At 37.2% G+C, this 57,671-nt stretch carries 53 protein-coding genes (1 of these 53 only partly in view); 28 read left to right on the plus strand and 25 right to left on the minus strand.

Annotation, left to right across the window (positions count from 1 at the left end):
• The 8 genes from ABD692_RS16295 to ABD692_RS16330 all read right to left on the minus strand — a co-directional run.
• Nucleotides 1–637, minus strand: the 5' portion of a protein-coding gene (locus tag ABD692_RS16295; protein WP_344768650.1) for a DUF2252 family protein. 581 nt of this gene lie to the left of the window's left edge; 637 of the gene's 1,218 nt are visible here — the first part of the coding sequence; the start codon lies at nucleotides 635–637; its stop codon lies off the left edge, out of view.
• 34 nt (nucleotides 638–671) lie between these two features.
• On the minus strand, nucleotides 672–1,121 hold the full coding sequence (locus ABD692_RS16300) for a low affinity iron permease family protein (protein ID WP_316757789.1): 450 nt from the start codon (nucleotides 1,119–1,121) through the stop codon (nucleotides 672–674).
• Nucleotides 1,122–1,164: 43 nt separating this feature from the next.
• The gene (locus tag ABD692_RS16305; protein WP_344768654.1) at nucleotides 1,165–2,649 is read right to left on the minus strand and encodes an alpha-amylase; all 1,485 of its coding nucleotides are present in this window, start codon (nucleotides 2,647–2,649) and stop codon (nucleotides 1,165–1,167) included.
• 280 nt (nucleotides 2,650–2,929) lie between these two features.
• On the minus strand, nucleotides 2,930–4,045 hold the full coding sequence (locus tag ABD692_RS16310; RefSeq protein ID WP_344768656.1) for an acyltransferase family protein: 1,116 nt from the start codon (nucleotides 4,043–4,045) through the stop codon (nucleotides 2,930–2,932).
• A gap of 323 nt (nucleotides 4,046–4,368) precedes the next feature.
• Complete coding sequence (locus tag ABD692_RS16315) at nucleotides 4,369–4,785, minus strand: SRPBCC domain-containing protein (RefSeq protein ID WP_344768658.1); 417 nt, start codon at nucleotides 4,783–4,785, stop codon at nucleotides 4,369–4,371.
• A gap of 344 nt (nucleotides 4,786–5,129) precedes the next feature.
• Nucleotides 5,130–7,367 carry a xanthine dehydrogenase family protein molybdopterin-binding subunit gene (locus tag ABD692_RS16320; RefSeq protein WP_344768660.1) on the minus strand — a complete coding sequence of 746 codons (2,238 nt, stop codon included), beginning with the start codon at nucleotides 7,365–7,367 and terminating at the stop codon, nucleotides 5,130–5,132.
• A 23-nt stretch (nucleotides 7,368–7,390) separates the two neighbouring features.
• The gene (locus ABD692_RS16325; RefSeq protein WP_344768661.1) at nucleotides 7,391–8,410 is read right to left on the minus strand and encodes an FAD binding domain-containing protein; all 1,020 of its coding nucleotides are present in this window, start codon (nucleotides 8,408–8,410) and stop codon (nucleotides 7,391–7,393) included.
• Nucleotides 8,403–8,918, minus strand: coding sequence for a (2Fe-2S)-binding protein (locus tag ABD692_RS16330; protein WP_344768663.1), 516 nt, complete (start codon nucleotides 8,916–8,918; stop codon nucleotides 8,403–8,405). Before ABD692_RS16330 ends, ABD692_RS16325 begins: the two co-directional genes overlap by 8 nt.
• Nucleotides 8,919–9,355: 437 nt before the next feature.
• On the opposite strand from ABD692_RS16330, the gene ABD692_RS16335 reads away from it, so the two are divergent.
• From ABD692_RS16335 to ABD692_RS16350, 4 genes are all read left to right on the plus strand, one after another.
• Complete coding sequence (locus ABD692_RS16335) at nucleotides 9,356–10,153, plus strand: SDR family oxidoreductase (RefSeq protein ID WP_344768665.1); 798 nt, start codon at nucleotides 9,356–9,358, stop codon at nucleotides 10,151–10,153.
• Nucleotides 10,154–10,387: 234 nt separating this feature from the next.
• A complete protein-coding gene (locus tag ABD692_RS16340) occupies nucleotides 10,388–10,942 on the plus strand; it encodes a YciE/YciF ferroxidase family protein (RefSeq protein ID WP_316757807.1) in 555 nt (184 codons plus the stop codon).
• A gap of 13 nt (nucleotides 10,943–10,955) precedes the next feature.
• Nucleotides 10,956–13,148 carry a catalase gene (locus ABD692_RS16345; RefSeq protein ID WP_344768668.1) on the plus strand — a complete coding sequence of 731 codons (2,193 nt, stop codon included), beginning with the start codon at nucleotides 10,956–10,958 and terminating at the stop codon, nucleotides 13,146–13,148.
• 59 nt (nucleotides 13,149–13,207) lie between these two features.
• Nucleotides 13,208–13,816, plus strand: coding sequence for a hypothetical protein (locus ABD692_RS16350; protein ID WP_344768670.1), 609 nt, complete (start codon nucleotides 13,208–13,210; stop codon nucleotides 13,814–13,816).
• Here ABD692_RS16350 and ABD692_RS16355 read toward each other — a convergent pair.
• Nucleotides 13,813–14,298, minus strand: a complete 486-nt coding sequence (locus tag ABD692_RS16355) for an ankyrin repeat domain-containing protein (protein WP_344768672.1) — start codon at nucleotides 14,296–14,298, stop codon at nucleotides 13,813–13,815. The two genes, ABD692_RS16350 and ABD692_RS16355, sit on opposite strands and share 4 nt — an antisense overlap.
• Before the next feature lie 120 nt (nucleotides 14,299–14,418).
• Nucleotides 14,419–14,706, minus strand: a complete 288-nt coding sequence (locus ABD692_RS16360) for a hypothetical protein (protein ID WP_344768674.1) — start codon at nucleotides 14,704–14,706, stop codon at nucleotides 14,419–14,421.
• 238 nt (nucleotides 14,707–14,944) lie between these two features.
• Here ABD692_RS16360 and ABD692_RS16365 point away from each other — a divergent pair, with 238 nt between their 5' ends.
• Together ABD692_RS16365 and ABD692_RS16370 are read left to right on the plus strand one after the other, a co-directional pair.
• Nucleotides 14,945–15,529, plus strand: coding sequence for a hypothetical protein (locus tag ABD692_RS16365; protein WP_344768676.1), 585 nt, complete (start codon nucleotides 14,945–14,947; stop codon nucleotides 15,527–15,529).
• Between the two features lie 321 nt (nucleotides 15,530–15,850).
• On the plus strand, nucleotides 15,851–18,220 hold the full coding sequence (locus tag ABD692_RS16370) for a PAS domain-containing sensor histidine kinase (protein WP_344768677.1): 2,370 nt from the start codon (nucleotides 15,851–15,853) through the stop codon (nucleotides 18,218–18,220).
• 143 nt (nucleotides 18,221–18,363) lie between these two features.
• Here ABD692_RS16370 and ABD692_RS16375 read toward each other — a convergent pair whose 3' ends face one another.
• Nucleotides 18,364–18,852: a DUF4385 domain-containing protein gene (locus ABD692_RS16375; protein WP_344768679.1), complete on the minus strand. Its 489-nt coding sequence runs from the start codon at nucleotides 18,850–18,852 to the stop codon at nucleotides 18,364–18,366.
• Nucleotides 18,853–18,949: 97 nt separating this feature from the next.
• Here ABD692_RS16375 and ABD692_RS16380 point away from each other — a divergent pair, with 97 nt between their 5' ends.
• Complete coding sequence (locus ABD692_RS16380) at nucleotides 18,950–19,408, plus strand: PA2169 family four-helix-bundle protein (RefSeq protein ID WP_316757821.1); 459 nt, start codon at nucleotides 18,950–18,952, stop codon at nucleotides 19,406–19,408.
• 273 nt (nucleotides 19,409–19,681) lie between these two features.
• Nucleotides 19,682–20,704, plus strand: coding sequence for an LLM class flavin-dependent oxidoreductase (locus tag ABD692_RS16385; RefSeq protein WP_344768683.1), 1,023 nt, complete (start codon nucleotides 19,682–19,684; stop codon nucleotides 20,702–20,704).
• 200 nt (nucleotides 20,705–20,904) lie between these two features.
• Here ABD692_RS16385 and ABD692_RS16390 read toward each other — a convergent pair whose 3' ends face one another.
• Nucleotides 20,905–21,459, minus strand: a complete 555-nt coding sequence (locus ABD692_RS16390) for a hypothetical protein (RefSeq protein ID WP_344768685.1) — start codon at nucleotides 21,457–21,459, stop codon at nucleotides 20,905–20,907.
• Between the two features lie 311 nt (nucleotides 21,460–21,770).
• Here ABD692_RS16390 and ABD692_RS16395 point away from each other — a divergent pair, with 311 nt between their 5' ends.
• The 3 genes from ABD692_RS16395 to ABD692_RS16405 all read left to right on the plus strand — a co-directional run bounded on the left by ABD692_RS16395 (nucleotide 21,771) and on the right by ABD692_RS16405 (nucleotide 23,024).
• Complete coding sequence (locus ABD692_RS16395; protein WP_344768687.1) at nucleotides 21,771–22,184, plus strand: SDR family NAD(P)-dependent oxidoreductase; 414 nt, start codon at nucleotides 21,771–21,773, stop codon at nucleotides 22,182–22,184.
• Nucleotides 22,157–22,537, plus strand: coding sequence for an SDR family oxidoreductase (locus tag ABD692_RS16400; protein WP_344768689.1), 381 nt, complete (start codon nucleotides 22,157–22,159; stop codon nucleotides 22,535–22,537). Before ABD692_RS16395 ends, ABD692_RS16400 begins: the two co-directional genes overlap by 28 nt.
• 97 nt (nucleotides 22,538–22,634) lie before the next feature.
• A complete protein-coding gene (locus tag ABD692_RS16405) occupies nucleotides 22,635–23,024 on the plus strand; it encodes a LytR/AlgR family response regulator transcription factor (RefSeq protein ID WP_316757830.1) in 390 nt (129 codons plus the stop codon).
• Between the two features lie 36 nt (nucleotides 23,025–23,060).
• On the opposite strand, the gene ABD692_RS16410 is transcribed toward ABD692_RS16405, so the two are convergent.
• From ABD692_RS16410 to ABD692_RS16430, 5 genes are all read right to left on the minus strand, one after another.
• Complete coding sequence (locus ABD692_RS16410) at nucleotides 23,061–24,368, minus strand: HlyD family secretion protein (protein WP_344768691.1); 1,308 nt, start codon at nucleotides 24,366–24,368, stop codon at nucleotides 23,061–23,063.
• On the minus strand, nucleotides 24,358–26,550 hold the full coding sequence (locus ABD692_RS16415) for a peptidase domain-containing ABC transporter (RefSeq protein ID WP_344768692.1): 2,193 nt from the start codon (nucleotides 26,548–26,550) through the stop codon (nucleotides 24,358–24,360). The genes ABD692_RS16410 and ABD692_RS16415 overlap by 11 nt, the downstream gene beginning before the upstream one ends.
• Nucleotide 26,551: 1 nt before the next feature.
• Entirely contained in the window at nucleotides 26,552–27,640 is a 1,089-nt protein-coding gene (locus tag ABD692_RS16420; RefSeq protein WP_344768694.1) for a hypothetical protein, read from the minus strand.
• A 159-nt stretch (nucleotides 27,641–27,799) separates the two neighbouring features.
• Complete coding sequence (gene gwsG, locus ABD692_RS16425; RefSeq protein WP_344768696.1) at nucleotides 27,800–28,732, minus strand: grasp-with-spasm system ATP-grasp peptide maturase; 933 nt, start codon at nucleotides 28,730–28,732, stop codon at nucleotides 27,800–27,802.
• Between the two features lie 329 nt (nucleotides 28,733–29,061).
• Entirely contained in the window at nucleotides 29,062–29,265 is a 204-nt protein-coding gene (locus ABD692_RS16430; RefSeq protein ID WP_316757845.1) for a hypothetical protein, read from the minus strand.
• 353 nt (nucleotides 29,266–29,618) lie between these two features.
• Between ABD692_RS16430 and ABD692_RS16435 the strand changes: the two genes are divergently transcribed.
• The 15 genes from ABD692_RS16435 (at nucleotide 29,619) to ABD692_RS16505 (ending at nucleotide 45,205) form a co-directional block, all read left to right on the plus strand.
• Nucleotides 29,619–31,541, plus strand: a complete 1,923-nt coding sequence (locus ABD692_RS16435) for a histidine kinase (RefSeq protein ID WP_344768698.1) — start codon at nucleotides 29,619–29,621, stop codon at nucleotides 31,539–31,541.
• Nucleotides 31,542–31,551: 10 nt separating this feature from the next.
• A complete protein-coding gene (locus tag ABD692_RS16440) occupies nucleotides 31,552–32,298 on the plus strand; it encodes a LytR/AlgR family response regulator transcription factor (RefSeq protein WP_344768700.1) in 747 nt (248 codons plus the stop codon).
• Between the two features lie 340 nt (nucleotides 32,299–32,638).
• Nucleotides 32,639–34,381, plus strand: coding sequence for a circadian clock protein KaiC (kaiC, locus tag ABD692_RS16445; RefSeq protein ID WP_344768702.1), 1,743 nt, complete (start codon nucleotides 32,639–32,641; stop codon nucleotides 34,379–34,381).
• Nucleotides 34,381–34,668, plus strand: coding sequence for a circadian clock protein KaiB (gene kaiB, locus ABD692_RS16450; RefSeq protein WP_344768704.1), 288 nt, complete (start codon nucleotides 34,381–34,383; stop codon nucleotides 34,666–34,668). The genes kaiC and kaiB overlap by 1 nt, the downstream gene beginning before the upstream one ends.
• Nucleotides 34,668–34,982: a circadian clock KaiB family protein gene (locus ABD692_RS16455; protein WP_316757856.1), complete on the plus strand. Its 315-nt coding sequence runs from the start codon at nucleotides 34,668–34,670 to the stop codon at nucleotides 34,980–34,982. Before kaiB ends, ABD692_RS16455 begins: the two co-directional genes overlap by 1 nt.
• A 3-nt stretch (nucleotides 34,983–34,985) precedes the next feature.
• Entirely contained in the window at nucleotides 34,986–36,701 is a 1,716-nt protein-coding gene (locus ABD692_RS16460) for an ATP-binding protein (protein ID WP_344768707.1), read from the plus strand.
• Between the two features lie 167 nt (nucleotides 36,702–36,868).
• On the plus strand, nucleotides 36,869–37,291 hold the full coding sequence (locus ABD692_RS16465) for a Dps family protein (protein WP_344768709.1): 423 nt from the start codon (nucleotides 36,869–36,871) through the stop codon (nucleotides 37,289–37,291).
• Between the two features lie 118 nt (nucleotides 37,292–37,409).
• On the plus strand, nucleotides 37,410–38,105 hold the full coding sequence (locus ABD692_RS16470) for a LytR/AlgR family response regulator transcription factor (RefSeq protein WP_344768711.1): 696 nt from the start codon (nucleotides 37,410–37,412) through the stop codon (nucleotides 38,103–38,105).
• A gap of 66 nt (nucleotides 38,106–38,171) precedes the next feature.
• The gene (locus tag ABD692_RS16475; RefSeq protein ID WP_344768713.1) at nucleotides 38,172–40,379 is read left to right on the plus strand and encodes an ATP-binding protein; all 2,208 of its coding nucleotides are present in this window, start codon (nucleotides 38,172–38,174) and stop codon (nucleotides 40,377–40,379) included.
• A gap of 318 nt (nucleotides 40,380–40,697) precedes the next feature.
• Nucleotides 40,698–41,249 (plus strand): putative antibiotic biosynthesis monooxygenase, encoded by a 552-nt coding sequence (locus ABD692_RS16480; protein WP_344768715.1) that lies wholly within the window; start codon nucleotides 40,698–40,700, stop codon nucleotides 41,247–41,249.
• Between the two features lie 243 nt (nucleotides 41,250–41,492).
• Complete coding sequence (locus ABD692_RS16485) at nucleotides 41,493–42,539, plus strand: cupin domain-containing protein (protein ID WP_344768717.1); 1,047 nt, start codon at nucleotides 41,493–41,495, stop codon at nucleotides 42,537–42,539.
• A 17-nt stretch (nucleotides 42,540–42,556) separates the two neighbouring features.
• The gene (locus ABD692_RS16490) at nucleotides 42,557–43,207 is read left to right on the plus strand and encodes a YoaK family protein (RefSeq protein ID WP_344768719.1); all 651 of its coding nucleotides are present in this window, start codon (nucleotides 42,557–42,559) and stop codon (nucleotides 43,205–43,207) included.
• Nucleotides 43,208–43,252: 45 nt separating this feature from the next.
• Nucleotides 43,253–43,714, plus strand: a complete 462-nt coding sequence (locus ABD692_RS16495) for a redoxin domain-containing protein (RefSeq protein WP_344768721.1) — start codon at nucleotides 43,253–43,255, stop codon at nucleotides 43,712–43,714.
• A gap of 2 nt (nucleotides 43,715–43,716) precedes the next feature.
• Entirely contained in the window at nucleotides 43,717–44,232 is a 516-nt protein-coding gene (locus tag ABD692_RS16500) for a DsbA family protein (RefSeq protein WP_344768723.1), read from the plus strand.
• A gap of 151 nt (nucleotides 44,233–44,383) precedes the next feature.
• A complete protein-coding gene (locus ABD692_RS16505) occupies nucleotides 44,384–45,205 on the plus strand; it encodes an alpha/beta fold hydrolase (protein ID WP_344768725.1) in 822 nt (273 codons plus the stop codon).
• Nucleotides 45,206–45,294: 89 nt separating this feature from the next.
• On the opposite strand, the gene ABD692_RS16510 is transcribed toward ABD692_RS16505, so the two are convergent.
• The 4 genes from ABD692_RS16510 to ABD692_RS16525 all read right to left on the minus strand — a co-directional run bounded on the left by ABD692_RS16510 (nucleotide 45,295) and on the right by ABD692_RS16525 (nucleotide 48,270).
• Nucleotides 45,295–45,786, minus strand: coding sequence for a DUF6691 family protein (locus tag ABD692_RS16510; protein WP_344768727.1), 492 nt, complete (start codon nucleotides 45,784–45,786; stop codon nucleotides 45,295–45,297).
• A 5-nt stretch (nucleotides 45,787–45,791) separates the two neighbouring features.
• Nucleotides 45,792–46,355, minus strand: coding sequence for a YeeE/YedE family protein (locus ABD692_RS16515; RefSeq protein ID WP_344768729.1), 564 nt, complete (start codon nucleotides 46,353–46,355; stop codon nucleotides 45,792–45,794).
• A 253-nt stretch (nucleotides 46,356–46,608) separates the two neighbouring features.
• Nucleotides 46,609–47,808, minus strand: a complete 1,200-nt coding sequence (locus ABD692_RS16520; RefSeq protein WP_344768731.1) for a pyridoxal phosphate-dependent aminotransferase — start codon at nucleotides 47,806–47,808, stop codon at nucleotides 46,609–46,611.
• Between the two features lie 63 nt (nucleotides 47,809–47,871).
• Nucleotides 47,872–48,270: a DUF1573 domain-containing protein gene (locus ABD692_RS16525; protein ID WP_344768733.1), complete on the minus strand. Its 399-nt coding sequence runs from the start codon at nucleotides 48,268–48,270 to the stop codon at nucleotides 47,872–47,874.
• 172 nt (nucleotides 48,271–48,442) lie between these two features.
• Here ABD692_RS16525 and ABD692_RS16530 point away from each other — a divergent pair, with 172 nt between their 5' ends.
• Nucleotides 48,443–50,863 carry an alpha-ketoacid dehydrogenase subunit alpha/beta gene (locus ABD692_RS16530; RefSeq protein WP_316757870.1) on the plus strand — a complete coding sequence of 807 codons (2,421 nt, stop codon included), beginning with the start codon at nucleotides 48,443–48,445 and terminating at the stop codon, nucleotides 50,861–50,863.
• Nucleotides 50,864–51,187: 324 nt separating this feature from the next.
• Nucleotides 51,188–53,482 carry a tetratricopeptide repeat protein gene (locus ABD692_RS16535; protein ID WP_344768735.1) on the plus strand — a complete coding sequence of 765 codons (2,295 nt, stop codon included), beginning with the start codon at nucleotides 51,188–51,190 and terminating at the stop codon, nucleotides 53,480–53,482.
• Nucleotides 53,483–53,486: 4 nt separating this feature from the next.
• Here ABD692_RS16535 and ABD692_RS16540 read toward each other — a convergent pair whose 3' ends face one another.
• From ABD692_RS16540 to aroA, 4 genes are all read right to left on the minus strand, one after another.
• Nucleotides 53,487–54,236, minus strand: coding sequence for a LytR/AlgR family response regulator transcription factor (locus tag ABD692_RS16540; protein ID WP_344768737.1), 750 nt, complete (start codon nucleotides 54,234–54,236; stop codon nucleotides 53,487–53,489).
• 90 nt (nucleotides 54,237–54,326) lie between these two features.
• Nucleotides 54,327–54,938, minus strand: coding sequence for a DUF1684 domain-containing protein (locus tag ABD692_RS16545; protein WP_344768738.1), 612 nt, complete (start codon nucleotides 54,936–54,938; stop codon nucleotides 54,327–54,329).
• Between the two features lie 143 nt (nucleotides 54,939–55,081).
• Entirely contained in the window at nucleotides 55,082–56,179 is a 1,098-nt protein-coding gene (gene aroC / locus ABD692_RS16550) for a chorismate synthase (RefSeq protein ID WP_344768739.1), read from the minus strand.
• Nucleotides 56,180–56,249: 70 nt separating this feature from the next.
• Nucleotides 56,250–57,521 (minus strand): 3-phosphoshikimate 1-carboxyvinyltransferase, encoded by a 1,272-nt coding sequence (gene aroA, locus ABD692_RS16555; protein WP_344768741.1) that lies wholly within the window; start codon nucleotides 57,519–57,521, stop codon nucleotides 56,250–56,252.
• Nucleotides 57,522–57,671: the final 150 nt, after the last annotated feature.

The following is a 57,671-nucleotide window of genomic DNA, read 5'->3' on the forward strand; positions in this document are numbered from 1 at the left end:
AAGGACTTTCATCATTTTCCTCGAGCCATGTGGTAATGTGCTGCTTAAGTTCCTTTTTTAAATCTTTATTAACTTCAAAATGCCGCTCATCTTGCAAATCCAGTACAAGCTTACCTTTTTTCTCATAGGTTCTTTTTTTGAGTAAATCATCATAAGAACTCTGTTCAGCCCTTTTTAAAAAATCACAAACAATTCCTTTGGATGTTCTGGGGTCCAAATCGACTGCTTTTCCACTGCACAAAGTTGTTGAGTAACTTTTGATAAATAGCAAGACCATATTCATCGCCTGCTCAGATTCTATTTCGAAACTTTGAAAAGCAATAAATATACTTGTGATTAGGCGAATAACCTCCCAAAGAACTGGTGCTTTAATCGCCTCGTCGAAATCATTTAAGTCGAAATAAACCATTTTATTATTGCCCCGATAGCTCCCGAAATTTTCCAGGTGCAAGTCTCCACAAATCCATCCGACAGGGGATGCAGGCATAGCCTTTTCCTGGGATAGGTGTTTATAAAACAAATGGCAAGTACCACGGTAAAAACGAAACCCATTTTCAAGCATCGCCTGATATTTGAGTTTCAATACCTCAGGGAAACGATTCTTATTGAATGCAATTATTTCTTCGACGTTGGACATTGAGCTTATCTTTCAAAATTTAGATTCATATAAATTAATTTATCTTGTTGTCCTGTTGTTTCTTTTCGGCAAGTTCTTTTGCTGAATCAATGGAATGCGATTTATGGATATCATCATCCTTCTCGGCAACATCGGAGAGTTTTTCATAATATTTATGCAGGACATCAAGTTCGGATTCATTTAAATCCTCAATGTCGACCATTCGATTACTCGCATGCCTGCTTGCGGCAATTAATTCATTAAGCTTTAATTGTATCGCTTTCGAATCCTTGTTTTGCGTTTTCTGAATTAAAAATACCATCAGAAAAGTCACGATGGTTGTTCCTGTATTGATCACCAATTGCCAGGTATCCGAGAAGTGGAATATGGGCCCACTGATGCCCCAGATCAATACAATTCCAAAAGCAATGAGGAAGGCAGATGAGCTTCCTGTCCAACACGTTATCTGATTCGCGGCACTTTCGAAAAAATTTTGCTTTTTCATGGTCGTAAGTTTATATCGAGGTTTGGGGTGATTCTATTAAAAACTAATCAGCTGTCCAGGCCGAAACAGAGCCAGCGCCACACAGGAACTCGCCCCAGCCATCTTCATTTATTACGACTTCAGAATCAATCACCCCAAGTCGGTCGTGAAAAGTTCTGCCCGCAAAGGCTTTGCCGATCTCCATTGATTTGAATCCTTCTCCACCGTTGGAAAGCAGGACAGCTATTCCAGAGCCGGGTTTTTCTACCGCACCCTTAACTGTCCAGCCTATGCAATTCGGATGGTCGAAATAGTCTCTTTGCTCGCCATAAACATTATTTTGCCTAAGGCCTAACATGGCTTGGATTTGGGTAATGGGCTCGAGCACAATCTGATGTTCCTCTCCATCATTTCCTTGATCGGTATATTTAGCACCGTATAAATCAGGATAAAAAATGCAAGGATAGCCAGTAGCCCTTAATAATATCATTGCATAGGCAAGCGGACGAAACCAGTATTCGACAGTTTGCTCTAATGACTGAAGGGGCTGAGTGTCGTGATTTTCTACCAATGTTACGGCCAGTTCAGGTTTTGCTGAAACTAATGTTCCCGTAAAAATTTGTGATAAATCATAGTCGGCCCCTTGTTTGGATGCGGTGGAAAAATTGGCCTGCAAACAGGCATCAAATAAGGACATTCTTCCCTGAGTAACATCAATGTACTCGAGCATCACATCCAGTTGACCTGGCGACCAATATTCACCGACGGTGAAGAGTTCCTTTCCGGTAAAAGTTCTCATGTGGTCTAGCCATTCATTGAAAAAAAAGGGTGGCATGTGTTTGATGGCGTCGAGTCTAAAACCATCAAACTTAAGCGTTTCATGAAACCATTCGCCCCACTTTTTTAGTTCCTCCATAACCGAAGGATTTCGGAAATCAATATCGCAAAGCATGAGGTAATCGTAATTCCCATTTTCGTTATCAAGTACATCCTGCCAGCCTTCACGGTCTTTATTTTGAATACTGTAGATGGCTGTTTCTTCATTTTTTTTATCAAAATCTACCCCCGTAAAACATTTGTAGTCCCATTTAAAATCAGAATATTTTACCTGTCTCCCAGGAAAGTTGAATTTGGTATAGGCTTCAATTTCGTAGGGGTCGGATACAAATTCATTACGATTTTGGGGATCCACCTTTCTCACCTTCACTATTTCCGTTTCATCCCCGCCTCCTACATGGTTGAGTACAATATCTGCGTAAACCTGGAGGCCAGCCGACTGCGCCGCACCAACTGCTTCCAGCAATTCTGCTTTAGAACCATACTTTGTGGCTATGGAGCCTTTTTGGTCGAACTCGCCTAAATCGTAATGGTCGTACACGTCATATCCCGTGGATTCTTTTCCATCCATTCCCTTGTGGGCTGGAGGAATCCATAATGTATCAATTCCGAAGGCTTTTAGTTCTTTCGCGTCTTTTGTTATTTTTTTCCAAAGGCTCCCGTCAGCAGGGTAATACCATTGGAAATACTGCAGCATTGTAAAGTTTTCCATATAGCAACTAGTAGTTCATCTTGAACCAATAACCGTAGGAATGGTAAAAAGTTTGGGGAGATTATGTTCATTATCAAATATCCTGTAAATGGGGAGATTTGTACTGGTGTATAAATCATAACAACCAATCAAACAAATTAGTCACACAATTGCTCAAAATCTATAACATGGCGCAGTACAGTGGTATTGTGAATTTTGGTATTCTGAAATGTTAGTAATAACCCGCTTTGTTGATTTTAGAATAAGATTTATTATTTAACTCCTGATTTTAGATGCCAGTCTATGCAAGCTTTCTGCGCAGCCATTTGCGGACTGGTTCATCATACCATTTCAATTCGAGATAAGCTAAAACGACTACGCCTATTAAAATGAGAAACGCACCAGGCCATGCCTGGGCAATAGTTATTCCCTTATTATTACTGATCCATGCAACGTAAAAATAAACCACAGGGTAATGAACCATGTAAAGTGGATAGGATATATCACCAAGGAATTTGCATATCCTGTTCTCTTTTTGAGAGTGCATCACGCCACTAGCACCCAGATATACGATCAGTGGGAAAATTATAATGATGCAAACGGAATCATAAATCCCGTTCATCCATATCTGCTCAGCACCACCTATTCGCGGCATGTAAAGTACAATCGCTACCAACAGGCTGCACCACAAAAAAGCGTTCTTAATTCGGGTTGGTTTTGCTACACGTGACAATAACAGACCAGCAAAGAAAGGGAACATCGTTCGGGTAAATCCAATCCATACCTGTTCCACATTTAGTGTCCAGCCACCACTGACGTCACCGTTGGTAATTGCCAGGTGTGCAAGTGCGATAGCAGCAATGCCAACTAAAATACTCAACGCCAGGATTGAAAATTTTCTGATCCAAACGGCATATAAAATGTTTGCAATGTATTCAAAGAACAGCGACCAGCCTACGCTATTAAGGGGATGCATTTCTTGCCAGCCACGGATATCAAGCGATAGTGGCACCGGAAGGATCGTGTAACCGATCAACATAACTAACAACATTTTCCAAACAGGAACGGTATGAATCAATGGCCATAGGGTAGAATCTGTGAAATAGAATCCAATTGCTCCGAGGGTCATGCCTAATACCACCATTGGTTGAAGACGTTCGATACGACGTTTGAAAAAAGTTGCTACTGTGGTTTTCTGCCATCGATCATCGTAAGCGTAGCCGATCACGAAGCCAGATAATAAAAAGAAAAAGTCGACAGCCAGGTAACCATGGTTAACGAATTTATCCAGATTGCTTGTTGAAAATGGCTCGGCCAGGTGAAAGGTTACAACGATTATCGCTGCGATACCGCGAAGTCCATCTAATATAGGGTAATGTGGTTTGGTGGCTAGTTCGTTGGGTAGGTTGGTCGTCATGTAATAGGTTGTAAAAAATTGCAATTTGTTAAAAAATAGCCAGCATTCACAGCCTGATTATAATTATTCCCTCCTAAACGATTAAATTGTTACTTCATGAAACGAAAGCAATAATTATGCTAAACATTGCCGTAACAGGAGCACCTGTATCAGCTTTACGGTACAGATTGAGCCCGATATAATAAGAACCATAATACGGGAAAAACCTTGGATATCAGTTAAGTAAAAAGTCTAATTCAAATTTTAGATTCCAGTGAAAAGATTGTTGCGAACCCGCATGCTTTTATAAAAAGAACGGGACAGGAGCCTATCTTGAGTGATGGTTATTGTTCCTCTTGCGATTCCGCATATTTTTTGAAAGAGGCCAGCACGGCACTGCAAAAATCAGTTTGCATGTCCAGCGGATCGGTAGCGTTGGGCTCAAAGGTCTCAGCTATGGTGACAGGGTTGCTTCCAGTAAAAGTAATGGTCGAATGGCGGCCATCGGAAAGGGCATAGCTGATTAGTTCATGAGTCTTCACCTGGTTATATTTAGCGTTGAAATCAAAGCTGAAACTTCCATCCTTCAGACCCATTACCAGTTTTAGCTTTCCACCAGGGCGCAGATCATTCTCGGCCGATGGGGTATGCCAGTCTTCGGATACGTTGTTCCATTTTCTGATGTCCTCTGGCGTGTTCCACAATTTCCATACGCGTTGTATGGGGGCGTTGACTTGGATGCTTACGGTGATGGGCTGCATAGATATTGATCTTATCCAGCAAATCTAATTTTGACAGGCCGAATTGTTGGCACCTGGGTACGACATTTTTAAGGGTGGTTCAGGACATCGTTGCCATTTTACAAAAATTGGCCGCACCCCGCCCTTGCCAAACTTTTTTGGAACTCATCAGTGTTGAAGGGAAGATGATTCAGCTATGAGCTATTTTTTAAGTTTAAATGGTGGGCGGGCTTTGTAGTTGATGCTTGCTGATTCTTCAGCCTGCTATCTTTTTGTATGGATTATTTGGGAATATAGTCCTTCCACGTTTCAGAGTAAGGGTTGTTCTCTAAAACGTGGAAAGGTTGGATTAATCTTCTATGAGATTAAATCAAATCATCTAAATGGATCGGCAGCTTTCTGATGCGTTTACCAGTTGCATGGAAAACTGCGTTTGAAATTGCAGCAGGCATGCCTACAAGGCCGATTTCTCCGACACCCTTAGTTCCCAATTCGTTGATTAATTCATCCTTTTCTTCTACAAAGATTACATCGAGTTGCCCGATATCTGCATGTACAGGAATATGGTATTCACCCAGATTTGCATTCATATATTTTCCCAGGTTCCCATCCATAATGGTTTCTTCGTGCAAGGCTTTACTGATGCCCCAAATCATAGAGCCTGATATCTGGCTTTTGGCCGTTTTTGGGTTGATGATTTTGCCTGCCGCGATGGCACTCACCGCTCGGGTAACCTGAACCGTACCTAAATCCTTATCCACTTCAACTTCAACAAAACAGGCACTATGTGTGGCCAGGCTATATTTACGAAGCTTAATCATATGAGGATTGCCCATCTTTGTGGTTTTAATGGCCACCCCCTTGTTGAAAGCGATGATCTCTTTCAAGGAAATTTTAGCAGATTCATTTTCTTTGAGGTGCAAAGAGCCATTGCTGAAATATACCATCTCATCATCCGCTTTTCTGAATGGAGAGTCGGGCATTTGAGCGGCTTTTTTAAGTAGTTTTTTGCGCAACGATTTGGCTGCCATGAGGATCGCTACTCCCGTTGAAGAGGTAATGGCTGACCCACCCTGGAACATAGAAAATGGCTTTTTGCTATCGCCATATTGAAAATCCACATCTTCCATGGCAAGGCCAAGTTCATCTGCAGCAATTTGAGTCATAACGGTTAAGGTTCCTGTACCAATATCCGTAGTAGCGTTGTGAAGGATTAGCTTTCCTTCTCTATTTATTATGGCCTGCACCCTTGCTGGAAACTGAAAAGCATCCCAGATTCCTGTAGCCATTCCATAACCGATGAGTTTGTTGCCACGGGTCATGCTTCGCGGTTCGGGGTTCCTGTTGCTCCACCCGAACTTTTCAGCAGCCTCCAGGTAACATGCCCGAAGTGCTTTACTGGTATATGGCTTTTTAGCAGAGGGATCCATTTCCGAATAATTAAGCAAACGGAGCTCCAGGGGATCGATGTTAAGTTTGTAGGATAGTTCATCCATGGTGCATTCTATTGCATGCAAGGCCGTGCTACCTCCAGGTGCCCGCATATCCATAGGGGTATATACATCAAGTGGCACAATCTGATGCTCAAACAGCGTATTTGGAGCAGCATAGAGCCTGTGGCTCCAGCCAGCAGTCGGCTCCGTATAATCCTCAAAATTTGACGTTTCTGCAAAGGCACTGTGGCCCAAAGCCGTTAGTCGACCATTTATATCTGATGCAAACCTAAGTAATTGTATTGATGGCGGCCGATGTGCGAATGAAAACATTTGCTTTCTGTCTAGCACCACCCGCACATTTCTTTTTAAATGGAGTGCAGCCATAACACAAAGAAAAAGCTGATACTGGGGTCTTAATCCAGAACCAAAAGCACCGCCAACGAATGGTGCCAAAACCTGCACGTCTTTATATTTCAGGCCAAAAATATTTGCCACATAAAGTTGATTATTAATGGTGCCCTGGGTTTTATCATAGATCTTCAGCTTCCCGTTTCCTTCATATATTGTTGTGGTAGCGAACAGTTCTATGGGATTGTGATGTTCAGTTCCATGCCGATATTCAGATGCCACCTTTACGGCTGCGTTTTCGAAAGCCTCTTCAAAATTTCCTGTTGGTGGAGGTGGGGGTGGTTTCAATGCGGTTGCCAAACCTTTCTTGGGTGCCCGCGCTTCGGTCAGATTTCGCTCAAGAATGGTTTGATGAACCTGTTCCTGGAACTCAAAATTAATTTGGCTGGATGCATATCTGGCGGTTTCAAAACTTTCGGCTACAACAAGGGCAATGGGCTGACCATTGTATAGTATGTTTTCGTCGAGCAGCGGTTTAAACACGGTGCCGGGCGGGGCATCCATGTCGGTATATTGAATATCAAGCCAGGCCAGTTTGGGGCGGTTGAGGTGTGAGATCACTTCGATTACACCAGGAATTGCAAGGGCCTTACTGATGTCGATATTAAGGATTTTTCCTTTAGTGATCGGACTGCTAACCACATAGCCAAATAGCAGGTTTTCCGCAGGATACTCTGCCGCATACTTAGCTGTTCCGGTAACTTTCGCCGTACCTTCGAGTCTGCTCACTGGTTTGCCAACCATCTTATTAAGTTCCATCTTTAAAATTATTAGGTGAGTTTTTAAGCCGAGGGAGCCGCTCCTGGAAGTTGCGAGGAGGGATTCAATGCCATTAATCCATTTCTGATAATGGCATTTTTAGCCAGCTTGATTTTAAAGTCATTATGTCCGTAACCTTGAGCGGCCTGAAGAATAATATCTGCTGCAGCGGAAAAATTTTCTTCGGTGGCTTCCTTGTTGCAAAGGAATTGTTCAGCCTCTATTGAACGCCACGGTTTGTGTGCTACGCCTCCAATTGCAATTCTAGCCTCTTTTATGGTGTTACCTTCAAGCTCGAGTGCTGTTGCGACAGATACCAGCGCGAAGGCATAGGAATGTCGGTCACGCAATTTAAGATAAGCGTAGTTTTTCGAGAAACCTTTCTCTGGCAAATCAATTGAGGTAATTACCTCATCACTTTTTAAAACATTATCTATTTCAGGCGTATTTCCAGGAAGTCTGTGAAAATCACCAATGGGAACCACCCTTTTTGAGGCGGACCCCTGAATATTTACTGTTGCATTAAGTGCAGACAGTGCTACGCACATATCGGAAGGAAAGACCGCTATACAGTCTTCGCTTGCACCTAAAATTGCGTGCATTCGGTTATAGCCATTTTTTGCAGGGCATCCAGAACCAGGAACACGTTTGTTGCATGGCACATCGCTATCGTAAAAATAATAGCACCGTGTGCGTTGCAAAAGATTACCACCATTGCTGGCCATATTTCTGATTTGAGCAGACGCTCCTGCCAGAATCGCTTTTGATAAGAGCGGGTATTTATCTTCAATAATCGGATGATAGGCTGTATCTGCATTTTTAACTGTTGCACCTAATCTTATACCATTATTTTCGAGTAAGGTAATTTCTGAAAGCTCCCCAAGTAAACTGGTGTCTATGAGCGAATTTGGATGAACAAGGTTGTATTTCCATAAGTCGATCAGGTTCGTGCCACCAGCAATAAACATGTTGCCTGTATGATCATTTTTTGATTTAATTGCTTCAGCAACATCGGCAGGTTGTTTGTAATCGAAATTATTCATTTCTACCTCCGTCTTTTACCTCGATGATGGCATCTATAATTCCAACGTTTGCACCGCAACGGCAAAGATTTCCGCTCATCAGCTCTTTAACTTCTTCGCGGTTAGTTGCTTTCCCTTCCGAAATTAACCCGATTGCACTGCAGATCTGTCCAGGTGTACAATAACCGCATTGAAAAGCATCGTGATCTATGAAGGCTTGCTGCAGTGGATGAAGGCCATTATCCTGTGCAATGCCCTCAATTGTTGTAACGGCACTACCATTCTTCATTACGGCAAGCGTAAGACAACTTAAAATGCGTTTTCCATCGACAATAACGGTACAGGCTCCACACTGGCCATGATCACATCCTTTTTTTGTGCCAGTTAGGTCAAGATGGTCCCTCAAACAGTCTAAAAGACTAACCCAGGGTTCAATTTCGATCCTTTTTAGTTCACCGTTTATCGTAATGGAGATTGTACTTCGGTTACCACGGTCTTCACCGTGCATTGGGTAAGCATGTTGCACCATATCTTGTTAGTTTTATGTAATGCTTAACACGCTAAGTTATCGTTAAGTTTTTTTTGTTTGATTTTTATCCATCAGGAGATCAGTATAAGTCGATACATTGAAATCAGGCATTATGCTTCCACTCCTTTTTGGAATGCAAATCCGTGTTCGTGGGCAAAACATTTTCTGAATTTGCTGTGTAGTAAAAATAGATAAGTATTTAGGCAGCAATGCCTGCAAAAACATCACCTATGGAAAACAAAGAAACAATTACCAGGCGCCAGGCGGTAGCTGGTCTTGGTCTGGGCATTGCTGGCTTAGCCATAACGCCCATTTTTGCTGCGGAAAATTTATCTGCTCAGGGCAAAGATGCCGCTGCACTGATTGATCCGACCACGAAATATCCAAGACCACCTTTCAACCCACAACAGCAACCCTTTCCAGGGCTTGCCAGCAAAATGAATCCAAAGCCTGATCACGGCGAACTGAGCTATAAAGGTTCTGGAAGGCTGATGGGTAGAAAAGCACTGATTACTGGGGGAGACTCGGGAATGGGTCGGGCGGCTGCAATAGCTTTTGCAAGGGAGGGCGCAAATGTGGTAATCAATTATCTGCCAGCTGAAGAATCTGATGCGAGGGAAGTAATTGATCTGATCACCAAGGCTGGACGAAAGGGTTATGCAATTCCAGGCGACCTTCGGGAAGAATCCTTTTGCAAGCATTTAGTGGAAGATAGCGTCAAGAAATTGGGAGGCCTTGATATTGTCGTTAGTAATGCAGCAAGGCAACAGACCAAACCATCGATCCTGGAGATCAGCACAGAGGATTTTGACGCAACGATTAAAACGAATATTTATGGTCCGTTTTGGTTGCTTAAAGCATCCATTCCGCATTTGAAGCCTGGATCGAGCATTATCGTGACCACTTCTGAGCAGGCACATGATCCTTCGCCAGAACTTTTTGATTATGCCCAAACCAAAGCTGCCAATACGAGTACAGTAAGATCGCTCGCCAAGTTTCTTACGCCAAAAGGGGTAAGGGTGAACGGGGTAGCACCTGGGCCGATCTGGACACCGCTCCAGGTGGGCGGTGGCGCCACCGATGAAAAGTTGAAGGAGTTTGGAAAGGCGACTCCAATGGGAAGACCTGGTCAGCCTGCTGAACTGGCATCGATTTATGTGCAGCTTGCCGATAACAGCGCCAGTTATTCTACAGGACAAATCTATGGGGCAATGGGCGGAGGCGGCCAGCCATAAGATTTTAAGTACGACATTTCTACCCGCGGCATTCCATCTTTTGCATGGAATGCCGCGGTTTTTTCGGCAGGTGAGGACACCAGCCGATAGAAGGTATGTAAGTGCGGATACCAGCCGATAGATTGGATGTGACTTTGTTTTTTTCGGCGGGTGAGGACACCAGCCGATAGATTGCAATAAAAAGTTAAAACTTATTTTAATCCATAAGGTTGTAGATGAAAAGACCTATCAACCATGAAAACAAAAGATACTGGGAGCGACGCTAAATTTGCTTCTAAAACAACAACAGAAAAATCTCCAGCATTAAAGGAACTTTTTAAAGATGGGATTGCTGATTTATATTGGGCCGAAAATCATCTGGTTAAATCCTTACCGAAAATGATTTCTGCCGCGACTGCACCTGAACTGAAGGATGCTATAACTGCTCATCTGGAAGAAACCAAGGGCCATGTCAAACGTCTTGAAGATGTTTTCGGATTGCTTGGCGAGAAAGCTATAGCAAAGAAATGCGATGCAATGGAAGGCTTGACAAAAGAAGCAGAGGGTATTGTGGAAGAAACTGAACCTGGCACTGCCACGCGGGATGTAGGCATCATTCTGGCATCACAAAAGGTTGAACACTACGAAATTGCCAGTTATGGCGGTCTGTATCAGCTGGCCATTACGCTGGGTTTAACGGATGTAGCCGAGATTCTGGAACAAACACTTAGCGAGGAAAAGATGGCCGATACGAAACTTACAGATATCGCAGGAAATGAAATAAATTATAAAGCAGCCGAAGAGGCTTAAAATAACAGAAGCTATGGCTAAAAAAACTTCCCAAAAAAATAGCGCATCAGCGCAACAGGAAAACGATAAAACCACTAAACTGCAGTCGTTCACAACAGATGCTTCTGATCAGTTTATGACCACAAACCACGGTCTGAAAATCAATGACGACCAAAACTCGCTCAAATCAGGCGATCGGGGGGCAACCTTACTGGAAGATTTCATCCTCCGAGAAAAAATAACACATTTCGATCATGAACGCATACCTGAACGAATTGTACATGCGAGGGGTTCGGCCGCTCACGGTGTATTTAAAGTGTATGAGGATATGTCTAAATGGACAAAGGCTGCTTTTTTATGTAATCCAGGTGAGGAAACGCCTGTTTTTGTGCGGTTTTCAACAGTTGCTGGCTCGAGGGGATCTACCGATTTGGCAAGAGATGTGCGGGGCTTTGCGGTAAAGTTTTACACCCAGGAAGGCAATTTCGACCTGGTGGGAAATAATATGCCAGTTTTTTTTATTCAGGATGCCATCAAATTTCCAGATTTAATACATGCTGTAAAACCTGAACCAGATAACGAAATGCCCCAGGCAGCATCGGCTCACGACACGTTCTGGGATTTTATTTCGCAAATGCCTGAGTCTGCTCATATGATTATGTGGGCCATGAGTGATCGTGCCTTACCCAGGAGCTATCGCATGATGGAAGGTTTTGGGGTACATACATTTCGTTTTGTTAATCAGCAGGGTGTTTCAAATTTCGTTAAATTCCACTGGAAACCGCTTCTTGGCGTTCACGCAGTTGCCTGGGATGAGGCTCAGAATATTTCTGGAAAGGATCCAGATTTTCATCGCAGAGATCTATGGGATGCGATTGAATCGGGTGCATTTCCTGAGTGGGAACTCGGCGTACAGATTGTACCTGAGGAAGATGAATTTAAATTTGATTTCGACATTTTAGACCCTACGAAATTAATTCCAGAAGAGCTTGTTCCTGTTCAACGCATCGGTAAGATGACTTTAAACCGCAACCCAGAAAATTTCTTTGCCGAAACAGAACAGGTTGCTTTCCACGTTGGTCATGTCGTTCCTGGTATTGATTTTACAAATGATCCGCTGCTACAGGGAAGATTGTTTTCGTATACCGATACCCAGTTAATCCGTTTGGGTGGACCTAATTTTCATGAAATTCCAATAAACAGGCCGATTATTCCAGTTCATAACAATCAACGGGATGGCTATATGCGGCAAACTATTAATCGGGGCAAAACCAGTTATGGTCCAAATGCATTGGGTAATAATGATCCTTTGCAGGCAAAAGGCTCGGAAGGGGGCTTTGTAAGCTATAATGAGCGGATAGATGCCAAAAAAATCAGGGCAAGAAGCCGAAGTTTTTTCGATCACTTTTCACAGGCACGTTTGTTTTTTAACTCACAAAGTGATGCAGAGCGAAATCATATTATAGATGCCCTGAGTTTTGAACTCGGAAAGGTAAAGGCAGTGCCTGTTCGCGAAAGAATGCTTGCGGTTTTAGTTCAGATCGATAAATCACTTGCTGCGGAAGTTGCATTTGCATTGGGGTTGCATATTCCTAAAATTGGACTCGATGAGCTAAACAATAGTATTCCTGCAGATGCTGACCCAAAAGATTACACTTCGTTAAATCCAAAAGGCAGCCTTTCCAAATCAGATGCGCTGAGCATGGCTGGTACTGTTAAAAATACCATCCAAACCAGAAAAGTTGCAATTCTTGCAGCAGATGGTGTCGATGAGAAATCACTAAGCAAGGTGAAAGATACACTAATCGCTCAGGGAGCGGTTGTGCATATTATAGCTCCCAAACTTGGTCATATTATTTCTAAGGGAGATCAGCAGATTACCCCTGACGAAAGTTTTCTTACTGCCGCATCGGTGCTCTATGATGCCGTATATATTCCTGGCGGCTCAAATTCTGTGGCAACCTTAGAAGCAGAAGCTAATGCTGTTCATTTCTTAAATGAGGCTTTTAAGCACTGCAAAGCAATAGCTGCCGACGATGAAGCAATTCAGGTATTGGAATCAACTTATTTTTTTAAAAAATTACCTGCAGAATACTCAACTGATACTGTGTTACGCGAGGGGGTCATCGTATCCTCTGATATCAACAGCTTAAAAGATATTTTTATAAAAATGATAGCGATGCACCGTTTCTGGGATCGTGAAAATCCTAGAAAAATTCCAGCATAAATCATTGAATCTTGGATCAGGCGGGGGCTCTTCGATGCCTCCGCTGTTTTTTGAAAAACATGGAAAACGAAATTGATTTGCTTGATATTATTCCTGCTCAATATGTTGGCAGCTCAATGGATGCCGTGGAAAAAAGAATCTTTACATCTCAGGAAGAAGCTGATGTTTTCTTTGCCAAAGCATGCGAGCGATTATTATTGATAAATGAGTGGGAAAAGCACTCGGGTATCTCTTCCTTTCAGCTTATCGATGCTAATGGTATACGGGCAGAGCGAAAAGCGATAATCAAGGATTTTATTAGAATTGATATTCCTGGGCCAGGTACTTATGCTGGTATGGGGTATGACTGGGTGAGGATAGAGGATATTAGATTGCTGGAAAATAGCGAACAGCAGATATTGTATATGACGGTTCGACCAAGCTGCCATCCGATGGATAAAGATGGTACTATTGCTCATTTTCTTAAAGCGGAAGCAACATCAACATTTATAGTAAGGAAAGTTAAACTCGAAATATTTGCCGAGGAACATGGACGTAACGAGTTGGCAAATACTTCTGATGGAAGTTTTCTGGATAAAAGCAGGAACTTAATTGTTGGAATCGCGGCAAAAATTGGTCTTTCTTATCCCCAATGGAAGAGTTTAGTGAAAGGGCTATTAAGAGATTAACCTTCGTAAACAAAATTCTGTAAAATTTCCAAGCCTTTTTCGTTACCCTGAAGAGCGGCAAACTCCAGGGCATCCTGGCCCTTGATATCTTTTATGTATTTATCAGCGCCGTGCTCTAAAAGCAATTGTAAAATATCGTTCCTACCAAACATGGCTGCAAACATTAGCGCTGTGCCACCATTGCCATGTTGTAGATCAAGATTTGCACCGCATTCAATCAGTAATTGTGCTATTTCAATATATCCTTTAAAGCTAACGCCCATTAAGGCTGTATTGCCACCTTCATCTGCCGCATCTAAATTAGCACCGTTATTAATGAGTAATTTTGCTGCTTCCAGCTGATTATTATAACAGGCAATTATCAGAGGCGTGTAGCCTTTTAAATCGCGGTGATTAACATCGACATTCCTGGCAAAGAGTTCTTGCAAAACCGCAATTTCTCCCTTTCTGGCAGCTGGAATTATAAGCTCATTTATGTTCATAATCTTTGAATGGTTTTGGGCGTAGCTAAGCAACATTCTCTTGCCAAAAAAGTTTTTTAGTTAGATCTTCTGTTTGAATATTGTTTTTACAATTAGGTGTTTGGCAGAGAAAATGATCCGCTAATTATTTTCATACCATTTCGGTAGCGGGATGTAATCATCATTCCAATGGAGTTCATCTTCTTCATCTTTGAACCCTGCTGAAATAAATTTTATATCTGTATGTAGTTTCGAGATCTCTTTCTTAAATTGATAAGCATCAATGCGGAGTTGATGATATAACTCATCAATCTCGCTGTGAGAAGGTGCCAATAATACTAAAACCTTTTGTCCCTCAGCTATCGAAATAACCATTGTTCCTGTTACTACCATTTCAATTAAACTGATAATTCCAGTAAAAAGTTTCAAGAGTTTAAAAAAACTCTATTCCTGAAGCACTGGCTTTTCAATCATGCTAAAAATTGCACACTTTTAAGCTGTTGTGTGAATAATTATGGAGCATTTTAATGAAAGTAAGTTTATTGATTAGATCCGTTTTATTAGCCATAACTAAACAAAAGTATCATGCAATTTTCTAATAATATTAAAACTTTTGGTCAGTGCCTTTGTATTATTTGTATTGCTTACATGATATTTATATTTTAATATGAAGAATTTTAAACAACTGGTTTGGTTAAAGCCAGCCATAGGATTTGCGGTTTTATGCCTGATGGCTTGTAATAGTGCAGATAAAAGATCGAGCATGGAAAAAGATAGCATCTCTGGAGATACGGTTATGCCAAACAAGGTCGGCGGATCAGAAACCTTTCAGACTAAGCTCGATGGAGAGGCTGCTGATCATTTGAGAAACATAACTTATTCTTTGCTTATGGAAGACCGTCTTTTAAAACTCCAGGCAGGAAATGCGAAAAATAAGCCTTCAGAAACCTTGACACAGCTTATGGATATTAATCGAGCAAGCTTAAAGCGGATGGAAGCCTATGCGACAGGAAAAAGCGTAATTTTGCCATCGGATTTACTTTCCAATCAGCAAATTACCCTCGATTCGGTAAAATCATTAGCAACCGCCAATGGCGACAAAGCACGCTCTACACTGCTAAAGGCTAATGGGTCAGCTCTTTTAAAAGAGTTAGAACAGTCGGCCAATAACCGTGATCAGGATTTCAAAAAGTTTATGAATGAGGAATACGCTAATCAACAGAAAAAAAACAACTTACTGCAGTCGCTTTAAGCCGGGGCAATGCTCCTTATTGCAAACTGTTAATTGACGAAAGAGTTAATTGCCGTTCACCATCTTAGTATGTAGTATTTTTATTTGTTGTAAAACTTATTTTTTTAAATAATTGGGTTTAATGCCCCTCGAATCCTGGCGATTTTGGGTTGGTTGAGGATAAAGCTTTGATCACTGGTTTTTGATCCCTAATACTTTCTCCATGTTTTGAAGCTACTTAATGAGTAAAATATCTTAAAGGCGTTTTGCTCTATTTTTGGCCAGTTTCAAAAAAAAATATAACATTTAAAGCAAAATTATATTTTTTGTGTTAGGATATATATGACAGATTTTTCTACCAGGGCAGTATCAAATAATCAGCACTTTACTGAAACTGAAGCTCGTTTCAATGCACTACTCAAAGCAACATCAGATGTTATATATTCTTTCAGCCCTGATTGGAGCGAAATGAGGGAGCTGGATGGCCGAGGTTTTTTAAAGGATACCAAGGGGCCTACACTGAACTGGAAGGAAAACAATGTTCATCCTGAGGATTTGGATTTGGTTAATCAAACCATTGAGCTAGCGATTGCTGAAAAGAAAGTATTTTACCTGGAGCACCGCGTTTTGCGGGCAGACGGTTCTCCAGGGTGGACCATTTCCAGGGCGGTACCCATTTTAGATAATGACGGGGAAATTATCGAATGGTTTGGTACTGCCAGCGACATTACTGAACGTAAAAATGCTGAATTGCAACTTGTGGAAGCCCGAATAAAATCTGATCAGCAGAAACGGTTCTACGAAACCGTTACCTCTAATACGCCCGATTTAATGTATGTTTTTGATCTGGAATATCGCTTTACCTATGCAAACCAGGCCTTGCTAACCATGTGGGGCAAAACATGGGAAGATGCTATTGGTAAGAGTCTTCTTGAAAACGGATATGAACCCTGGCATGCAGAAATGCACGAACGCGAGATCGATAATATTAAAGAAAACAAACAACCAATAAGAGGAGAAGTATCTTTCCCACATGCTGTTTTGGGTAAGAGAATTTATGATTATATTCTAACGCCTGTTCTTGATGATCGTGGTGAGGTGGAGGCAATTGCCGGCACTACACGTGATGTGACTGATCGAAAGCGAATTGAGGAATCTCTAGAAAATAGTGCCAAGGATTTACAGGCCATAAACGAGGAACTGGCAGCTTCAAATGAAGAACTGGCAACTTCCATTGAAGAGGTTGCAATGGTAAATCAAGAACTTATCCTTGCTCAGGATCAGGTAGCAGAATCACAGCTTGCTTTTCGTTTAGCCGTTAGCGCAGCAAATTTCGGTACCTGGTTTATTCATTCAACGACCAGAGAATTCATTACCGATGCCCGTTTAAAAGAGCTTTTCGGCTATTATGAGGATGAACCCCTGACTATAGAAGATGCGCTTGCACAAATTACCAAAGAATACCGACCATTTGTGGCTTCTAAATTGGAAAATGCCATTTATAATAATGGTGATTACGATGTTACTTATCCCGTTGTAGGCCTGCATGATCACCGTTTTCGATGGCTTAGGGCAATTGGAAATTTGAAGGTTGATTCTTCAGGGACGTTCTCTGCTTTTACGGGTGTGGTTATGGATATAACGGAACAGTATCTGGCAGAAGCTGAAGTAAAGCTTGCTGCGGAGAATCTGAGCATGGCAATCGAGGCAGCTGGACTGGGAACTTTTCAGATAAATGCAATTGACAGAACATTTGTTGCATCTGCGAAGCTTAAGGAATTTTTTGGCTTTGATCCAGACGATGTTGTGCCTTATGAGGCTGCCATCAACCAGATCCATCCAGATTACCGTCAGCAAGTTGCGGAGCTGGTCGAGCTTACGATTAATGAAGGTGGTCGTTTTGATACTGAATATCCGATAATAGGAAATATAGATGGCAAAACCCGTTGGGTGAGGGCTATCGGGGAGATGCAGCAACGGAACGGAAAAGAATATTTTACAGGTGTAATCAACGAGATTACAGAGAAGAAATTGGATGAAATCCGTAAAAATGATTTTATTGGGATGGTTAGCCATGAGCTTAAAACGCCGTTAACTTCCATGAAAGCATACATTCAGGTGCTAAATTACAGGCTTAAAAATTATGAAGAAGAATTTGTAATCAAAACGCTGGAAAGAGCAGATTTGCAAGTCAACAAGATGACGACCATGATAAATGGTTTTTTAAATATCTCAAGACTGGAGTCTGGAAAAATTGATATCAGTCTCCAAAATTTCGACATAGCTGCTCTATTAAAAGAAATAGAAGAAGAAACTCAGGGGACTATTTCTACCCATGAACTGCTGTTTTCTCCTTCCTCAGAAATTTTTATTAATGCCGACAGGGAAAAAATTGCGCATGTAATCCATAACCTCATTAGCAACGCTGTGAAATATTCAGCATTTGGAACTAAAATATTAATTAACTGCGATACTTTAAAAGATGAAGTGATTGTTAGTGTTAAAGATCAGGGAATGGGCATACGGTCATCAGATGCAATTCATATTTTCGACCGCTATTACCGAGTTGAAGGAGAACATATGCATTCGATTTCTGGCTTTGGAATCGGTCTTTATTTGTGCGCTGAAATTGTTAAACGGCACGAAGGCAGGATCTGGTTAGATAGTGAGTATGGTGTTGGTTCGCAGTTTGTTTTTAGTCTGCCAATTTAAGGAGTTGGTGATGATTACTAAATTGAATTTGGTATCAATCAGTTGCTTTATTGCCTGAAGAACTGATTAATCTCAAATAAAATAACGTTTATGTAGGCCATGTGTCTGAATAAGGTAGAGCTACTTATTATAATTTCACGTTGCTAGCCCTTTTCTTTTTTCCAGTCGGTTTTTAATTTTCTATAGACTGGGTTGGCTTCGGCCATTTTATAGAGGGCGTAGAAGATTGCCGCAGACTTTGCTTTTTCGTCTGAGCCTGTTCCCCGCTCCAGTTGTTTATAATCATTTTCCTTGTCATACTTGTTGCCCCCTTTGTAGTTGGCATATCTTTTTGCACGGGTATATCCCATTTGCAGATATTTCCTAGCCATGTCTGCACCGACGAAATCATTTTCTTTGATGAAGTTATTAAACATTTCGAAAATCTTGTTGCTACTCTCCATGGCAATTTCTGGGGTTCGGAAGCGCCAATGCTGGCCGATTTCGGATTTGTAAGGCTCACAGATCAAAACGCCCTGTTCACCTTTTCCCACCCTGTATTTTTTGGGGTATTTTCTGTAATCGATATCTGGTTTCCATGGATAACTGTCGATCTCAAAATCCAGATAGGAGGGTTTTCTTTGGCTGGTCATAAGTAAGCAACACGTTTGTTTAATATTATGTTTTTGATGGTTGTACGAATTGTCAAAACCTTATCGGCTATTAATGGTTTTAAATAAAAGAATCATCATGGAAAATAATCAAGAAATTATATCAGACTTAAAGGGCTTAGTATCCATCGTAAATGATGGAAAGGAAGGCTACAAATCAGCATCAGAATCTACAGAAAATGTAGAGTTGAAAGCAGTGTTTTTGAAATATGTAGCAGAACGTGCATTATATGAAACTGAACTGAAAGCCCATTTGGCAAAACACGGCGGTGATTCAGAGAATGATGAAGGCGGAATATTGGGCGCAATCCACCGTACCTGGATCGATATTAAGGAGGCATTAACTGATAAAAGCGAATCTGCATTGTTAAGTGCAATTGTAACAGGTGAGAAAGCAGCTTTGGAGAAATACGATATGGTGATTAAGGATAACCAGTTGCATGAGGATCATTTGAACTTGTTGACTACGCAAAGAAACGGAATTGCTGAATCTTTGAAAGAAATTGAGGTATTGGAGCAGAAGTATAAGGACTTATAGTTTTTATGCTAAATTTATTTTTCGTTGCGCATAAGATTTCGGTTTATTTTTCCGTTATTTAATACGAGAGCGTTAATTTAGATAAGCGGGAAGAGCCTTTGGTTTTTCCCGCTTTCTTTTTATATGCCTTTTGTGCCTAGTTTAAGGTCTTTTACTGCTATTGCTTGCATGGATGACCAGGCTCTCAGATTTATTGAATTTGCAATTGATATGACTACCTGGTGACCTGGGTTCCTTTGTCATATTGGTAAATTTGGTTTCAATTTTTACAGTATGAAAAAAATAGGATTCTTATCATTCGGCCATTGGTCCGACCATCCATCATACCTCACCCGTACAGCAGGCGATACATTATTGCAATCCATCGATCTTGCTGTTGCCGCCGAAGAAATTGGTTTGGATGGTGCATATTTTAGGGTGCATCATTTTGCAAGGCAACTTGCCTCTCCATTTCCTTTACTTTCAGCGATTGGCGCTAAAACCAATAAAATAGAAATTGGAACTGGGGTAATCGATATGCGTTATGAAAATCCGCTTTATATGGTTGAGGATGCAGGTGCGGCCGATCTGATCTCTGGCGGCAGGTTACAACTTGGCATCAGCAGAGGTTCGCCCGAGCAGGTAATCGAAGGCTGGCGCCATTTCGGTTATGAACCAAAAGCGGGCAAAAATGATGCAGATATGGGCAGGGAAAAAGCAATTGAGTTTTTGAATGGCTTAAGTGGAGAAGGCTTTGCACAGCCCAATCCAAATCCAATGTTTCCAAATCCTCCTGGACTGCTTCGCCTTGAGCCCCATTCGGAAGGGCTTCGCGAACGCATCTGGTGGGGAGCTGCTTCCAATGCAACAGCGATATGGGCAGCGGAAAACGGAATGAACCTGCAAAGTTCTACGTTGAAGTTTGACGAAAACGGAAAGCCTTTCCATATCCAGCAGGCAGAGCAGATCAGGTTGTATAAAGAAGCCTGGAAGAAAGCAGGGCACCAGCGTGAGGGCCGAGTATCGGTAAGTCGTTCGATTTTTGCGCTGATGAACGATCAGGATAGGTATTATTTCGGACAGCAAGGTAAAGGAGCTGATAGCTTTGGTTATATCGAGCCTACCCAGAGGGCGGTATTCGGCAAGGGTTATGCAGCGGAACCCGATCAGCTGATTAAGGAATTAGCTCAGGATGAGGCGATTCAGGAAGCGGATACTGTACTTTTGACGATCCCGAATACCCTGGGTGTGGATTATAATGTGCATGTGCTGTCTTCCATATTAGAATATGTAGCCCCAGGACTAGGCTGGCGATAACTAGCTCATAATTTTTGAGACTTTTAATTACCAGCAATGTTTAATATTTGCGAAGCTTTTTTTACAGGAGCAGGAGGAACTGAAGTTTTCAAAGTAATCTTCATTTAGTATATAAGAGTCTGGTGCATTCGCCAGGCTCTTATATTTACTTATTCTAAATTTCGACGATTGACAAATGAAGGAACATACAATCCTAACCCTTAGCAAAGGTTATCTTTGTTAAAGTCACGTTTAAAGAGCAACTTATTGTTTTGTTCTATATAATCGCCTGATACAATTAAATACGGATGATTAGGCGAATATCCTGCGCTATGGCTTCTAACTATTATTTTGTCGTTTACTTTCAGGCTGTTTAGCTGCTGAAACTCCTTTGCATTAAACTGCATCATGTATTCTTCGCCACCAATTCTCACGATCAGCCATTTTGAAGCAGTTGAATTCGCATTTGGGCGCTGGAAGGTAACGGATGTTATAACAGCCTCCATATTGGTGAAATCTTTGATGTGTTTCCTTATTTTATCATGACTGGTATGCACTTTTTTACCTTCAGGGGAAATCTCCCATTTTTTGTACTTTATGCCGTCGGCAGAAGCCTCCCATTTTTTCCTGTCTTCTACCTGGCGGGCTTTCTGCTCGGAGTTTGACGAAGGTTTTGGCGATTGTTTACTTTTAACGTCGCGGTTGGCAAAAACTAATCCGCTCACCACAACCAGTGGCAAGATCAGTACGTAAGTGATTCTTTTTAAATTTTTCATAACCTTTTCAAATTGATTAAGCAAAGCTATTATGATATTGATCGAACCGAGTGATTTGTATTGTAAATAAAAATGTAAATTTTGTAAATAATTCTTAAATAGAAGACAATAGCCTAAATAGTAGAATTTTGGGGTGGCAATAAATTTGATGTTGCTTTGTTATCAGGCGTTTTCCTGGACAGGAAATTCATTTTCGTTTTTTAAGAATGCGATAAAGTTCATTTTTGAATTGATGAATGTTTTATCAATCGATTTTATTTAAAACAAAAAAGCTTTGTAAACCTTAATCTTTAAAGCTTTATTAATCACTTATGAATCGATTTGAAAATAAAACTGTTTTAGTAACAGGAAGCAGTCAGGGAATTGGAGCAGCATGTGCAATAAGATTTGCACAAGAAGGTGCTAATGTAATTTTTAACGGACATAAGTTTGATGAGCGGGGTGAAAAACTTATAAGTGAGGTAGAGCAGATGGGGAGAAAGGCAGTTTTTATCGAAGCCGATATTAGTCGTAAAAAAGGTGTTGAGAAATTAATTGCTCAAGCTGTTAAGGCATTTGGCGGCCTCGATGTTCTAGTTAATAATGCGGGCATGGAAATTAAGAATCCGTTTTGGAAAATTACTGAAGAAGAATATGATGATGTAATGAATACCAATTTTAAGGGTTTGTTTTTTGGAATACAGGCCTTCACTAACTATTGTATAAAACAAAAATTGCTGGTGTAATTGTAAATGTAAGTTCTGTGCACGAAGAGATACCTTTCCCAGGCTATGCCGCTTACTGTGCGAGCAACGGTGCGGTTAAAATGCTTTGCAGGAATCTGGCTATTGAACTTGCTGATTTTAATATTAGAATAAATAATGTTGCCCCAGGAGCTATCGAAACGCCGATAAATAAATCACTTTTAGCTAATAAGAAAAAACTAAATAAGGTGTTGAAAAATATTCCGCTAAAGCGCTTAGGGAAACCTGAGGATGTTGCAGGAATTGTATCTTTTTTAGCCTCCAGCGATGCTGATTATGTAACTGGTTCGAGTTACTTTGTTGATGGAGGCTTAACCTGGCAATACGAGGAATAAAGGGCTATAATTACGTTTAGTACTTCTGGTTGTATTATTTATTATACTTTTATTATTATTTCTGAACAATTTGTGATTTAGCGTGTTTCAATCATTAATGAAAAACTCTAAATTATATCGCTGTGTAGTTGTAGATGATGATCGTACTTTCCTGGATTTGGTAACGACCTATATCAGACAAATACCGAAGCTTAGCTTGCTTAAAAGTTATGATTCGGGGATTTCTGCTATTAAAGAAATTAATGATGACGATAATATCGACTTTCTTTTTCTGGATATTAGAATGGATGTTTCGGGTATAGATGTTGCCAGGCTATTAAGAGACAAGGTAAAATTTATAGTTTTTATGACGGCTTACGATGAATTTGCGTTAAATGCATTTCAAGTTGGTGGAGATAAATATTTAACCAAACCTGTTTATTTTCCAAAATTTTTAGAAACCATTAATCAGGTTTTAAGGCGAAATAATGCTGCGATGATTGAGTAGTTATCAATCGCAAAATGTTTTAACAAATGCAATGCATTATTCTGTTTGGCAGCCTGTTAGTTTTCTAATCTGGTAAAAAAACCGCTCAATTAACCTTAAATCCTGCGTTACAATTTCGGCATTGCCTTTAAGTTCCTTATCAAAAGGTAACACTTTTTTATATGAAGTTTTTAACCCTTTTGGAAGCGTTACATCAACATAGTAGTTTCCCTTTTCATCGGGTGTAAAAGAAATATTCTGAACCCTACCTTCAACAACACCATATTCCTGAAATCGATAGTTATCTAACTTAATCAGGACCTTTTCTCCTTTGGCTATCTTTCCAGAATTAACCGACGGAACCAACATTTTTCCTATTAGTGCTTTTTTATCTAAAGGTAAAATGGAAAGTATTGGTTCTCCTCGTTTTACAAACTGATTTTCGCCCCAAAACTGCTGAAAACTGGCAATGCCATCAATTGAAGAAACAACCAGGTAATTTTGTTCCCAGGCTCTTAACGAGCGCCTCAGTTGCTCAAATAATTGCAGGGTTTGCGAAGCGAAATTGATTTTGTCTTTTTCTGCATTAATGGTCGTGCCGCTTTTTGTTTTGTCGAGGTTAGAAATAGCTTCTTTTGTTTGAGATAAAGAAATCTCTAGATCTTCCAAACTCTGCTGTGCCTGTAAAAATTTAATTTTTTCACTTTCGAATTCAAACGTCGAAATTACCTTTTGATTAAGCAGTTGTTGCGCACGCTGGTAATTTTTCTTTACAAGATCGTATTTTGCGAGTTCGAAGGTTTTTTGTCTTTTAAGCGTAATTATCCTGCTTTTGTTTGTTATTATATTTTGATCAGTTGCTAAATTTTCTGGCGCATAGGGTTTTAAACGAGTGAATAGTTTTTCGTCCTGAAATGCCTTGGCAAAATTATTATAATCGCTCTGCACTTCGCCTAGTTTAAAGCCTGAAATTTTACCCAGGGGAAAAGAAGCCAGCTGATTATTTGTGGCGGCATCTGTTATTTTCTTGAGCTGTAAAACATCGCTATAATTTGCGGTCGATTGCAAAACCATTAAAATTTCATCTTTTTTTACCTCTTGATTATCCCTTATAAATATCTTTTCAATTTTAGAATCGGTTCTAAATTGTAGTTTTTCGGGTGGATTTTGAGAAGTGACAACGATGGTTGCGGGCACAAATTCTGGGTATTTAATGAAATAACTCATCAGTAGAATCATTAAAATTATCCCCAATATCACTACATTACCCCAGCGAAACATCCAATGTGGCGGTTCTGCCAAAATATCCTGCACACCATCTGAGCGAAGTTCAACCTCATCCAATTTATCTCTTTTAGTTTCCAAGTTCGAGCTGGTTTTTTATCAATTTATAGTATTCTCCTTTTTTGGCTACCAATTCTGTATGGTTGCCTTCTTCAACAACAGTTCCTTTATCAAGTACAATAATTTTATCTGCATGCTTAACTGTTGATAATCTATGTGCAATAACTACTGCGGTTTTACCCTTAAAAAATTGTTCAAGATTCTCGATAATTACCTTTTCGTTGTTTGCATCTAAAGCACTGGTGGCTTCATCAAAAAAGATATATTCTGGTGATTTATAAACAGCTCTGGCAATAAATAATCTTTGCTTTTGTCCACCGCTAACGCCCACGCCTTCGTTGCCAATTTTGGTATTGTAATTTAACGGCAAGCTTTCGATAAACTCTTGAATATTAGCAATATCTATTGCTTTTCTTAGTTTTTGCTTATCAATTGTGTCTTCGCCAATGGCGATATTATTTGCTATCGTATCGTTAAATACATAACTTTCCTGCATCACCACACCGCAATGATTTCTCCAATACCTTGGCGAAATATTCTTCATATCCGTATTTCCAATTTTGATTTCGCCTGTATCTGGGTCGTAGAATTTTGTGAGTAGTTTAAGTAAAGTTGTTTTACCACTACCGCTTGCGCCAACTATTGCCGTAGTTTTTTGATAAGGGATAACGAGATTCAAATCCTGAAAAACAGATGAACTTGCGCCAGTATATCTGAAAGAAACATTATTTAGTTCTATATCTTTTTCTGCAATTTCTGTAGCATACTGTTTATCGTTGTTTTCTTCCTCTTCCTTATTATGGATTTCGCCTAATCGTTCGAGTGAAATTTTGGCATCTTGTGTTTGTTTAATAAAATCTATTAATTGGAGCAGCGGACTATTGAGCTGGCCAATGATATATTGTACAGAAAGCATCATGCCCAGCGTTAAGTTTCCGCTTAATACCAATTTTGCCGCCAGAAAACTTACTAAAATATCCTTTATCTGATTAATAAACCCTCCACCAACTGATTGCCATTGCTCTAAGGAAAGGGCTTTAATTTTAATTTTAAATAGCTTGACCTGTAAAAATTCCCAACCCCAACGTTTTTGTTTTTCGGCATTATGCATTTTAATTTCTTGCATGCCATTAATTAATTCGATTACGGTGCTTTGTTCCTGAGCTATCTGCGAAAACATTTTGTAGTCTAATTCTTTTCTTTTTTTCAGAAAAAAGCTAATCCAAGCCACATATAATATGGCACCTATTATATAAACGAAAAATAACCGATAATCGTAAACGAGTAGTACAACACTAAAAATTATCAGGTTCACCATCGAGAATAAGGTATTCAAAGAAGAATTGGTTAAGAGCTGCTCTATTCTATGATGATCGTTTATTCGCTGCATAATATCTCCAGTCATTCTGGTATCAAAGAAACTGATAGGAAGTTTCATTAACTTGATAAAAAAATCGGAGATTATGGAAATATTAATACGGGTAGAGAGATGTAATAAAATCCAGCTTCGTATTATTTCGATTCCCATTTTACCAATAAAAAGCATTACCTGAGCCAATAAAACAAGGTAGATAAAGTTAATATCCTGGTTTTGTATGCCAACATCAACAATGCTTTGGGTAAGAAAAGGGAAAATAAGTGATAGTAAACTCCCCGCTAAAAGGCCAATAGCCAGTTGGATCACAAGCGATTTGTACTTCAATAAATATCTGGAGAGGAAAGAGAAACTTGTTTTGCTTTCTTCTTCGTCAAAGTCGTTTTTGTAAAAAGACGGGCTAGTTTCTAAAATGAGTGCAATACCTTCTTCGGTATTGTCGTGTGCATTTTCACCAATCCAATGTTTAATAAAATCTTCCTTTGTGTAAGATATTAACCCATAACTCGGGTCGGAAATGTAAACATTATTGGCCTTATCAATTTTATAAACTACTACATAATGGTTTTTATTCCAGTGTGCAATGCAAGGCAATGGCGCATCAGCAACCAGCGTATTAAAGTCTATTTTAACCCCTAAAGTTCTAAAGCCTAAAGTTTCTGCAGCATTACTAAGTCCAAGCAAGCCGCTCCCTGCTCTGGTGGTTTCAGAAAGTGTTCTTAAGTGTTGTAACGGAATGCTTTTATTATAGTGTTTAGCTATAATGCGTAAGCAAGTAGGGCCACAATCTTTAGCATCTGGTTGTTTGTAAAAGGGGAATTTTTTCATACTAAGTATTCCAGATTTTATCAAAGTTTTCGGATAACTTTTCCTGATCTATGGTGCAACCTGATGCAGAAATATACACTCCAGATTCTTCCAGATTTAAGTAACCCTCTTCATTACTCCATTTTGATAAATATGGATTATAAACACACTCAAATTGATGAAACCAGTGCTTTTTACCCTTTGAAGGAACTCGGCTATCTACACACATGTACCTATATTCGCAATCACAGCACACAAGCGTTTCCTTTTTTTTAATGGTGCCTAATTCCTTGAAGTTTGATGAGGAAATTATTTCCTTAAATTGTGATGAGGTTAACGATTTTATACAACCAAAATTCTCCAAATTATTTAAACCATTTTTTATATTTCCATTTTCATCGATATAAACTTTAGCAAAGTAGTAAGAGTGAAAATTGTAGGCTTCTAAAAAATGTTCGGCATTAATAGCCAATTTATCGATACTGAGCGTTCTTTTATAGGTTGAAAATTCTTCTTCAAAAAAGTTGTAATATATGTTTTGAGATAGTTGCGTTTTATCTATAATTTTTTTCGAATTAAAGAAATTCACTGAAAAAATTAAACTGTAATTTGCAAATAGCTTTTTATATTCATCCAATTTTTCAATGTTAGAATTTTCGATATATAGATAGATACTATCTATTTCAAGCTCACTTACTTTTTGCAAAATCGCAAGTAAATTGTCGTCTATTTCTTGAGATATAATTGACAGATTTAAAAGGTATTGATCTTTAATTAAATCTAAGAAGCGAAAATCTATATTCGAATGAATAATAACATTAGTTAGTGGGTTAGGATTTTCAAAATTCCTATTTAAACTTTTGAAATGCTTTTTTTGTTCGCTAGTTGAAAGTTGAAATATGATTTCTTCATTAACCAAGAAATCGATAAGTTCTTCTCGCTCTTCAACATCTTCAATTTTATCAAATTGTATAAAATCATTTGTATCCAGAATAGCACAATGTTCTTTTGGAATAAGAAAATAATCTTTTCGAAGAATATCATAAATAATGGCTCGGTTGTATCCCTTTACGGGTACACATAATTGATTTCTTAAAAATAGATTGTTCATATTGGCGATTTATAAAGAAAGTCTAACTGCAAATTACTGGTTGTAAAAATTTTTGACTCCCTGGTTTTTACCAAATATTTAGGTCTGTCTTTTTTAATTAAAGATTTTAAATGAATAGGAGCATTCCCGCTAAGTATTTCGAGTTGGATGTTTTTCATATCATAGCGTTAAAGCGATTTCCTTTTCTAAATTGTAGTTGCATGGCGTAGAAACCATTCCGAATTGACCAATTGGATTTAGGTCTAAAAAATAATATTGCTGATCTTCTTTTGAATAAACAACATCGAACGAAGCGCAGTTTAATCCTATAGCATCAAGTAATTTTTTTATTTTTCGTTGGTAAGATTTTGGGAATTGATATGGTGTAATCCTATTGGGCTTTGAATTATCGTAATTTCTAAAATCTACTTTGGTTTTATTATTATTCTGTGAAAAAATAGCCATTGCATAAAAACTTCCATCTAAGTAGAAGCATCTTAATTCGTAAGCCTTAATAATATTTTTCTGAAAAAATGTAGGTACAAATTCATTTGGTAAACTGCGAATGTCTTCGAGTACAATTTCTGAGGTGTATGCCATATGAAGCGAACTATCCGAATCGTAAGTAGAAAACGGTGCATTCAAAGGTTTTGAGATGATGTTTTTTTCTCTGTTGTAAAAATCCATTAGTACATTTTTGCAACTTGTAACAATAAAATTTGGAGCAAGTACATTAAATCTTTTACATAAATCTAAAAGGTAGAGTTTATTAATGTCGCTGGTTTTAAAATTATTTAAGCAATTATTTTTATCAAAAGCATAATGCATATATTCCATTAAGCATGTATTTTCTGAAGATAAATAATTGTTAATATGCTCGCTTTTAAAATTATTCATCAAATATAAATCGCCTCTTCTGTACCATATTTTGGTTATCTCATTGCTTTTCAATGTTTTACCATCTATATTCAATATGAAATCATGTTCTGTAAGTGATATTAACTTTACATTGGTATTTTCGTTAATTCGAATAAATTCTTTTTTCAGATGTATTAGCCAATTAATAACTCGGCTTGTAGAATAATCATCATTAATGGAAAAAATTAAAATCATAAGCTTATAAATGCAACTTTTATTAAGAATTTTAAAACGGAGGGCAAGGCCTCCGCTTTTATGTAAATTATTTCTACCTAATTAGCAAGGGCTACAATCGTAAAAATCCATGTTTGATCCCGTCTGTTTACCACCATCATCGAAAGTTGTTGTGTACGTATCAGAGCAGTGAGGGCTTTTCGTTGCGCTTGAACATTCATGATAAGTTGTAGCTAGTCTTCCTCCGTTGATTTGGCAGCTTGATAAATCAATTCTTTTCTCGAATAAACTTTTGTTGTTTTTCATGTTTTTGTGTTTGAATTTTTAAAATCGGTTTATTAAATACTTTGTTAATTAGGACAGTCAAAGTCTGTGCAGGTTTTTATTGTACCACCTTTGTCTGATTTTGTTGTGTACTTAGTGTCTGTACAACCATTGGAATTTGTAGAAGTAGAACTTTCCTTTTGGGTAACTTCTTCAGCCAATCTCCCTCCATTAATTTGACAACTTTTTAAATCGATTCTTTTTTCAAACAAGCTTCTGTTTGTTTTCATAATACATAAAATTTTAATTGAGTTTTCGCCAACGTACCCTGGCGTTTAGGTTTTTTATTAACCTAAATCTCAATACAGCAAAATTGGATTGCAACATGTAGTTGATATACGACAGGGTTGAATAAATATTCGTTTATTATTAACTTCTATTCGTTTTAACCAACTATTTCTAGAATTATTAGGTTATCGACTGCGCTTTGCTGATTATTAACAATTGATGTGCTTTCAAATAATTATTTATCAGATACGAATATGGATTAAAGCGTAACGAATATTCGATAGCCTTACTAATTGAGATTTTCTGTATCTATATTTAGCCGATATTTAATCAAATTGATAATCTAAATTCATTAATGAGTAACAAGGAAATAAAAACAGCTATAACTTTTTACATTAGTTTATTTACATTATTGGTAATCTCTTGTAATCACGAAAAAAGTACTTCGAAAATAGAAAATGCTAAAGCGGTAGTTTCCACGCAGAAAGACTATTTGAACCTGATTATTTCGTTTGATACGCTTGCTTCAGCTACGGTAAAAAAAATGGTTTACGTAGAAGATAGCTTACTATACCAACAAGCTAACCGAGAAGAAAATCCTTTTTATCATTATTTTAAAGGAAGGAGATATAGCATTGAGAAAAAACGCGACAGTGCTCTAATTGAATTTAATAAAATGAAGGGTGAAAAAGTAGCTGATCCTATTGAGTTACTTAAGAAATATCATCAATTAGATTTAGCGCTTGGTAATGGTTCGATGGTAGAATCTGTTTTGGTAAAACGCATTTTCTCTTTAATTGAAAATGGCGAACGTGTGAAAAGTAAACTAACTTATCGTTTTTACGATTTACTGGCAAGGGCTTACTATCAAAACCATAATGAAGAAAAATCTTTATTGTACGCAGCCCTGTATTTCAAAAACCATCCATTTAATTCTCATGCAATTGTTAAACAAAGATATTTTGATATTTCTTTTCTTTTAGCATCTCGCTTAGGCGATTTTAAGAAAATGGCATATTATAATGCTCAGGCCCGCACTTTAGCTAAAAAATTAGGCGATAGTTTGGCAATTGCCCGTACGTATGATAATGAATCGCAAATTTACAGTGCGCAAATGCAATACAATAAGGCGCTGGCATCGAGCAGGATCTATTTTAACTATTTAAAGAAAACCAACGACTTAAACGATATAGCTTACAATAACCTGGCAACGTCTTTTATATTAAATAAGCAGGCAGATTCTGCTATTTTTTATTACAAAGCGGGTATGGCGTTGGAACACAAAGATTTATCTGGAAAGCAGAAAAAGATATATTATTTAGGTTTGGTAGAAGCTTATAAAATGAAAGGCGATTTTGCTAAAGCATTTGCAGCTTTAGATTCTGCTCATAGCATTGAATTACGCAATAATAAGGCCATTGAAACCGTAAAAGTTGCAGAAATGCATGAGAAATATGAAACAGAGAAGAAAGACCAAAACATACTCCAATTAAAAAGCAGAAACAAGCTTAACGAAACCATAATTAAACAGCAACGTTGGTCGATGTTTTTGATTGTAATTATTTTCATAGTAATGGTGGCTTTATTTTATATTGTTTACAGGCAACAGCGTTTACGAGAAAAAAATACCTTATTAAAGTCTGAAAACCAAAGATTAACTATGGAGCAGAAGTTGCTTCAGGTTCAGTTAAATCCACACTTTATTTTTAATGCCATTTCTAATCTGCAAGGTTTAGTCGCTACTGGCGATACAACTGAATCCGTTCGTTACCTGCAATCCTTCTCTGGTTTATTACGTGGTATTTTAGAGCAAAACCGAAAAGATTTTATAGAAATTAAAGAGGAAATTACTTCCTTAAATAACTACATACAACTGCAACAAATGCGCTATGCAGATGTTTTTAATTATGAAATTACTGTCGGAGATGATTTAGATCTTGACGAAATTCTTATTCCGCCGATGTTGATTCAACCTTTTGTTGAAAACACGATAGAACACGGTTTTAGAAACATTACATACAAAGGTTTATTAAAAATTTCTTTTAAGATTGATGGTGAATATTTGGTGATTACTATTGATGATAATGGTTGTGGTTTGACAAAAAAGGCCGATGATAAGCAGAAAAAACAATCGCTTGCTCAAATTATTTTAAAAGAACGCTTCGATTTATTATTTACCTCACGCAAGCAAAAAGCCCATTTTAAGGTTGCTGATAAAGTAGGAGCTGATGCAAAAGGCGTACTTGTTGAGATTATTATGCCTATAATAAACAACTAATATGAAAGCTATGAAACTGTATATTTTAGAAGATGAAATTCGAATTTTACAACACATTCTTCAGATTGTAAATCGAATTGATTACCTGGAAGTAATTGGCTCTTCTGCCGAAATTGCTGTTGCAGCTAAAGAAATACCAGCCTTGAAACCTGATATTATTTTAGCTGATATTCGGTTAAAGGATGGGGACAGTTTTCATCTCTTTCATGAAATCGGTATTAACGATTTTCAGGTGGTATTTTTAACAGCCTACGATCAATATGCAATACAGGCACTTAATTTAGGCGCATTTGGTTATTTATTAAAACCGATCGATGAAGTATCGCTTACCGCTTTATTACACAAATGTTTTCACCATCGTGAACACGAAAAATTTGAGCAACAGCAACTGGCTGTTTCCAGAGATTATTATCTGGCTCAAGGCTTAGGTGCAAGCAAACGCATCGCCTTAAAAAGTGTCGAGTTTATTGAAGTGGTATCCATAGAAGATATTATGTATTGCAAAAGTGATAAAGGATACACGACATTTTATTTAAATAATGGTCATGATATTTTGGTTTCGAAAGGATTAAAAGAATATGAAAGTTTGCTTACGCCTTTTGGTTTTCTAAGGTGTCATCAATCGTATTTGGTAAATTTTAAATACGTTAAAAAATACTATCGAGAAGGTTATTTACAAATGGAAAACAAGGAAAGTATTATTGTATCTAGCAGGAAAAAAGAAGAGGTACTTAGGTATTTGGAAAATATTGCCTAACCTGCATTTGAGCGTATAAAGTAGAGCATTTTTTAACTCAGCCAGTTTAAAAGCATTAAATTCTGAAATTAGAATTACCCATATCTGGTTATAGCTGTCAAGTTTTATTATAAGCAAGCTTCCTAAAAAGCTATTCAATTTTTGAAAAACCTCCAGTTTTTCCATCTTTTTTAATTTATAGTTATATGTTGTGCGATTAGATAAATACCTATTCCGCAATTGCTTAATTATTAGTTTTTAATTTTTAGGATTAAAACCTTTTATACTATTCCTTGTTTGAGTAGGGTGGAAGTTGCAATTTGTACTATTTTTAATAGCTTTAATAATTAAATTTTAATTAATGGCTAAATTGAACAAACAGCCCTCGCCTGTAGCGATCTCAAAAACACTTACTGGAATTGCTGGATTAGACGAAATTACACTTGGAGGCCTTCCTTCGGGTCGCCCTACCTTGATCTGCGGAGAGGCAGGTTCTGGAAAAACACTTTTTTCGATTGAATTTATTGTTAGAGGTGCCCTTGATTATGGTGAACCTGGCGTGTTCATGGCTTTTGAAGAAAAGGCAGATGAACTTAAAACGAACGTTGCTTCTTTAGGATTCGATCTTGAAAAGCTAGAGCATGAAAAAAAAATCCGTATAGATTATATCCATATTGATCGTGCCGAGATAGAAGAAACTGGCGAGTATGATCTTGAAGGCCTATTTATACGTTTGAATTATGCTATCGACAGTATAGGTGCCAAGCGTGTTGTGCTGGATACGATTGAAAATCTTTTCTCAGGACTTAAAAATGAAGGGATATTACGTGCTGAAATTCGCAGGTTATTTCAGTTTCTAAAATCAAAGGGCGTAACTGCGATTATTACTGGTGAGCGTGGAGAAAAAAGCCTAACTCGCCAAGGATTAGAAGAATATGTATCGGACTGCGTGATTCTTTTGGATCACCGAATTATTAATCAAATCTCTACCCGCAGACTTAGGATTGTGAAATACCGAGGTTCTGTTCATGGCACAAATGAGTATCCTTTTTTAATTGATGATGAGGGTATATCGGTACTGCCAATAACCTCGCTGGAACTAAATAAAGAGGTTTCATCTGAAAGCATTTCTTCGGGCGTTAAGGCACTCGATAAAATGTTGGGTAATGCAGGTTTCTATAGAGGGAGCAGTATCTTAGCATCTGGCACCGCTGGTACAGGGAAAACCAGTATCGCAGCCAGTTTCGCCAATGCAACATGTCTAAGAAAAGAGAAATGTTTATTCTTTGCTTTTGAGGAATCTCCGAAACAAATTATCCGTAATATGAGATCGATTGGTATGGATCTGCAAAAACATGTTGATGATAAGTATCTTCAGTTTTATGCATCCCGACCTACACTGTTTGGGCTCGAGATGCATTTAGTAGCCATACATAAAGCCATCCATAAATTTAAACCTGATGCAGTTATTCTCGATCCAATTACGAATCTGATAACTATTGGCTCGGTTAGTGAAGTGAAAACAATGCTGGTACGCCTGATCGATTTTCTGCAGATTCAGCAGATAACGGTTATGTTTACTGCATTAACCCTAAATAATGTGGTTAACGAACAAACCGATGAGGGGGTTTCTTCTTTAGTTGATGCCTGGTTGCAAATCCGAGATATCGAAAATAATGGAGAGCGGAACCGTGGATTGTATATCATGAAATCACGAGGTATGAAACATTCTAATCAAATCAGAGAATTTGTGATTACCGATAAAGGTTTGGATTTGGTTGATGTATTCTTGACGGAAGATGGCGTGCTCACAGGTTCGGCCAGAGAAGCAAGATTATTACTGCAGCAGACAGGAGAAATTATTCATGAACAGGCAGTAAGCAGAAAAGACCGAGAGCTTATTCGTAAGCGAAAAGTGCTCGAATCTAAAATTGACAGTCTAAGATCTGAATACGAATCGGCAGAAGAAGAATTAAATAAAGTATATGTAGAGGAAGCGCTGAAAAAGCAAATTATGGGCGATACAATATCAAAAATAACTGATCTTCGTCGAGCTGATATTTCGACGCCTGTTAAATCCAAAACAAAAAAAACGAATAAATAGTGGCTAAATTATATGAGTTGAGGCTGTATGTTGCCGGTAAAACATCAAAATCGGTTGTGGCTTTAGAAAACCTTAAGAAAATTTGCGAGGAACATTTGAAGGGTCAGTATAGCATTGAGGTAATCGATTTGCTTGAAAGACCCCAGCTTGCCGAAGGTGATCAAATACTTGCTATTCCGACCTTAGTTAAAAAAGTACCAGAACCAGTACGTAAAATTATTGGAGATTTATCCAACGTTGAAAAAGTATTAGTTGGGCTAGATATTCGTCCAAGAACAACCAGTTAATGATAGAAGAAAGCGATCATTTGAATCCCAGAGAAGATATAGTTGAGCATTATATTTTACGGCTTTTTATTGCCGGTTCCTCACCAATATCTGCAAGGGCTATTACGAATCTTCGCCACATCTGTGAAGAATTTCTTAAAGACAAATACATACTCGAAATTATTGATGCCCACCAGCAACCAGAACTGGTAAAGGAAGAGAATGTTACGGCTTTACCTATGCTAATTAAAAAAAATCCAGGTCCTAAAAAGCGTTTGATTGGCGATTTTTCTGATCGTGAAAAAGTTTTACTTGGATTGGGAATTAGGAGTTAGTTTATGGAGAAATCTATCGAACATATTAAACTTGAGGAGGCTTACCGTGAACTTCAGATTCAATTGGAGGAGGCAAATGATATTGTAGATGCCATCCGAACTGGAGAAGTTGACGCCTTGGTTGTTAACGGAAAAGATGGACACCAACTGTTTACCTTGAAAAGTGCCGATCATTCTTATCGGATATTTATTGAGCAGATGATCGAAAGTGCAATTACACTAGATCAAACAGGACTAATTTTATACAGTAACTCACAATTTGCAGCACTTTGCCAAGCTCCACTGGAAAGTGTAATTGGAAAAGATTTCCTAATTTTTGTTGATGACGATTATAAAGTTTTCGCTAAGGAAATAATTGATAGCGCCTGGGAAGTTGATACTAAAGCTGAACTCTTTTTAAGAAACGCAAATGGCGATAAAATTGCCGTTCAGCTTTCAATTAAGCAGTTGAGACTTGATGAAGGGGTTTCACTGAGTGTAATTATAACGGATCTTACAGACCTTAAGAAATCTCAGTTTCTTTTACAAACAAAAAACGAAGAGCTCGAGAAAGCGAGAAAAATCGCTGAAGAGCTTAATGAAAACCTGGAATTTCTTGTTCAGAATAGAACCCTAGAACTAGAAGCAAAAAATAATGAACTGATTACTGCGCTTAATGATTTAAAAGAGAGTGAAGATAATCTGCATTCTGCCTTTAATGCTGGTGAACTGGGAAGTTGCAGTTTGGATTTAAAAACAGGTAGAGCTGAAATGTCTGAAAAATTCCGTGAACTTTATGGACTTCCTATAGCTGGAGAGATTAACTGGGAAATGGTTCTTTCAGCGGTTGATCCAGGCTATATTAATGAGCTTAATGAAGTGCTACAAAAATGCATAAAAAGTGGTACTCCTGTTGATAGCACCTATCCAATAAAACACATTCTAACTGGTGAAAGAAGATGGATGAGGGTAGTTGGTAAATGTAAAAAAGATCATTCGGGAAACTTTGTAGGCGTTTATGCTGTGCTTATGGATGTAACCGACCAAAAGCAAGATGAGCAGCGGAAAAATGATTTCATTGCAATGGTGAGCCATGAGTTAAAAACACCGTTAACTTCGATGAAGGGTTATATTCAGGTATTGCAAATGAAGGCTAAAAAAGATAACCTTGATTTTGCAAACAAGGCTCTAGAGGGTGCAGACAGACAAATTGGCAAGATGACGAAGATGATTAATGGCTTCCTGAATGTTGCCAGACTTGAATCTGGAAAAATCGGGATGGATTTTGCAAAAGTTGAACTGACAAAATTAGTAAGTGAAGTTGTTGATGAATACGCAACAACGGCTAACAGTCATCACCTTGTTCAAAATTACTGTAATGAATTATTCATTATGGCAGACAGGGATAAACTGGGTCAGGTTGTTAACAATCTGATTAGTAATGCAGTGAAGTATTCTCCAATTAATACTGAAATATTTATCGATTGTTTTATCGATGAGCAAAGTGCAGTATTTAAAATTACAGATCAGGGAATGGGCATCAGTCAAAGTGATCTTCCGAGGTTATTCGATAGATTTTATAGAGTCGAAAACCTGAAAACAGCCACTGTAGCAGGCTTTGGAATCGGTTTGTATCTTTCTGCAGAAATTATCGAAAGACATAATGGCAAGATATGGGCAGAAAGTGAGATCGGCAATGGAGCTAGTTTCTATTTTTCAATTCCTTTGATAACTTTATAAAGCCTGGATTTGCTGATACTATTGATCATTAAACGCTAAGTCGAACTATTACGGTAATACAACGACTCCTTTTGCCCATTTACCGAAAGCTATATCCATAAAGATGTTTTATTTATAATCTTTAATCAGAAAAAGAGCAATAATGCTTAATGATTAAATATCAAATTATGAAAACTAATATCGGACTTACAGCGCAAAATGCAGATGCTGTCGCAGTAGAATTGGCAAAACTTTTAGCAAACGAATTTGTACTGTACACCAAAACCAGAAATGCACATTGGAATGTTACTGGAGATAACTTCCATGCAAATCATATTTTTTTCGAATCCCAATATCAAAAGTTAGATGGATTGATTGACAGTGTGGCCGAGCGTATGCGCAAAATTGGACATTATGCGCCTGCTACTATGAAAATCTATTTAGAATTAACGCATCTTACCGAATACAGTGAAAGAACGAACGATGGCCTAGGTTATATGAAAGACTTACTTGCTGACCATGAAAGTATCATCGAATTTATTAGAGGGAATATCACCCCTTTTGCAGAAAAATATAAAGATTATGGTTCCAGCGATTCATTACTGGCTTAATGGAAAGCCACGAAGAAATGGCTTGGATGATTCGTTCGTACTTTAAGTAAATTCTTAAAGTATAAGCTTTAAACGCAATAGAGTAATTATATTTGTGTAAATCATTCCTAATATCTCTATGAAAGCTCTAATCGTTGATGACAATGAAATTGCCAGAACTACTTTGGCGCATTTGGCAAAACAGATTCCTAATTTAACAATTGAAAGCGAATATTCTAATGCCATTGAAGCTTACAATCATTTGCAAAATAAGCAGGTAGATTTGATCTTTTTGGATATAGAAATGCCTGAAATGAGCGGAATTGAGTTGACCAAAAATCTGTTAGGCAAGGGAATTATTGTAATTTTTACAACTTCGAATAAGCAGTATGCGCTTGAAGCTTTCGAATTAAATATTGCTGATTATTTGCTAAAACCGTTTACAATTGCCAGGTTTCTACAGGCCGTTGGTAAAGCACAGGCAATATTTGAAAGTAAAAAGGAAAATGTACAGTTTGGAAATGAGGAGTTTTTATTCGTTAGAGACTCCAACATTACTAGACGCCTAAAGCTGGATGATATTTTTTACGCAGAAGCCATGGGCGACTATGTAAAGTTTTACACCAAGGAAAAAATGTTTGCTGTACATGGAACAATGAAAGCTGCAGAAGAACGTTTGCTAAAGGTTAATTTTATAAGGGTTCATCGCTCTTATATTGTTGCAGTTAGTAAAATTGACACCCTACAAGATGGTGGAATAATAATAAACGGGCAGTTTATCCCTGTCGCCGATGCTTATAGAAAAACACTCAATACAAAAATGAATGTTTTTTAGGCGCTTCTTCTATTAATATTAATGAATTATGGTTTTTAGGTAATCATAATTAATAAGTCATTATTTATGATAAATATATCCTCGGTAATGGGCAACAAACGTTTCGCTTATTTGATTGTGCTGACCTTTATTGCCGATTCTATATTGTTGATTGCTATTCAAATCAACTCGGCCAGGAATACAAAAGAGCTGATAAGAAATAACAACACCCTTTTACATGAATTACGTTCTAGTAATCATTTGAGAGAAATTGATCGCGATATTTTAGGTGTAGAGAGTAGGATTAGAGCATCTATAGCCACAAATGATACTACACATTTGGAGGGTATAGACCAAAAAATTGATGAGGTTGAAGTTTTTTTAGATTCGCTATCGAAAGATAATTCTGATGAAGCAGAAGAAAAGTTGATACATCGGTTGAGTGTACTTGCGCTCGATAAAAAAATAGTGAAGGAAAAACTCTTAAATCGCTATTTTTCTTTGGGTAATATGGATGATAAAACATCTATTGCTAACCCAAGGGCAAGAATAATCTCTAATGAAATTACCAGTATCACAGGACAGATTTACAAAATTCGCCAAATTCAAATGGCGAGCTTAAGTAAAAAGAATGAAGAGATTGGAAATAAAGCAAAGATTTATGATATTTCTTTGCTTGCATTATTAGTTTTAAGCGGTTCTATTATTGGTTTTCACATTATCCGTCAATTTCGCAGACAACATTTATTAATCCAGGAATTAAATATTGCGGAGAAAAACGCAACAATAGCAGCACAAACTAAAGAAAATTTTTTGGCTAATATGAGCCACGAAATCAGAACGCCATTAAGTGGAATATTGGGTTTTACCAATTTATTACAGAAAAGAACTTTAGATTCTACTGCCACAGAATTTGTTTCTTCAATTCAGCGATCGGGGGAAAATTTAATGGCTATTGTTAACGATATTCTTGATTTATCGAAAATTGAAGCAGGAATGATGCGCATCACTCCTGGAACCTTCAGCATTAATGGGCTGGTGAATTCTGTAGAAACATTATTTTTAGAACGTGCAAAAGAGAAGGGTTTAACTATTTCGAGTAATATTGAGCAATCGATACCAGATACACTTATTGGTGATGCGACAAGGCTTACACAGGTTTTGGTGAACCTAATTGGAAATGCCATAAAATTTACACACCAGGGAAAAGTTACCATAGAAGTCAATGCAAAATCGCAAACCAAAAATCAAATTATTTTGAATTTTAAGGTTTCTGATACTGGCATTGGTATCAACAAAGAAAAATTGGTTGAGGTTTTCGAGAGATTTAAGCAAGGAGAAGATTCTACTACAAGAAATTATGGCGGTACTGGTTTGGGTTTATCAATTGTTAAAAGCTTAATTCTGCTACAAAATGGCGATATCGAAGTAAGTAGTGAGCCAGAAAAGGGAACAGCCTTTAGCTTTTATATTCCCTACAATATTTCTGAAGAGCAACTTAATGCGGCTATAACGATAAATCCTGAATATTTTAAAGATAAAACCAATACACCATTACGTGTTTTGGTAGTAGACGATAATGCTATTAATCAAAGTTTAATGGAGCATTTGTTGTTGCAATGGAACATTGATTTTAATATTGTTTTTAACGGACAGGAGGCGGTTGATCAACTAGCGATAAAAGCATATGATTTGGTTTTGATGGATATACAAATGCCTATTATGGATGGATATACCGCTACGCAACAAATTCGCGAAGTTTTAAAACTTGATATTCCCATCGTTGCAATGACAGCGCACGCTATGGCAGGTGAACGCGAAAAATGCCTAAGCAGGGGGATGAATGAATATATTTCTAAACCGATAAAAGAAGAAGAATTATTTAAATTGATATCGAGCTTTGGTTTAGAAAATGCTAAACAATCGTCCAAAGGAACTGAAACAAGCCAAATAAAATTTTTATATATCGACCTCACTTACATGAAATCGATAAGTGGAGGCAATACCGTTTTCGAGCAAACCGTAACGAAGCAGTTTATTAATAACGTACCTGAGCATTTGCAATTGCTTTTAAGCGCTTACGAAAACAATAATGTTGTAATTGTAAAGCATGGAGCACATGATTTTAAATCCAGTATAGCCATAATGGGTTTGCTGCCGTTATTAGAAGAAAAATTAGACGTGCTGGAAATGATGACTGAACGGAATGAGGAATCGAAAAAGGCTTTAGAAGAGATAGAACGCGTACTTCACTTAGCGGTTGCAGAGGCAAAGGTTTTCGTAAACATATTTTAAATTTACTTTTTGAAATAGATTGCCATTTTATGTTCTTTTAAATTTGTGATTTTTAGTTAAAAATTAATTTCAATTTATAGTTTGAATTAAATTTTTTTTGAGATTCAACGACATTTCTTGCCTATTAGTCGAACAGCAATCTTTGTTGGAAATGTTTGATTGTAGATTTAACTCATTAAGTAATACAGACAGATAAATTCAAAATTATGGGAATTCTACAAACGTCACAAAATGCATTATTCCACTCTACAGTAACCGCTGTAATTAATGCGCCAATAGAAAAAATAGTATTTTTAAATCAATAAAAATAGAATTACCATGGAAAATCAAGGTGCTTCGGTTGTTATTACCCATCATATTTTAGATGGAAAACAACAAGATTATGAGAATTGGCTAGCTGAAATTTTGCCAATATCCAAGCAGGCAACGGGATTTATCGATTTACAAATTGTAAGACCAATAGCTCATTTAACTTTTGTTTATACCGTAATTATTCGTTTTGATACTATAGATAATCTTAAAACTTGGATGCAGTCTGACAGCAGAAGAAAACTAATTGAAAAGGCAAATCCATTCTTTAGGAAAAATGATAGATATCAAATAAAATCGGGCCTGGATTTTCTTTTTAATGATAAAAGTAATGACAATAAAGTGCCCGTTCGTTGGAAACAATTTTTAACCACTTGGTCGGCCATTTATCCTTTATCTCTTTTAACACCTTTATTACTCTTGCCCATACTAAGGTTTTTTCAAATCCCTGCAAATCATTATTTTGATACCTTAATAGGAACGGGTATAATTGTTGTTTTAATGGTGTATGTGATCATGCCAAATTACACTAAACTGATTAAGCGTTGGTTATATCAATAATTTAAATTACTATAAAATATTCCAGAATTAAATCATTGAAATCTCAATGATTTTTTTTGTTTTAAGGGGAGATTAATAAGAGCACAGTAATTTATAAATCCACAAAACGCTAAGCAAAAAACGTCTCAAAGTCAACGATAGTTTTTGCCTATTCACCGAATTGCGATTGAAAAAACTTCAATTCTGCGATAGCTTTACAGTAGAAATAAACGCACATTCTTAACAACCATTAAAACTATTATTATGAATACGGAATCATTAAGTTTCAAATACGAACTAGAAAAAAAAGCACCTCGCAAAAATGATGGCGGTACTACAAGGGGGGCTTCTGTTACAGATTTTCCAGCATCCATTGGTATTGCAGGTGTTTCAATGAGATTGCAGCCAGGAAGTATGAGGGAATTACATTGGCACGCCAACGCGGCAGAATGGGCTTATGTAATTTCTGGAACAGTACGTACCACAATTATTCATCCAGATGGTAACAGTTATGTCGATAATTTTGAGCCAGGTGATGTTTGGTATTTTCCAAAAGGTTATGGACACTCTATACAGGCAACAGGGAGCGAAGAATGCCACTTTATTTTGATTTTTGATAATGGTAATTTTTCTGAAGACCATACCTTTAGCGTAACGGATTTTGTTTCCTGCATGCCTGCAGAAATTATTGCACAAAATTTGGGTTTAACACTTGATGAAGTTGCAGCGTTACCGCAAAAGGAGGCTTATTTTGCTGCTGGGATTGTTCCAGATGAATTATCGTTTAATGCGCTTGCTCGTCCTGACGAAAGCGATATAGCATTAACCAGCTTTCACCGATACCCTCTTCATGCACAACAGCCAAGAATTGTTCCAGGAGGTGGTTCGCAAAGATTGGTTACCAGCAAAGAATTTCCAATAAGTAGTACAATGTCTGGCTCTATTATAGAGTTGCAGCCAGGTGCTTTAAGAGAAATGCACTGGCATCCAAATGCAGATGAATGGCAGTATTATATTTCAGGTCAGGCAGAAATGTCGGTTTTTCTTGCCGAAAGCACAGTTGTAACCGAGCAATTTAATACTGGAGATGTAGGTTATGTACCTATGGGAGCAGGGCATTATATCAAAAATACAGGAGATACAGTTTGTAAAATCCTAATTGGTTTCAACAGTGGAACCTACCAATCTATTGATTTAAGTGCATGGTTGGCTGGAAATCCAAAAGATGTTGTGGCTACCAATTTTGGTTTGGCAACTGGCGAAATTGAAAAATTTCCAACCGAGAAGGTGTTCATTCAACCTGGAAATTAAGTTTCAATCCTCATAAAATGAAACAATCAATTCATAGATCTTCTTTAGCGAACCAAGTTAGATTGCAAGAGAGATTGGCGATATTTTTGGCTTTGATTGCAGGATATGTAGATGCAACTGGATTTGTGAAATGGAAAACCTACGTTTCGTTTATGAGTGGAAATACCACGCAGTTGGGTGCTGGGCTTTCCAGCCAAAGCTTGGTCATACTGATTACAACACTAACTGTAATTTCAAGTTTCTTAATTGGGATTTACTTAGGAACTTGCTTGTTTTTGTGCAAGATGTTGAAGGTTAAATTATTATCTTTTTATGTGGTTGCTGGAATACTAATGATCTATACGATAATTGCTTATTTTTATTCTATCAATAATATTTCATCAGTTGCAATTATCGGATTTTCGATGGGGATAATGAATACAATTATCACATCCGTTGGAAACCAAAAGGTAAATACCGATTTTGTTACTGGAACATTAACCAGTTTGGCGAGAAATACAGCTTTGCTAAGTATGACAAATGATGTGGCGGAAAGAGAAGAATATAAATCAAATGCCATACATCTTCTACTACTATGGATTAGCTTTTTATCAGGTGCGATTTTTGGGCCAATTATGCTCGGCGACTTTGGAAATTGGACATTAGCTTTCCAGCAACGCTCATACTAGCGTGTGGATTATTGATATCAAATAATAAACTCTAAAACTAATACAATGTTAGAAAAAAATAAAGTAGCACCCGATTTTTCATTATTTGCTACACCAGATCAGAAAATTAAATTGTCGGAATTTAAAGGGAAAAATGTGATTCTGGCATTTTATCCAGCCGACTGGAGCCCAGTTTGTAGTGACCAAATGGCCTTGTACAACGAAACATTGAAATTTTTTAAGCAGTACAATGCAGAGATTTTTGGAATATCCGTTGATAGCAAATGGTGTCACCTGGCATTTTCGCAATCCAGAAATTTACATTTCCCATTATTATCAGATTTTGAAGCAAAAGGAGAAATTGCCAAAAAATATGGTGTTTATAATGAACAGGAGGGAGAATGCAATAGAGCATTATTTGTTATTGATATACACGGCATCATAGCTTGGAGTTACTTATCTCCAACTGCAATTAATCCTGGTGCCGACGGAATTTTAAACGCTTTAGAAACTCTTAAAACAGCATAAATATGTCACTAAAACCAACAGTCAGCAATACTGACCATGTGCAAGGCAACTTAGAAGCCGATTTAGTAATTGTAGAATATGGCGATTATCAGTGTCCATATTGCGGAGCAGCTTATCCTATTTTGAAAGACTTAATGAGTCATTTTCAAAACCAGGTTAGATTCGTTTTCAGAAATTTTCCGCTTTCCGAAATTCATCAGTATGCCAAACCAGCAGCACTTGCGGCAGAGGCTGCTAATTTACAAGGTAAATTTTGGGAAATGCATGATGCGATTTATGAAAATCAGCAAAATCTAGATGAAAATTTCCTTTTAGAACTGGCGGAAAAACTAGAATTAGACGTTTCTAAGTTCAAAACTGATATCAATAGTAAAGCTTTAGAAGAAAAAGTAGAAGGTGATTTTGAAAGCGGAATTTTGAGCGGAGTAAACGGAACACCATCATTTTATGTAAATGGTAAAAAATTTAATGGAGGTGCAGAAGATTTATTTCAGATGGTAACAGAGAATGCTGGATAATTTCTAATAGTTAATTACCAATTATATTTTTCACTAATTAAACGAAATTATCTTAGGATAAGACGGATTGAATTTCACACCACTACATTTGATCAAGAATAAAGACAACGATTTCAAAATAAATTAATCCTAAAAACTAAACCCTAAAATCATGAGCTCACTAAAATTAAAAGACGGAACAGAAATTTTCTACAAAGATCAAGGACAAGGACCAACATTGATGTTTCATCACGGATGGCCTTTATCATCAGATGATTGGGATGCGCAGGTAATTTTCTTCCTGCAAAAAGGTTACAGAGTTGTAACGCACGATAGAAGAGGGCACGGCCGTTCTAGTCAAGATATTTATAATCATACAATTGAGCAATACGCTTCTGATGCAGCTGAATTGGTTGAATTTCTTGACCTTAAAGATGTGGTACACATCGGCCACTCTACAGGTGGTGGCGAAGTGATTCGTTATGTAAACAAATATGCTAAAGGAAGAGCAAAAAAAGCAATTTTAATAAGTGCAGTTCCTCCAATTATGGTTGCAAGCGAAAGCAATCCTGATGGTGTTCCAATTTCAGTTTTTGATGGTATCAGAGCGCAAACGTTGAACAACAGACAGCAGTTTTATATCGATTTAACGATTCCTTTTTACGGATACAACAGGGAAGGTGCAGATGTGAAAGAAGGTGTACAGAGAAACTGGTGGAGACAAGGCATGATGGGTGGCATTGTTGCGCATTACGATGGAATTAAAGCTTTTTCAGAAACTGATTTTACCGAAGATTTAAAAGCGGTAGAGCTTCCTGTATTAGTGTTGCATGGTGAAGATGACCAGATTGTTCCTTACCAAAATGCGGCCTTAAAGTCTATCAAATTATTGAAAAACGGAAAGTTGATTACTTACCCTGGCTTCCCTCATGGTATGCCAACTACACAAGCTGCATTAATTAATAAAGATATTTTAGAATTTATCTTAGCCTAAGCTTATTCTAAGTAAGATTACATTATTAACGTTGAGTTGATGGTGTAATCTTATTATAGCTAAAGATATTGGTTTAGGCTTTAAAATTTTTAGTGCGGAAACTTATCTCTAATTAAGCCATAACACCAGGTTCCAGCAATTGCGCTTAATAGTGTAACCAAAATTACCGTTGCACCAGTGCCTATTTGAGCAAATAGTGGCCCTGGGCAGGCTCCAGTTATAGCCCAGCCTAATCCAAATAGTAAACCGCCATAAATTTGGCCTTTGTTAAACTTTTTAGGATGAAATTCGATGGTCTCACCATGAATGGTTTTAATATTAAATTTTTTAATGATAAAAATAGATATCATGCCTACGATTATTGCGCTACCTATTATGCCATACATATGAAAAGATTGTAACCGAAACATTTCTTGAATCCGAAACCAGCTTACGACTTCTGATTTTACGAATATAATGCCGAAAAGTATGCCAACCGCAAGGTATTTAAGGTTATTATAACATTCTTGTGATGTATGGTTTTTATTTATAGCTGTATCTGTTGAGGATACTTTAAAATCTGAATTAGGATGTTTTTGCATTTTGATTAAAGCGCTAAGATGTAAGGCAAAATTACGTTAGCCATAATTAAACCACCAACCATGAAGCAAATGGTAGCTACTAAAGAAGGCCATTGTAAATTTGATAAACCCATAATAGAATGGCCACTCGTGCAGCCTCCAGCGTATTGGGTTCCAAAACCAACCAAAAAGCCCCCAACAACCATGAGTACAAAACCGCGAAGTGTTAGTAAAGAAGACCAACTCATTACATCAACTGGAATTAGATCTTGGTAATTGGTTATACCATAGCCCGCCAATTCTGCAGTCAGTTTTGGATTAACTACAACAGGGTTTGGATTTGGAAGCAGGTTAATTGCGATTACACCACCTAAGAATATTCCAAAAACGAAAAATAAATTCCAAGTTTCTTTTTTCCAATCGTACTTAAAAAAAGTAATGTTTGCAGGAATACAAGCTGCACATATATGGCGTAATGAGGAGCTGATGCCAAAAGATTTGTTCCCTAAAATTAGTAACGTCGGAACAGTTAATCCAATTAATGGGCCTGCCACATACCAAGGCCAAGGTTGTTTCAAAAAATCGATCATGGTTTTCTATTCTTATTTTCAGTTTATGTATTTCATCTTATATCTGTAAACATTCGCAGAAAATGTTTCGTTCTGAAAAGCCATTTTATAAACTATTTGTGCAAAATACAATTTACTGCCGATATTAATTTATTGTCGTTTTAATAAGCTGTAAAACTGTACTTTAATTAATGGTAAGCAAGCAATCAAATTCAGAAACAAGAAAGCCACTAAATCTTTGAATTAGTGGCTTTCTTGTCAAATCTAAGTATTATTAAATGGTTCGTCCAGGATATTGTTTCAATGCAATTTCTAAACAATCCATTGCCGAATTCAAATCATCTGTATTTAAAACATAGGCCATACGAACTTCCTGTTTTCCAGAACCTGCTGTAGAGTAGAACCCTGTTGCTGGAGCCATCATAACGGTTTGGTTGTTGTGTTCAAAATCTTCTAAAATCCACTGGCAAAATTTATCTGCATCATCAATTGGGAATTTAGCAACAACATAAAATGCACCTCCAGGATTTGGACAGAAAACACCTTCAATATTATTTAATCGACTTACTAATGTATCTCTACGTAAAGTATATTCCGTGTTAACTTTTTCAAAATAACTATCTGGCGTATCAACTGCTGCAGCTCCTGCTATTTGTTCGACCATTCCAGGGCTTAATCTTGCTTGTGCAAATTTTAATCCCGAAGCAATTACTTCTGCATTTTTTGTAATTAAACAACCTAAACGAGCACCGCAAGCACTGTAACGTTTAGAAACAGTATCCATAATTACAACATTTTCATCTAAGCCATCTAAATGCATAGGCGAGATAAATTCACGTCCATCATAACAGAATTCACGATAAGCTTCATCAGAGAATAAAAATAAATCGTATTTAATACAAAGAGTTTTTAAAGCTTCTAATTCTTCTCTTGAATATAAATAACCTGTTGGATTATTCGGATTACAGATAATGATTGCTTTGGTTTTTTCAGTTATTAATTTTTCGAATTCTGCAATAGGAGGAAGGGCAAAACCATTTTCAATATAAGATAAAATAGGCTTAACCACTACATTGCTCATGCAAGCAAAGCCATTATAGTTCGCATAAAAAGGTTCAGGGATGATGATCTCATCTCCTTCATTTACACAAGTTTGCATGGCAATGGTAATGGCTTCAGAACCACCAACAGTTACCAGGATATTTTCGGGCTTAATGTTGTAACCTAATTTATTGTAGTATTCTGTTAATTTTAAGCGATAAGCTAAAGTACCTTCAGATGGTGTATATGCCCAAACATCGAAATCGATATTCTTAATCGCATTTAACATTCCCTCAGGAGTTTCAATATCAGGTTGACCAATATTTAAGTGAAAGACCTTTTTACCGTCTTGCTTTGCTTTATCAGCAAATGGAGTTAATTTTCTGATTGGCGATGCAGGCATCTGCAGGCCTTTTTGTGAAATTTTTGGCATGGTGCAAAAATAAAAAAAGTCCCAATGAAAATCGGGACTTTTAAAATATTATCGATTAAAAAATTACTTAGAAGCTGCAGCTACAGTTTCGCCTTTAATGTAAAGTACTTTTACAGGCGTTTTAGCATTTGAAGTAACTGTTACTGTTTTAGTAAAAGGTTGAGCTGCTCCTGCTGCATTAAAAGTTACAGAAATTATACCTGTTTCGCCTTTTTTCAAAGGAACCGTAGTATATTTTGGAACAGTACAACCACAACTTGCTTCAGCTTTAGAAATTATTAACGGCTCTTCGCCAACATTGGTGTATTTGAAATCGTAAGTTACAGGCTTGTTTACCGTAATTTTACCGAAATCATGAGTTTCAGCTTCAAATTTAAACTCAGCAGGCTTCGCTGCAGTTTGTGCATTAGCCATTGCACCGAAACCCATTACAAAAGCGAATAATACAAATAATTTTTTCATGTTTATGTGTTATAAATAGTTGTTTAAAAATTATAAATCAAATTTAATATTTATAAATTAAAACAAAAACTATTCCAAGTTTATTTTACAAGTCCATATATAATTTTACATTCAAGGATAAAGGCAAACTTTTAATTTTGTATATATTTGTCGCAACCAATATTTGATTACGATGCAGAATGAAAAATTGAATACTAACTCTATTGATACTTCTGAATTAAGTTTTAACGATTTTAAATTAATTGTTATAAACGATTATAAAATAGCCTACGAAAGCAGGCAGGCCAGTGTTTTAGGCCGTAGAGAGGTATTAACAGGGAAGGCTAAATTTGGCATTTTTGGTGATGGTAAAGAGGTTCCTCAAATTGCCATGGCTAAAGCATTTAAGAAAGGAGATTGGCGTTCGGGTTATTATCGCGACCAAACTTTTGCCTTTGCGGCGGGAATTTCAACAATTAAGGAGTTTTTTGCTCAATTATACGCAAACCCAACAGAGGGAGCTGATCCTTTTTCAGGCGGCCGACAAATGAATTGCCATTTTGCCACAAAATCTATTAATGAGGATGGAAGCTGGAATGATTTAACAGAAATTAAAAACAGTTCGTCAGATATTTCCCCAACGGGTGGTCAAATGGCTCGTTTGGTTGGTTTAGCGTATGCCTCAAAATTATTTAGAGAAAATAAAGAATTAGATTACTTAAAACACTTTTCTGTAAATGGAAACGAAGTTGCTTTTGGTACCATTGGCAATGCTTCTACTTCGGAAGGTGTGTTTTTCGAAGCCATAAATGCGGCGGGAGTTTTGCAAATTCCAATGGCAATTTCCATTTGGGATGATGCTTATGGGATTTCCGTTCCTGCTAAATTTCAAACAACCAAAGAAGATATTTCAGAGGTTTTAAAAGGCTTTCAGCGAGCGGATGATGCAGCTGGTTACGAGATTTACAAAGTTAAAGGTTGGGATTACCCAGCCTTGTGCGAGGTTTATGAAAAAGCTATAAATGTTTGTCGTGATGAACATGTGCCAGTTTTAATTCATGTTACCGAACTTACTCAGCCACAAGGTCATAGTACCTCTGGTTCTCACGAAAGATATAAATCGAAAGATAGGTTAACCTGGGAGGCAGAACACGATTGTATTTTAAAAATGCGGGAGTGGATGCTGGAATCGGCAATTGTAACTGAGGAAGAAATTGCTGAGCTTGAAAAAGCGGCAAAAATCTTAGTTCGTAATGCTCAAAAGGAAGCCTGGAATGAATTTTTAGATAGCATGAAGTCGGAGCAAAAACAAGTTGTCGATTTAATTTCGGCAATGGCTCAAAATCAACCAGAACTTTCTAAAATATCTGCTCAATTGGCTTCTACGGCTGATGCTCAACGTCGCGAAATATTCGTAGCAGCCCGCAAAGCAATACGTGTATCTGCAAAAAATCTTTCGCCCGAACGCGATGAATTGCTTAACTGGTATAAAAATCAAGAAGAATTAAATTACGATAGATACAATTCCAAACTTCATACCAACGGAAATGAATCACCTGAAAATATTCAGATAACTGATGCTGTGTATGATGAATCATCGAAAATGGTTGATGGTCGTGAGGTTTTAAACGCTTGTTTTAACGAAAATTTTTCACGTGATCCACGTTTAGTGGCTTTTGGTGAGGATTTAGGGAATATCGGGGATGTGAACCAAGGCTTTGCAGGCTTACAAGCTAAATACGGAGAATTACGGGTTACTGATACAGGTATTCGTGAAATGACGATTATGGGGCAAGGTATTGGCCTTGCGATGCGTGGTTTAAAACCCATTGCCGAAATACAGTACTTAGATTACTTAATATTTGCTTTAAATGTTTTAAGTGATGATTTGGCGTCATTATCATATCGTACAAAAGGTATTCAAAAGGCACCAGTTATTGTAAGAACCAGAGGCCATCGCTTAGAAGGTATCTGGCATTCTGGCTCACCAATAAGCATGCTTTTAGGCTCGCTAAGAGGCTTACATTTATGTGTGCCACGAAACATGACCCAGGCCGCAGGCATGTATAATACGCTTTTTAGAGCCGATGAGCCAGCTGTCGTAATCGAATGCCTAAATGGGTATCGATTGAAGGAAAAATTACCAAATAATGTAGGTGACTTTACTGTGCCTTTGGGCAAGGCAGAAGTTTTAGAAGAAGGAAATGATATTACTGTAGTTTCTTATGGTTCGAGTTTAAGAATTGTGCAAGAAGCGGCAGAAGAATTGGCAACATTTGGAATTTCTGTAGAAATTGTAGATCCTCAAACTTTGCTACCTTTTGATATTAATCATGTTTGCGCTACTTCTTTAAAGAAAACCAATAAACTTTTGGTTGTAGATGAGGATGTACCAGGGGGTGCTTCGGCATATATTTTACAACAAATTTTAGAAGATCAAAAAGGTTACTTTCACTTAGATGGCCAACCTAAAACATTATCTGCGAAAGCTCATCGTCCACCTTTTGGTTCTGACGGAGATTATTTCAGTAAGCCTTCGGTAGATGATGTTGTGGAGATGATTTATAAAATGATGCATGATGCGAATTCTGCGAAATATCCTGCAATTTTCTAAACTATAAACCACTAATTTCATAGGCTAAAACTGATTTTTACAACTAATGGTTGTGGGAATTGGTTTTAGCCTTTTTTATAAGACAATTATTGTGCAAAATGTATTGATGATTATCTTAATCAAATAAAAAAAATTATATTACGTCTTAATTAAGAGATCGATAAAACCTATTTATTAATTGCCATAACTTTTAGATTAATCTTGGATTATTCTTTGTTTTACCTTTTGATTGCTTAATAAAACCTAAATTATTTCCTGCCAACTGAGATGGATCTGATGAACTATTGGTGTTTTAAATCTGTTGTACATTCATTAAACTTAAAAGTGAATAAAAGCTTTGTAGCTTGTATTGCTTTTTTAATTTTCGGATTTGATGCTATTGCTCAAACTAAAACCTCGCAACAAAAATTAGATAGCTTATTACTTCTAAATCAAAAATATATTAGGCAAGATTCTATCAAGGGCGTCTTATTGACCGATATTTTAAGATTATATGGTCGTTTAAACAGTCCTGATAAGGTTGAAGAATATGCTCTAAAAAGCTTGCAGTTATCAAATAAATTAGGATCTAAAAATCTTGCAGCGTTTACTTATAATCGAGTGGGCCTATTTTATCATGGCGTTAGTAATTACCAAAAAGCAGAAGAAAACTACAAAAAATCTTTAAAGGAGTACCTTTTAATCGGAAATCAAAACAAGGTTGCAGGATTATATATGAGTTTGGGTGCTCTGTATATTTCTATTCCTGATTATGGAAAAGCTTTAGAAATGAATCAAAAAGCGGTTAACATTTATCAAAAAACAAATAGCGATGACGAATTATCGAACTGTTACATTAATATTTCAGAAATATACCAGGATTTAGGGCAGCATAAGCAAGCATTAGAATATGTAAGAATGGCCTTAAAGTTTTTTATAAAAAACGATGATATTCGAGGACAAGCTTTGGCTTATGAAGGTATCGGTTTGGCGTACTTTAAAGCTACACCTGCAGAGCTTATTTCTATGGATATTCTGCCTAATCAAAAATTAAGTGTAGCGCTTGAAAACTTTAATAAATCCTTAAAAATAGCTGAACACATTGAGGATAATGATGATATAGTGAGCGGAAATAAAATCAATATTGGTTTGGTTTATGAGAAAATGGGCCAAAATGATTTAGCCTTTAAATCATATCAAAGCTCGATAGATATCACTAAAAAATCAAATGCTAAAAGAGATTATGCAGAAAGTCTTCAGGCGTTGGGTAATTTTTATAACAACCAACGAGATTACTCAAACGCCGTTAGATTGCTTACCCAAACTTTAAATATTGCTCAGCAAAATAAGTTTTTAGATATTGAGCGAGACGCGAACCTGGTGCTTAGCGAAGCTTATGATAAGCTTAAAAAATATGATGAATCTTTGGCTTTTTACAAGCAATACGTTTTAGTTAAAGATGAGATTTTTAATCAAGAAAAAGAACGTGAAATTACACGTAGACAAATGCAGCTTGATTTTGGTGTTAAAGAAAAAGATTATCAATTAAAGCAGCAGATTACGACTGGAGAACTTCAGCAGCAGGTTTTACTCGCTAAACAACAGCAGCAAAAACTTATTTTAAGGCAACAGGAATTAGCGTTGAGTGATAAGGAAAAAATACTTCAACGTTTAAAATTTCTTCAAAAACAAAAAGATTTAGAAGCCGAGAAAAGAGTTCAAGGTAGCGATTTTGAAAGATCTAAATTAATCTCCAGAAACGAAGCCTTAGAAAAAAACAGACAAATTTCGGATCAAAAGCAACAAATAAAATATGATGGTAAAGTAAAAATATTCCTATCTGTAGCAATTGCTTTGGTATTATTTACAGCAGGTTTAATTTATTTTAACCAGCGAAAAACAACAAAACTTAATAAGATTATAAATAAGCAAAAACGCGAACTCGAGCAGTTAAGTAGGGTTAAAGATAGAATTTTTAGTGTAGTTAGCCATGATATGCGCACGCCTGTAAATTCGCTTATCTCTTTTATTCAACTTCTAGAAGAGGGTAATATCGAACAAATAAAGCTTAATCGCTACGCAGCATCATTAAAGAATAATTTAACCTATACTTCTTCTATGATGGAGAATTTGCTGAATTGGGCGGCAAGTCAGATGCAGGGATTTAACCCATATTTGGAAACTATAGATGCTCATAGTTTAAGTATAGAAGTTATAAATTCGCTTCAAAGTGTAGCAGATTTAAAGCAGATTGAGATTCATAATAACATAAATCAGGGCGCCGAATGTAAGGCTGATTTTAACATGCTTTCTCTTGTTTTGCGCAACTTAATTGGTAACTCGATAAAATTTACGCCCGAGAAAGGAATAATTACCTTGTCAACAGAAGCAAACAGTGAACAGTTACAAATTACAATCAGTGATACAGGTGTTGGTATGCCCGAAGAATTTGTTAGCCATTTTAATAAATCTGAATATCAGGGTGCAGGTGTAAGTACGCCAGGTACAAATAAAGAAAAAGGAACTGGTTTGGGTTTATTACTTTGCAGAACTTTTATGGGACTTATGGATAGCAAAATAACTGTTAGTTCAGCCAAAAATAAAGGAACCCAGTTTACGCTTTGGCTGATAAAAGCCTGATTTGTTACTTTTTAAATCTTGATAATGTTTTCTTATCAATAACTCTATCTAACAGATCTTGTCTATTAATTGCGCTAATCGGAACAATAAAATTGTGGTTAAGATGAAGTTCGTGAGCGGTTATTGTTGAGATATGATTTACATTAATGATGTATTGTTTATGAACTCGTGAGAAAAAATCGGGAAGCTGTTTTTCGAGATTCTTTAAACCTACCAAAATTACATGTTTGTCTGAACCCGTATAAATTTTAGAAAAATCGCCCATACTTTCGATGTAGATCACATCGCTATACTTTAATTTTGTAATGCCTTTAGTTTCTTTGAAAAAGAAATAATCATCCTCTTTATCTAACTCTTTCGATGGTTCTTCGGGCGTTTGTTTAACTAATTTTTTAAGTTCTATGTACTCGATGGCTTTATTTGCCGCTTTTAATAAGCGTTCGAAAGTTGCTGGCTTAACAATGAAATCCAAGGCATCCAACTCGAAACTTTCGGCCGCGTATTGGCTGTGAGAAGTTATAAAAATAAATAATGGCTTGTTTTTTAAGGTTTTTAAAAGTGTAGTGCCAGAAATTTCTGGCATGTCAATATCAGAGAAAATAATATCTACAGCCGTGTTATTTAGTATAGAAAATGCTTCCATACCATCTTTACATACAGCAACGATTTTTAAAGATGGAATTTTTTTTACGTGCATTTCTATCGCATCACGTTCTATCTCATTATCGTCTACAATTAGGCAACTATATGTCATTAAAGATTAATTTAGTAAAGGTGTAAACAACATATTTGTAACAATGGTTTTACTTAAAGGTAGATTTTTTTTAACTCCACTGGGTAATTATTATTTTTTGTGCTTTTTTTCGCCCGTATAAAGCTTTTCTCCAGCTTTAATTTCTAGTTGCAAATCATTTTCTTCTGGCGGAACAGGGCAGCGGTAGCCATCACTGTATGCGCAATATGGGTTATATGCTTTATTGAAATCGATTTCAATCTTGTTATTTACAATTTCTTTTGAGCTTAGATCGATATATCTGCCACCTCCGTAAGTTTCATTTGAATTAGTTTCATCGGTAAAAGGCAAAAAAAGTAAATCTTTATAAACTGGATTATTGGCCAAAGCAATACTTTTATATAAAGTCATGGCAGTTTGATTACCATTTAAATCGAAGGTGATTTTTGCATAGCGATAAAACTCTTTACTTGTTCCATCGTAAGTTGGCATTTTAAAAACCTTTTCGTTTTTAAGGATTTCGACTGTTGCTACAACTTTGTAGGTACTGTCTGCGTCATAAAAATGAAGATTTTGAAGATCGTTTTCTTTCAACGGAGAATTAGATTCCTTTATAAAATCTTGTTTATAGCCTTCGCGATGCTTTGCAATTTGATTTGAATAGCTTTGTGCAAAAGAATTTAAACCAAAGAAAAGAAATAGGATAGGGAGGAGTTTTATCATGATTTATCTTTAATATATTGTCAGTCTGAGCTTGTCGAAGAATTTTTAAGTGCTTTCGAGTGGAGTGTTACGAAAGGGAGAAATCCTGGAATCAAGTTATTATCCCAAGATTTCTCCACTGCGGTCGAAATGACGGATTACATCTATATCACACTCGCTTTATTTCTTAAAAACTGATCGGCTAAAACTAAAGCAGCCATCGCCTCAACAATTACTACAGCTCTTGGTACTACGCAAGGGTCGTGGCGACCTTTTCCTTTAATTTCTGCAGCTTCGCCAGCAGCATTTATGGTTTGCTGATTGTGCATAATGGTTGCGACTGGTTTAAAAGCTACTTTAAAAGTAATATCCATTCCGTTAGAAATCCCACCTAAAATACCACCTGCAAAATTTGTAGTTGTTTTAAATACTTTAGAGTCAGGGGCTTTAGGTTGAGGAATATCATTATGTTGAGATCCTCTCAATTCGCTTCCAGCAAAGCCAGAGCCATATTCGAAGCCATGAACAGCATTTATACTTAACATTGCTTTACCTAAATCGGCATGTAATTTATCAAACACGGGTTCGCCCAAACCAGCAGGACAACCTTTAATTACACAACCAATTTTACCACCAACGGTATCGCCATCTTTTCTAATTGAATCGATAAACTCAATCATTTCGTGAGCAGTTGCGGGGTCAGCACAACGTACAATATTTTCTTCTCTAATATTTAGCAAAGCTGATAAATCGTTGCTTTCTAAATTCGGAGCTTCGATCATTCCAACGGCAGTTACGTGAGCAAAAATCTCAATACCTTGCTGTTTTAAAAACAATTTTGCAATTGCCCCTGCAGCTACGCGAGCAGCGGTTTCACGAGCAGATGAACGTCCGCCTCCACGATGATCGCGAATGCCATATTTTGCATCATAAACATAATCGGCATGACTTGGGCGATAAACATCAACGTTATGGCCATAATCTTTCGATCGTTGGTCTTCGTTAGGAATTAACAATGCAATTGGCGTTCCTGTACTTTTGCCTTCGAAAACGCCTGATAAAATTTGAACGGTATCGCTTTCTTTTCTTTGTGTTGTAATTTTCGATTGACCTGGTTTACGTTTATCCAATTCAGATTGAATAAAATCCATATCGATTTCCAATTGCGCCGGACAGCCATCAATAATTACCCCAATGGCTACGCCGTGAGATTCGCCAAAGGTGGTTATGCGAAATAATTGTCCGAATGAGTTGCCTGCCATGATTATTTTAGATTGATGATTTTGGAATTACGATTTTTTGGGTTGTGTTTTTAATTTTGAAACTTGATTCTCAATACTTTATACTAATGTCAAAGCCTGCCTTTTTCAAATCCTCCCAAAAATAAGGGTAAGATTTTTCTACTACCTGCATTTCTTCAATTTCAACTTCGTTTATTAATAATGCAAGCGGTGCAAAAGCCATTGCCATACGGTGGTCCTCGTAAGTTGCAATGGTGATTTTTTCTGGGAAATGAAGTTCATCAGTATTTAAAGTATAAACCAAATCATCTTCGGTTAAAGTAACACCAATTTTCGCTAGCTCATTTTTTAGCGCTGCAATTCTATCCGTTTCTTTAATTTTTAAAGTTTCTAAACCTGTAAATGACATGTTTTTACCCAATGCAGCCGCAATAACTACAATGGTTTGCGCTAAATCAGGACAGGTTTTTAAGTCTAAGATCTGGTTGGTTTCTAAAGATAAACCTAGATTACTTATTGAAATTCCTTTTTCAGTTTTAGTAGTTGCAATACCGAAAATTTTCATGATTTTTTGAATCTGACTGTCGCCTTGCAAACTCTTTTCCTTTAAGGCAGGTAAGCTGATTTCAGCTTCATCCGCTAATGCTGCTATACTGTACCAATAAGATGCAGCACTCCAATCTGGCTCTACAACCAATGTTCCAGGTTTAAAGGCTTGTGGTTTTATCGAAATCGAATTACCATTCCAGGTGTGTTCAATGCCAACTTCAGTCAGCATATCCAAAGTCATATCTACATACGGCTTGGAAGTTAGTTCGCCCTCAATTTCTAGTGTTAAACCTTTAGGCAGGATAGGGGCAATCATCAGCAAAGCTGAAATATACTGACTGCTCACATCGCCTTTAATTTTAACTTCAGCTGTTTTTTGATTTAACGGGCCAACTATGCTTAACGGAGGAAAGCCTTCAGATTCTGTGTAAGAAATATCTGCACCAATAGTTTTTAAAGCCTCAGCTAAAATACCAATCGGGCGTTGTTTCATTCTTTCAGTTCCTGTTAATAAGAAATTCCCGTTTTTGGCAGAAAGATAAGCTGAAAGAAAACGCATAGCCGTTCCTGCAGGGCCAACATCAACTGTTTTAGATTCCTGGATTTCTACTTCTAACTCTTCTTCAAGATTATTAAGGATGCCATTAAGTGTTACTGTATCAGCTGCGTTTGACAAGTTTTCTACCTTAACCAATTTCTTACTTAAAGCGCTTATAATTAAGGCTCTGTTACATTCGCTTTTCGAGCCAGTTAATTGGATTTCCGTATTAATATTCTTGGTTCCTTTAAAAGAAACTAAGGCGTTTTTTGACATTTTATTCTGGTTTTATTCTCAATGAGCCGATTTCAAACATTATTATGCTGAGCCTGTCGAAACAATATTAAATGTTCTTCGACAAGCTCAGAATGACAAGTTGTAAATACAGTACCATTACATTTATAAATCGTTATTGCGAGGAGAAAT

The sequence above is a fragment of the Pedobacter ginsengiterrae genome (assembly GCF_039537385.1).
GTDB lineage: Bacteria > Bacteroidota > Bacteroidia > Sphingobacteriales > Sphingobacteriaceae > Pedobacter > Pedobacter ginsengiterrae.

Bases quoted from the DNA above. Each gene is read 5' to 3' on its own strand.
- ABD692_RS16300 (WP_316757789.1), bottom strand. From the start codon at position 1,121: ATGAAAAAGCAAAATTTTTTCGAAAGTGCCGCGAATCAGATAACGTGT.
- ABD692_RS16305 (WP_344768654.1), bottom strand. From the start codon at position 2,649: ATGGAAAACTTTACAATGCTGCAGTATTTCCAATGGTATTACCCTGCT.
- ABD692_RS16310 (WP_344768656.1), bottom strand. From the start codon at position 4,045: ATGACGACCAACCTACCCAACGAACTAGCCACCAAACCACATTACCCT.
- ABD692_RS16315 (WP_344768658.1), bottom strand. From the start codon at position 4,785: ATGCAGCCCATCACCGTAAGCATCCAAGTCAACGCCCCCATACAACGC.
- ABD692_RS16320 (WP_344768660.1), bottom strand. From the start codon at position 7,367: ATGGAACTTAATAAGATGGTTGGCAAACCAGTGAGCAGACTCGAAGGT.
- ABD692_RS16325 (WP_344768661.1), bottom strand. From the start codon at position 8,410: ATGAATAATTTCGATTACAAACAACCTGCCGATGTTGCTGAAGCAATT.
- ABD692_RS16330 (WP_344768663.1), bottom strand. From the start codon at position 8,918: ATGGTGCAACATGCTTACCCAATGCACGGTGAAGACCGTGGTAACCGA.
- ABD692_RS16335 (WP_344768665.1), top strand. From the start codon at position 9,356: ATGAATCCAAAGCCTGATCACGGCGAACTGAGCTATAAAGGTTCTGGA.
- ABD692_RS16340 (WP_316757807.1), top strand. From the start codon at position 10,388: ATGAAAACAAAAGATACTGGGAGCGACGCTAAATTTGCTTCTAAAACA.
- ABD692_RS16345 (WP_344768668.1), top strand. From the start codon at position 10,956: ATGGCTAAAAAAACTTCCCAAAAAAATAGCGCATCAGCGCAACAGGAA.
- ABD692_RS16350 (WP_344768670.1), top strand. From the start codon at position 13,208: ATGGAAAACGAAATTGATTTGCTTGATATTATTCCTGCTCAATATGTT.
- ABD692_RS16355 (WP_344768672.1), bottom strand. From the start codon at position 14,298: ATGAACATAAATGAGCTTATAATTCCAGCTGCCAGAAAGGGAGAAATT.
- ABD692_RS16365 (WP_344768676.1), top strand. From the start codon at position 14,945: ATGAAGAATTTTAAACAACTGGTTTGGTTAAAGCCAGCCATAGGATTT.
- ABD692_RS16370 (WP_344768677.1), top strand. From the start codon at position 15,851: ATGACAGATTTTTCTACCAGGGCAGTATCAAATAATCAGCACTTTACT.
- ABD692_RS16375 (WP_344768679.1), bottom strand. From the start codon at position 18,852: ATGACCAGCCAAAGAAAACCCTCCTATCTGGATTTTGAGATCGACAGT.
- ABD692_RS16380 (WP_316757821.1), top strand. From the start codon at position 18,950: ATGGAAAATAATCAAGAAATTATATCAGACTTAAAGGGCTTAGTATCC.
- ABD692_RS16385 (WP_344768683.1), top strand. From the start codon at position 19,682: ATGAAAAAAATAGGATTCTTATCATTCGGCCATTGGTCCGACCATCCA.
- ABD692_RS16390 (WP_344768685.1), bottom strand. From the start codon at position 21,459: ATGAAAAATTTAAAAAGAATCACTTACGTACTGATCTTGCCACTGGTT.
- ABD692_RS16395 (WP_344768687.1), top strand. From the start codon at position 21,771: ATGAATCGATTTGAAAATAAAACTGTTTTAGTAACAGGAAGCAGTCAG.
- ABD692_RS16405 (WP_316757830.1), top strand. From the start codon at position 22,635: ATGAAAAACTCTAAATTATATCGCTGTGTAGTTGTAGATGATGATCGT.
- ABD692_RS16415 (WP_344768692.1), bottom strand. From the start codon at position 26,550: ATGAAAAAATTCCCCTTTTACAAACAACCAGATGCTAAAGATTGTGGC.
- ABD692_RS16420 (WP_344768694.1), bottom strand. From the start codon at position 27,640: ATGAACAATCTATTTTTAAGAAATCAATTATGTGTACCCGTAAAGGGA.
- gwsG (WP_344768696.1), bottom strand. From the start codon at position 28,732: ATGATTTTAATTTTTTCCATTAATGATGATTATTCTACAAGCCGAGTT.
- ABD692_RS16430 (WP_316757845.1), bottom strand. From the start codon at position 29,265: ATGAAAACAAACAGAAGCTTGTTTGAAAAAAGAATCGATTTAAAAAGT.
- ABD692_RS16435 (WP_344768698.1), top strand. From the start codon at position 29,619: ATGAGTAACAAGGAAATAAAAACAGCTATAACTTTTTACATTAGTTTA.
- ABD692_RS16440 (WP_344768700.1), top strand. From the start codon at position 31,552: ATGAAACTGTATATTTTAGAAGATGAAATTCGAATTTTACAACACATT.
- kaiC (WP_344768702.1), top strand. From the start codon at position 32,639: ATGGCTAAATTGAACAAACAGCCCTCGCCTGTAGCGATCTCAAAAACA.
- ABD692_RS16455 (WP_316757856.1), top strand. From the start codon at position 34,668: ATGATAGAAGAAAGCGATCATTTGAATCCCAGAGAAGATATAGTTGAG.
- ABD692_RS16460 (WP_344768707.1), top strand. From the start codon at position 34,986: ATGGAGAAATCTATCGAACATATTAAACTTGAGGAGGCTTACCGTGAA.
- ABD692_RS16465 (WP_344768709.1), top strand. From the start codon at position 36,869: ATGAAAACTAATATCGGACTTACAGCGCAAAATGCAGATGCTGTCGCA.
- ABD692_RS16470 (WP_344768711.1), top strand. From the start codon at position 37,410: ATGAAAGCTCTAATCGTTGATGACAATGAAATTGCCAGAACTACTTTG.
- ABD692_RS16475 (WP_344768713.1), top strand. From the start codon at position 38,172: ATGATAAATATATCCTCGGTAATGGGCAACAAACGTTTCGCTTATTTG.
- ABD692_RS16480 (WP_344768715.1), top strand. From the start codon at position 40,698: ATGGAAAATCAAGGTGCTTCGGTTGTTATTACCCATCATATTTTAGAT.
- ABD692_RS16485 (WP_344768717.1), top strand. From the start codon at position 41,493: ATGAATACGGAATCATTAAGTTTCAAATACGAACTAGAAAAAAAAGCA.
- ABD692_RS16490 (WP_344768719.1), top strand. From the start codon at position 42,557: ATGAAACAATCAATTCATAGATCTTCTTTAGCGAACCAAGTTAGATTG.
- ABD692_RS16495 (WP_344768721.1), top strand. From the start codon at position 43,253: ATGTTAGAAAAAAATAAAGTAGCACCCGATTTTTCATTATTTGCTACA.
- ABD692_RS16500 (WP_344768723.1), top strand. From the start codon at position 43,717: ATGTCACTAAAACCAACAGTCAGCAATACTGACCATGTGCAAGGCAAC.
- ABD692_RS16505 (WP_344768725.1), top strand. From the start codon at position 44,384: ATGAGCTCACTAAAATTAAAAGACGGAACAGAAATTTTCTACAAAGAT.
- ABD692_RS16510 (WP_344768727.1), bottom strand. From the start codon at position 45,786: ATGCAAAAACATCCTAATTCAGATTTTAAAGTATCCTCAACAGATACA.
- ABD692_RS16515 (WP_344768729.1), bottom strand. From the start codon at position 46,355: ATGATCGATTTTTTGAAACAACCTTGGCCTTGGTATGTGGCAGGCCCA.
- ABD692_RS16520 (WP_344768731.1), bottom strand. From the start codon at position 47,808: ATGCCAAAAATTTCACAAAAAGGCCTGCAGATGCCTGCATCGCCAATC.
- ABD692_RS16525 (WP_344768733.1), bottom strand. From the start codon at position 48,270: ATGAAAAAATTATTTGTATTATTCGCTTTTGTAATGGGTTTCGGTGCA.
- ABD692_RS16530 (WP_316757870.1), top strand. From the start codon at position 48,443: ATGCAGAATGAAAAATTGAATACTAACTCTATTGATACTTCTGAATTA.
- ABD692_RS16540 (WP_344768737.1), bottom strand. From the start codon at position 54,236: ATGACATATAGTTGCCTAATTGTAGACGATAATGAGATAGAACGTGAT.
- ABD692_RS16545 (WP_344768738.1), bottom strand. From the start codon at position 54,938: ATGATAAAACTCCTCCCTATCCTATTTCTTTTCTTTGGTTTAAATTCT.
- aroC (WP_344768739.1), bottom strand. From the start codon at position 56,179: ATGGCAGGCAACTCATTCGGACAATTATTTCGCATAACCACCTTTGGC.
- aroA (WP_344768741.1), bottom strand. From the start codon at position 57,521: ATGTCAAAAAACGCCTTAGTTTCTTTTAAAGGAACCAAGAATATTAAT.